The 57,671-nt window shown below is 43.8% G+C and carries 45 protein-coding genes, 1 tRNA gene and 1 riboswitch (2 of these 47 cut by a window edge); of the genes, 12 read left to right on the forward strand and 34 right to left on the reverse strand.

All coding sequences use genetic code 11. The features are described 5' to 3' along the window. The 5 genes from CLV51_RS18580 to leuC form a co-directional block, all read right to left on the reverse strand. Positions 1–1,442, reverse strand: the 5' portion of a protein-coding gene (locus tag CLV51_RS18580) for a 2-isopropylmalate synthase (RefSeq protein WP_106529545.1). It extends 64 nt beyond the left edge of the window; 1,442 of the gene's 1,506 nt are visible here — the first part of the coding sequence; its start codon is at positions 1,440–1,442; its stop codon lies off the left edge, out of view. Between the two features lie 27 nt (positions 1,443–1,469). Next, on the reverse strand, positions 1,470–2,564 hold the full coding sequence (gene leuB / locus CLV51_RS18585) for a 3-isopropylmalate dehydrogenase (RefSeq protein ID WP_245898822.1): 1,095 nt from the start codon (positions 2,562–2,564) through the stop codon (positions 1,470–1,472). 82 nt (positions 2,565–2,646) lie between these two features. After that, positions 2,647–3,246: a 3-isopropylmalate dehydratase small subunit gene (gene leuD / locus CLV51_RS18590; RefSeq protein WP_106529547.1), complete on the reverse strand. Its 600-nt coding sequence runs from the start codon at positions 3,244–3,246 to the stop codon at positions 2,647–2,649. A gap of 15 nt (positions 3,247–3,261) precedes the next feature. Next, positions 3,262–4,011, reverse strand: coding sequence for a class I SAM-dependent methyltransferase (locus CLV51_RS18595; RefSeq protein WP_106529548.1), 750 nt, complete (start codon positions 4,009–4,011; stop codon positions 3,262–3,264). Between the two features lie 79 nt (positions 4,012–4,090). Then, on the reverse strand, positions 4,091–5,488 hold the full coding sequence (gene leuC / locus CLV51_RS18600) for a 3-isopropylmalate dehydratase large subunit (protein ID WP_106529549.1): 1,398 nt from the start codon (positions 5,486–5,488) through the stop codon (positions 4,091–4,093). 153 nt (positions 5,489–5,641) lie between these two features. Between leuC and CLV51_RS18605 the strand changes: the two genes are divergently transcribed. After that, on the forward strand, positions 5,642–7,195 hold the full coding sequence (locus tag CLV51_RS18605; protein ID WP_106529550.1) for a hypothetical protein: 1,554 nt from the start codon (positions 5,642–5,644) through the stop codon (positions 7,193–7,195). A 417-nt stretch (positions 7,196–7,612) separates the two neighbouring features. Here the strand turns inward: CLV51_RS18605 and CLV51_RS18610 are convergent, their stop codons facing one another. Both CLV51_RS18610 and CLV51_RS18615 read right to left on the reverse strand, forming a co-directional pair. Next, a complete protein-coding gene (locus CLV51_RS18610) occupies positions 7,613–8,737 on the reverse strand; it encodes a hypothetical protein (protein WP_106529551.1) in 1,125 nt (374 codons plus the stop codon). Position 8,738: 1 nt separating this feature from the next. Continuing rightward, positions 8,739–9,380, reverse strand: a complete 642-nt coding sequence (locus CLV51_RS18615; RefSeq protein WP_106529640.1) for an ABC transporter ATP-binding protein — start codon at positions 9,378–9,380, stop codon at positions 8,739–8,741. 455 nt (positions 9,381–9,835) lie between these two features. On the opposite strand from CLV51_RS18615, the gene CLV51_RS18620 reads away from it, so the two are divergent. Further along, the gene (locus tag CLV51_RS18620) at positions 9,836–10,810 is read left to right on the forward strand and encodes a ribonucleoside-diphosphate reductase small subunit (RefSeq protein ID WP_106529552.1); all 975 of its coding nucleotides are present in this window, start codon (positions 9,836–9,838) and stop codon (positions 10,808–10,810) included. A 106-nt stretch (positions 10,811–10,916) separates the two neighbouring features. Then, positions 10,917–13,289: a ribonucleoside-diphosphate reductase subunit alpha gene (locus tag CLV51_RS18625; protein WP_106529553.1), complete on the forward strand. Its 2,373-nt coding sequence runs from the start codon at positions 10,917–10,919 to the stop codon at positions 13,287–13,289. A 244-nt stretch (positions 13,290–13,533) separates the two neighbouring features. On the opposite strand, the gene CLV51_RS18630 is transcribed toward CLV51_RS18625, so the two are convergent. Next, complete coding sequence (locus CLV51_RS18630; protein ID WP_106529554.1) at positions 13,534–14,136, reverse strand: TrmH family RNA methyltransferase; 603 nt, start codon at positions 14,134–14,136, stop codon at positions 13,534–13,536. 97 nt (positions 14,137–14,233) lie between these two features. On the opposite strand from CLV51_RS18630, the gene CLV51_RS18635 reads away from it, so the two are divergent. Together CLV51_RS18635 and CLV51_RS18640 are read left to right on the forward strand one after the other, a co-directional pair. Beyond that, positions 14,234–16,936, forward strand: a complete 2,703-nt coding sequence (locus tag CLV51_RS18635; protein WP_106529555.1) for an AsmA-like C-terminal region-containing protein — start codon at positions 14,234–14,236, stop codon at positions 16,934–16,936. Between the two features lie 164 nt (positions 16,937–17,100). After that, entirely contained in the window at positions 17,101–17,481 is a 381-nt protein-coding gene (locus CLV51_RS18640) for an SdpI family protein (protein WP_106529556.1), read from the forward strand. A 76-nt stretch (positions 17,482–17,557) separates the two neighbouring features. Here the strand turns inward: CLV51_RS18640 and CLV51_RS18645 are convergent, their stop codons facing one another. The 5 genes from CLV51_RS18645 to CLV51_RS18665 all read right to left on the reverse strand — a co-directional run bounded on the left by CLV51_RS18645 (position 17,558) and on the right by CLV51_RS18665 (position 25,399). Beyond that, a complete protein-coding gene (locus CLV51_RS18645; RefSeq protein ID WP_106529557.1) occupies positions 17,558–20,740 on the reverse strand; it encodes an efflux RND transporter permease subunit in 3,183 nt (1,060 codons plus the stop codon). A 29-nt stretch (positions 20,741–20,769) separates the two neighbouring features. Beyond that, complete coding sequence (locus CLV51_RS18650) at positions 20,770–21,906, reverse strand: efflux RND transporter periplasmic adaptor subunit (RefSeq protein WP_106529641.1); 1,137 nt, start codon at positions 21,904–21,906, stop codon at positions 20,770–20,772. Positions 21,907–21,924: 18 nt separating this feature from the next. Continuing rightward, entirely contained in the window at positions 21,925–23,259 is a 1,335-nt protein-coding gene (locus CLV51_RS18655; RefSeq protein ID WP_106529558.1) for a TolC family protein, read from the reverse strand. Positions 23,260–23,674: 415 nt separating this feature from the next. Further along, positions 23,675–24,574 (reverse strand): lipoyl synthase, encoded by a 900-nt coding sequence (gene lipA / locus CLV51_RS18660; RefSeq protein ID WP_106529559.1) that lies wholly within the window; start codon positions 24,572–24,574, stop codon positions 23,675–23,677. A gap of 36 nt (positions 24,575–24,610) precedes the next feature. Further along, positions 24,611–25,399 carry a hypothetical protein gene (locus tag CLV51_RS18665; RefSeq protein WP_146151318.1) on the reverse strand — a complete coding sequence of 263 codons (789 nt, stop codon included), beginning with the start codon at positions 25,397–25,399 and terminating at the stop codon, positions 24,611–24,613. Positions 25,400–25,591: 192 nt separating this feature from the next. Between CLV51_RS18665 and CLV51_RS18670 the strand changes: the two genes are divergently transcribed. Beyond that, positions 25,592–25,999 (forward strand): OsmC family protein, encoded by a 408-nt coding sequence (locus CLV51_RS18670; RefSeq protein WP_106529561.1) that lies wholly within the window; start codon positions 25,592–25,594, stop codon positions 25,997–25,999. 522 nt (positions 26,000–26,521) lie between these two features. Here the strand turns inward: CLV51_RS18670 and CLV51_RS18675 are convergent. After that, positions 26,522–27,805 carry a DUF2851 family protein gene (locus CLV51_RS18675; RefSeq protein ID WP_106529562.1) on the reverse strand — a complete coding sequence of 428 codons (1,284 nt, stop codon included), beginning with the start codon at positions 27,803–27,805 and terminating at the stop codon, positions 26,522–26,524. A gap of 129 nt (positions 27,806–27,934) precedes the next feature. Then, positions 27,935–28,053, forward strand: a riboswitch (SAM riboswitch). 183 nt (positions 28,054–28,236) lie between these two features. Here CLV51_RS18675 and CLV51_RS18680 point away from each other — a divergent pair. Beyond that, complete coding sequence (locus CLV51_RS18680; RefSeq protein WP_106529563.1) at positions 28,237–29,415, forward strand: trans-sulfuration enzyme family protein; 1,179 nt, start codon at positions 28,237–28,239, stop codon at positions 29,413–29,415. Between the two features lie 100 nt (positions 29,416–29,515). Beyond that, positions 29,516–30,697: a homoserine dehydrogenase gene (locus CLV51_RS18685; RefSeq protein ID WP_106529564.1), complete on the forward strand. Its 1,182-nt coding sequence runs from the start codon at positions 29,516–29,518 to the stop codon at positions 30,695–30,697. 173 nt (positions 30,698–30,870) lie between these two features. Here CLV51_RS18685 and CLV51_RS18690 read toward each other — a convergent pair whose 3' ends face one another. The 4 genes from CLV51_RS18690 to CLV51_RS18705 form a co-directional block, all read right to left on the reverse strand. Further along, positions 30,871–31,464 (reverse strand): Maf family protein, encoded by a 594-nt coding sequence (locus CLV51_RS18690; protein WP_106529565.1) that lies wholly within the window; start codon positions 31,462–31,464, stop codon positions 30,871–30,873. After that, positions 31,465–32,406 carry a geranylgeranylglycerol-phosphate geranylgeranyltransferase gene (locus CLV51_RS18695; RefSeq protein ID WP_106529566.1) on the reverse strand — a complete coding sequence of 314 codons (942 nt, stop codon included), beginning with the start codon at positions 32,404–32,406 and terminating at the stop codon, positions 31,465–31,467. A 12-nt stretch (positions 32,407–32,418) separates the two neighbouring features. Next, positions 32,419–32,940: a KdsC family phosphatase gene (locus CLV51_RS18700; RefSeq protein ID WP_106529567.1), complete on the reverse strand. Its 522-nt coding sequence runs from the start codon at positions 32,938–32,940 to the stop codon at positions 32,419–32,421. A 98-nt stretch (positions 32,941–33,038) separates the two neighbouring features. Next, entirely contained in the window at positions 33,039–33,803 is a 765-nt protein-coding gene (locus CLV51_RS18705; protein WP_106529568.1) for a Rossmann-like and DUF2520 domain-containing protein, read from the reverse strand. Positions 33,804–34,121: 318 nt separating this feature from the next. Between CLV51_RS18705 and topA the strand changes: the two genes are divergently transcribed. Continuing rightward, positions 34,122–36,476 (forward strand): type I DNA topoisomerase, encoded by a 2,355-nt coding sequence (gene topA / locus CLV51_RS18710; RefSeq protein ID WP_106529569.1) that lies wholly within the window; start codon positions 34,122–34,124, stop codon positions 36,474–36,476. 128 nt (positions 36,477–36,604) lie between these two features. Further along, positions 36,605–37,477 carry a transglutaminase-like domain-containing protein gene (locus tag CLV51_RS18715; protein ID WP_106529570.1) on the forward strand — a complete coding sequence of 291 codons (873 nt, stop codon included), beginning with the start codon at positions 36,605–36,607 and terminating at the stop codon, positions 37,475–37,477. A gap of 273 nt (positions 37,478–37,750) precedes the next feature. On the opposite strand, the gene CLV51_RS18720 is transcribed toward CLV51_RS18715, so the two are convergent. From CLV51_RS18720 to CLV51_RS18740, 5 genes are all read right to left on the reverse strand, one after another. Continuing rightward, the gene (locus CLV51_RS18720; protein ID WP_106529642.1) at positions 37,751–37,966 is read right to left on the reverse strand and encodes a hypothetical protein; all 216 of its coding nucleotides are present in this window, start codon (positions 37,964–37,966) and stop codon (positions 37,751–37,753) included. A gap of 90 nt (positions 37,967–38,056) precedes the next feature. Next, the gene (der, locus tag CLV51_RS18725; RefSeq protein ID WP_106529571.1) at positions 38,057–39,370 is read right to left on the reverse strand and encodes a ribosome biogenesis GTPase Der; all 1,314 of its coding nucleotides are present in this window, start codon (positions 39,368–39,370) and stop codon (positions 38,057–38,059) included. A 139-nt stretch (positions 39,371–39,509) separates the two neighbouring features. After that, on the reverse strand, positions 39,510–40,379 hold the full coding sequence (era, locus tag CLV51_RS18730) for a GTPase Era (protein WP_106529572.1): 870 nt from the start codon (positions 40,377–40,379) through the stop codon (positions 39,510–39,512). Positions 40,380–40,492: 113 nt separating this feature from the next. After that, positions 40,493–40,564: transfer RNA gene (locus tag CLV51_RS18735), tRNA-Met, on the reverse strand. A 110-nt stretch (positions 40,565–40,674) separates the two neighbouring features. Next, on the reverse strand, positions 40,675–41,085 hold the full coding sequence (locus tag CLV51_RS18740; protein WP_106529573.1) for a single-stranded DNA-binding protein: 411 nt from the start codon (positions 41,083–41,085) through the stop codon (positions 40,675–40,677). 244 nt (positions 41,086–41,329) lie between these two features. Between CLV51_RS18740 and CLV51_RS18745 the strand changes: the two genes are divergently transcribed. After that, a complete protein-coding gene (locus CLV51_RS18745; RefSeq protein ID WP_106529643.1) occupies positions 41,330–43,705 on the forward strand; it encodes a TonB-dependent receptor in 2,376 nt (791 codons plus the stop codon). Between the two features lie 121 nt (positions 43,706–43,826). Here CLV51_RS18745 and argH read toward each other — a convergent pair whose 3' ends face one another. The 10 genes from argH to CLV51_RS18795 all read right to left on the reverse strand — a co-directional run bounded on the left by argH (position 43,827) and on the right by CLV51_RS18795 (position 55,490). Next, positions 43,827–45,161 carry an argininosuccinate lyase gene (gene argH, locus CLV51_RS18750; RefSeq protein ID WP_106529574.1) on the reverse strand — a complete coding sequence of 445 codons (1,335 nt, stop codon included), beginning with the start codon at positions 45,159–45,161 and terminating at the stop codon, positions 43,827–43,829. Positions 45,162–45,220: 59 nt separating this feature from the next. After that, positions 45,221–45,802: a GNAT family N-acetyltransferase gene (locus tag CLV51_RS18755; RefSeq protein WP_106529575.1), complete on the reverse strand. Its 582-nt coding sequence runs from the start codon at positions 45,800–45,802 to the stop codon at positions 45,221–45,223. 1 nt (position 45,803) lies between these two features. Then, on the reverse strand, positions 45,804–46,868 hold the full coding sequence (locus CLV51_RS18760) for a M20 family metallo-hydrolase (protein ID WP_106529576.1): 1,065 nt from the start codon (positions 46,866–46,868) through the stop codon (positions 45,804–45,806). A gap of 3 nt (positions 46,869–46,871) precedes the next feature. Then, positions 46,872–47,660 (reverse strand): acetylglutamate kinase, encoded by a 789-nt coding sequence (argB, locus tag CLV51_RS18765; RefSeq protein ID WP_106529577.1) that lies wholly within the window; start codon positions 47,658–47,660, stop codon positions 46,872–46,874. 2 nt (positions 47,661–47,662) lie between these two features. After that, positions 47,663–48,613 carry an N-acetylornithine carbamoyltransferase gene (locus CLV51_RS18770; RefSeq protein ID WP_106529578.1) on the reverse strand — a complete coding sequence of 317 codons (951 nt, stop codon included), beginning with the start codon at positions 48,611–48,613 and terminating at the stop codon, positions 47,663–47,665. 74 nt (positions 48,614–48,687) lie between these two features. Then, positions 48,688–49,815, reverse strand: a complete 1,128-nt coding sequence (locus CLV51_RS18775) for an aspartate aminotransferase family protein (protein ID WP_106529579.1) — start codon at positions 49,813–49,815, stop codon at positions 48,688–48,690. Positions 49,816–49,846: 31 nt separating this feature from the next. Then, entirely contained in the window at positions 49,847–50,830 is a 984-nt protein-coding gene (gene argC / locus CLV51_RS18780; RefSeq protein ID WP_106529580.1) for an N-acetyl-gamma-glutamyl-phosphate reductase, read from the reverse strand. A gap of 12 nt (positions 50,831–50,842) precedes the next feature. Beyond that, positions 50,843–52,033 (reverse strand): argininosuccinate synthase, encoded by a 1,191-nt coding sequence (locus tag CLV51_RS18785; protein WP_245898824.1) that lies wholly within the window; start codon positions 52,031–52,033, stop codon positions 50,843–50,845. 57 nt (positions 52,034–52,090) lie between these two features. After that, the gene (locus tag CLV51_RS18790) at positions 52,091–52,861 is read right to left on the reverse strand and encodes a GNAT family N-acetyltransferase (protein ID WP_106529581.1); all 771 of its coding nucleotides are present in this window, start codon (positions 52,859–52,861) and stop codon (positions 52,091–52,093) included. Between the two features lie 559 nt (positions 52,862–53,420). Continuing rightward, positions 53,421–55,490 (reverse strand): alpha-L-fucosidase, encoded by a 2,070-nt coding sequence (locus CLV51_RS18795; protein WP_106529582.1) that lies wholly within the window; start codon positions 55,488–55,490, stop codon positions 53,421–53,423. 282 nt (positions 55,491–55,772) lie between these two features. On the opposite strand from CLV51_RS18795, the gene CLV51_RS18800 reads away from it, so the two are divergent. Then, the gene (locus CLV51_RS18800) at positions 55,773–57,167 is read left to right on the forward strand and encodes a Gfo/Idh/MocA family protein (RefSeq protein ID WP_211302040.1); all 1,395 of its coding nucleotides are present in this window, start codon (positions 55,773–55,775) and stop codon (positions 57,165–57,167) included. A gap of 106 nt (positions 57,168–57,273) precedes the next feature. On the opposite strand, the gene galK is transcribed toward CLV51_RS18800, so the two are convergent. Further along, a protein-coding gene (gene galK / locus CLV51_RS18805) for a galactokinase (RefSeq protein ID WP_106529583.1) crosses the window boundary here: on the reverse strand, positions 57,274–57,671 show its end. It continues 763 nt past the right edge of the window; 398 of the gene's 1,161 nt are visible here — the last part of the coding sequence; its start codon lies off the right edge, out of view; it ends in the stop codon at positions 57,274–57,276.

Here is a 57,671-nt window from a genome sequence, read left to right on the forward strand (position 1 = left end):
TAGCCGAAGCCATAGTATGATTGTCCGTTATGCTTTACACGCATATTCACTTTACTTACATCTTCACTACCGCCATGCATGGCCTGTATGTTGAATTCGTCCAGTTCTATGTCGTCTTTGATGATATCGTGAATAGCGTTGATAGTAGCGTTTACAGGGCCGTTACCGGCTGCACTGGCTTCTTTTTCTTCGCCATTGATTCTCAATCTTACAGTAGCCATCGGGCGCAGCGGATCACCGCAAACTACCTGCAGTAACACTACTTTAATGGCTTTGTCGTCGTAATTCTTTTCGTCACCATCGCCCATCAGTTGCAGCAGATCTGCATCGCTGATTTCTTTTTTGGTATCTGCCATTTCCAGGAAACGCTGGTATACTTCATCCACGTTGATCCTTTCCAGGTTATAGCCCAGGCGCTGCAGGTGATGTTTCAGCGCATGACGGCCACTACGGGCAGTGAGGATAATGGAGTTGGAGTTGATACCTACATCTTCCGGGTTGAGGATCTCGTAGTTTTCGCGATGTTTCAGCACGCCATCCTGGTGAATACCGGAGCTGTGTGCAAAAGCATTGCGGCCTACGATCGCCTTGTTAGGCTGTACCGGCATATGCATCATTGTTTCCACGAGGTTACTGATTTCGTAGATACCTTTGGAATTGATATTGGTATGATAGCCAAGCGCATGGTGTGTTTTCAGGATCATGGCAACTTCTTCCAGGGAAGTATTACCGGCACGCTCGCCGATACCGTTGATGGTACACTCTACCTGGCGGGCACCGTTGATCACACCGGCAATGGTATTGGCAGTAGCCAGACCAAGGTCATTATGACAGTGCACAGAGATAATTGCTTTATCAATGTTGGAAACGTTATCTACCAGGTACTTGATTTTAGCGCCGTACTGGTCGGGCAGGCAGTAGCCGTTGGTATCAGGGATATTCACGGTAGTAGCACCTGCGGCGATCACTGCTTCAATCATGCGGGCCAGGTATTCATTATCTGCGCGGCCTGCGTCTTCTGCATAAAATTCTACATCATCTACAAATCTGCGGGCATATTTTACCGCTGCTACCGCACGCGCCAGAATTTCTTCGCGGGTGCTGTTGAATTTGTATTTGATATGCATATCGGAAGAGCCGATGCCGGTGTGGATACGCTTGCGTTTCGCAAAACGCAGCGCTTCGGCAGCTGCATCAATATCCATATTGTTGGCGCGTGTGAGTGCGCATATTATCGGTTCTGTAACTGCTTTTGATATTTCCACCACACTCTGGAAATCACCAGGGCTGGATATCGGAAAGCCTGCCTCAATAATATCCACACCCAATGCTTCCAGCTTTTTTGCTACCTCAATTTTTTCTACGGTAGTCAGCTGGCAACCCGGTACTTGTTCTCCGTCGCGCAGGGTGGTATCAAAGACGTATACACGATTTTTATCCATGATAGTGTAATAATTTTCGTTGAATGATTAATTCAGATTCTCTAATACTTTGGCGCCCATGGCGTCGGTACCCATCATTAAATCGTTAACAGTATGTTTGTTAGCGATATCCATGGTTCTGAAACCTTGTCTGAGTGTAGCTTCCACGGCTTTGATCACACGTTGTGATTCTGTTTTCAGGCCAAAGGAGATGTCCAACATCAGGGCAGCAGATAAAATAGAAGCCAGCGGATTAGCAATGCCTTTACCGGCGATGTCATGTGCAGAACCATGGATAGGCTCGTAGAAGCCGATGCTGTCGCCTATAGAGGCAGATGCCAGCATACCCATAGAGCCGGCTATCTGAGATGCTTCATCCGTGAGGATGTCACCAAACAGGTTACCAGTGAGCACTACATCAAAACGTTTAGGATCTTTGATCAGCTGCATGGCAGCGTTGTCGATAAACATATGTTCTGTTTCCACATCAGGATATTCTTTGGCAATTTCCTGTACTACTTCTCTCCACAAACGGCTTGCTTCCAGCACATTGGCTTTATCAACAGAACACAACTTTTTACGGCGGGTACGTGCTGCTTCATATGCTTTGCGTGCAATACGCTCTACTTCATAGCGGTGATAGATCATCAGATCAGACGCAGTATTGCGGTCTGCTGTTCTTATCTTCTCTCCAAAATATACATCACCTGTCAGCTCCCGGAAGAAAAGGATATCTGCACCACGCAGGATTTCCGGTTTAATGCTGGAAGCTTCCAGCAGTTCGTCAAATAATTTTATCGGGCGAAGATTAGCATACAGGCCCAGTTCTTTTCTGATTTTGAGCAATCCCTGTTCCGGTCTTACTTTCAGCGTTGGGTCGTTATCGTATTTAGCATGACCGATAGCACCAAACAGAATAGCATCGGAGTTCCTGGCTTTCTGCAGTGTTTCATCCGGCAGGGGCTCACCGGTGGCTTCAATAGCTACGTGGCCCATGATACCTTCTTCGAAGGTGAAGGTGTGATTAAAATTTTTCGCAATCGTTGTCAGCACTTTTTGTCCCCATGCAGTCACTTCCTGTCCAATGCCGTCGCCGGGTATCACTAGTATTTTCTTTTCAACGCCCATATATTTTTTTAGCATTTAGCTTTTAGTGGTTAGCTTTTAGCCCTTAGCGTATAACTATCAGATTTTTCTAACAGCTAAACACTAATGGCTAAATGCTTTAAAAATTAAATTCTCTTGTTGTTTCGTATTGTGTTATTTCCTGACGAAGACTCAACAGGTAATCGATATCATCATAACCATTGAGCAGACAAGTCTTTTTGTATTGGTTGATGTCAAAGTTTTCCTGTTCACCGGAAGCGATAATTTTGATGAACTGGTTTTCCAGGTCTACCTCTATTTCCGCTTTGGGATTGCTTTCGATGGCTTTAAATATTTTATCCAGGAAATCTTCGCTTACCTGGATGGGTAGGATAAAATTGTTGAGCGCATTATTTTTGAAGATGTCTGCAAAGAAACTACTCACCACTACTTTAAATCCATAATCACCGATAGCCCAGGCAGCATGTTCGCGGGAAGAGCCGCAACCAAAGTTTTTCCCGCCTACCAGGATCTGACCACTGTAGACGGGGTTGTTCAGTACAAAATCTGCTTTAGGTGTGTTATCACTTTCGTAGCGCCAGTCGCGGAACAGGTTTTCACCAAAACCATCCCTGGTAGTAGCTTTCAGGAAGCGTGCAGGAATGATCTGATCTGTATCTATATTTTCGATGGGTACAGGGACCGCAGTTGAAACGAGGTGTTGAAATATTTTACTCATGATGAATTTTACTATTTAGATTTTTGTGGCTGCTACCCGTAAACGAACATAATCGGCGTATAGATCGCCATCCTTCATGATTTGCGGTGCCAGCTCCTGCTGTACCTGCTGAAGAATAGCATTTTTATCTTTCTCCGGTACGTTTGTAAAAAGATAGTGACCAAACATCTCTAACCAATCGATGATGCCGGTGGCCGGATCTACCAGTTTGGAAGGACGATCAAAAAAGTGGACACGGTCAATTTTAAAACCTGCCTTTTCCAACAGGGTAGTATATTCTGCCGGAGAAGGGAAGTACCAGAATGGTACATAAGTATACCCTTTCTGCTGCATTACTTTTTCCAGTGTAATTAAAATGCTTTGCACATTGCCTTTACCGCCCATTTCAATGACCAGTCTGCCACCTTTTTTCAGCTGTGCATACATACGTGCAATGGCTTTTTCTTTTTCGCGTACCCAGTGCAGGGTAGCGTTGGAGAAGATGCCGTCAAACTGTACCGGTAGCGAAAATGTAGTAGCATCGCCTACCTCAAACGTAATGTTGGGATAGTGAGCGCGGGCACTTTCTATCATGGCAGCGGAGGCGTCTATACCGGTAACCTGCGCACCTTTTTCGGCCAGTTGCGCTGTGAGCTCACCTGTACCACAGCCCAGATCCAGTATGACTTCGCCAGCCTGTGGCTGCAACCAGTCAATCAGACTGTTGCCGTATTCAAATACGAAGGCATGTTTCTCTTTATATAAGTCGGCATTCCACTGGTCCATAGCAATTAGCTTTTAGCAGTTAGCACTTAGCGGTTAGCATTTAGCTGTTAGCATTTAGTATTTAGCTAAATGCTAACCGCTATATCATTTCCCTGACATCTGTTACCCTACCGGTAATGGCAGCTGCTGCCGCAGTGAGCGGGCTGGCCAGGAAGGTGCGGGCATTGGGGCCCTGGCGACCTTCGAAGTTGCGGTTAGAGGTAGAGATACAGTACATACCTGCAGGTATCTTGTCTTCATTCATACCCAAACAGGCAGAACATCCTGGCTCACGCAGCTGGAAACCGGCTGCAGCAAAGATCTTGTCGATGCCTTCTGCTATTGCCTGTGCTTCCACCTGTTTGGAACCTGGTACAATCCATACCACCACATCGGCTGCCTTTTGTTTGCCTTTCACGAAATCCGCTACGAGGCGTAAGTCTTCAATGCGGGAATTGGTGCAGCTACCAATGAATACATAGTCTATTTTCTTGCCCAGCAGCCCGCTGCCAGGTTGCAGCTCCATGTAATCCAATGATTTTTTGAAAGAGGGTCTTTCCTTTTCTTCCAGCTGTTCCAGCGACGGGATGTGGCGGGTAACGCCCATGCCCATGCCGGGGTTGGTACCGTAAGTTATTTGCGGTTCAATATCCGCTGCATCGAAGGTGAGCACTTTGTCGAACTGCGCATCGTTATCGGTGTGCAATGTTTTCCAATATGCCAGGGATTTGTCCCAGTCGGCACCCTGTGGGGCAAACTCGCGGCCTTTGATGTAATCGAAGGTGATATCGTCCGGTGCAATTAAGCCACCACGTGCGCCCATTTCAATACTCATATTGCAGATGGTCATACGTGCTTCCATACTCAGGCTGCGGATCGCATCTCCTGCGTATTCCACGAAATAGCCGGTAGCGCCGGAAGCGGATATTTTAGAGATAATATATAGAATGATATCTTTAGACAGTACGCCTTTTCCCAGTGTGCCATTCACTTGAATCTTCATGCGCTTTGGCTTGTATTGCAGGATACATTGGGTAGCCAATACCTGCTCTACTTCGGAAGTACCGATACCAAAAGCGACTGCGCCAAAAGCACCGTGGGTGCTGGTGTGGCTGTCGCCGCACACGATGGTCATACCCGGCAGGGTGATGCCCAGTTCAGGTCCTATTACATGCACAATACCCTGGAACCGGTGGCCGAGGCCATATAATTCCACGCCAAATTCGGATGTATTTTTAGTCAGCATTTCTACCTGTAAACGGCTTAGTGCTTCTTTAATGGGCAGGTGCTGATCCTGTGTAGGTACGTTGTGATCCGCAGTAGCCCTGGTTTTAGCAGGACGAAATACGGGGATGCCGCGTTTACGCAACCCGTCAAACGCCTGGGGACTGGTTACCTCGTGAATAAAGTGCGTGTTGATGTACACTGCATCCGGATGTCCCGGCTTGCTCATCACGATATGGCTGTCCCAGATCTTATCAAATAACGTTTTTCCCATCCTTAATGCTTCCTTTTAAAATGTTTATTCCTTCAAATCTAATGGTCATTAATTAATTGCCATATCGCTAAATTTGCTTTAATTACAACCTTTAAAAGCACTTGATACACATCAATCTATTGTTTATCAATAATTTACAACATTTAAATAACGATGCCCAACAGTCAAAGTGACGCCTTATTCATATTAATAAAAACACTAACAAAAGCTGAAAAACGCAATTTTCAGCTCGCGTTCAATAAAAACAACACCAAAGAAGACGTGTTATTTATCCAGCTGTTTACTACGCTGGATAAAATGAAAGAGTATGATGAAGAGCAGATACTGAAGAAAATAACGGATATCAAAAAGCAGCAGTTATCTAATGTAAAGGCTCATTTGTACAAACATCTGTTATCAAGTCTGCGGCAGTTGTATAAACAAAAAGATCCGCTTATTGATCTGCGCGAACAGCTGGATCATGCGCGGGTGCTGTATAACAAAGGACTCTATAACCAAAGTCTGAAGATCCTTGCCAAGGCAAAAACCATGGCACTCGGACAAGAAGAGGTGATGCTGGGTTACGAAATTGTGGAGTTTGAGAAACTAATCGAATCAAGGCATATTACCCGCAGCCTGGAAAACCGCGCAGAAGCCCTCAGCGCCGAATCACGGCAGATAGAGCAACAACTTGCCAATATCAGCCGGCTTTCCACCCTTTCCTTACGCATGTATGGCCTGTACCTCAAGCTGGGTCACGCCCGCAATGAACGCGACGGGGAAATGGTGAAATCGTTTTTTGAAAGCCAGTTGCCGGCATTTCAGCATGCGCAGATGAGCTTTTACGAAAAAGTGTATATGTTCCAGGCATCCAGCTGGTACTATTATATTTTGCAGGACTTTGTGATGTACTATCGTTACACACAAAAGTGGGTAGACCTGTTTAAACAATATCCTGCGCTACAGCAAACGGATATGGACCTGTATATTAAAGCACAGCATAACCTACTGACCGCTCATTTTTATACTTCTAACTTTGAAAAGTTCAAGACCGCATTACTGGAGCTGGAAGGTTTTATCCGCGATAACCAGGAAAATTTTCACGAGAACACCCGCACTTCCGCATTTGTGTATTTATATACTGCCAAAATAAACCGCTACTTCCTGGAAGGCACGTTCAGTGAAGGTTTGGCCATGGTACCTGAATTGGAAACAGAAATCAGCCGGCATACACTGAAGATAGATCAGCATCGCGTACTGGTGTTCTACTACAAAATTGCGTGCCTTTATTTTGGTAGTGGCGATAATAATAAAGCGATCATTTATCTCAATAAAATAATCAATTTAAAAATAGGTAATCTGCGTGCAGATATACAATGTTTTGCCCGCATCCTGCATTTGATTGCGCATTATGAACTGGAGAATTACAGCCTGGTAGAATACCTGATCAAATCTGTGTATCATTTTATTTCCAAACATAAAGATTTGGGCCTGGTGATGGAAGAAATCATGAAATTTTTGCGCAAGTATATCTATGCCAATCCAAAAGCATTACGCAACGCCTTCATTGATCTGAAAGACAGGCTGGTACAAATTTCGCAAGATCCGTACGAACGCAGGTCCTTCCTCTACCTGGACATTATTTCCTGGCTGGAAAGCAAAATAGAAGCCATTCCTGTACAGGAAGTGATACACCGTAAATTTGTGAATAAGGAGAAGCGGATATAGCGGGGCAGCCTTCGGCTGTGAATTTATCTTTTCTCCCGATTAGACTGATTATGCTGATTACCTGATTTTGATTTTTTTTTGATTTAAAAAGATTAGCGAAGATCTCAGCGGATAATGTCTGAACCAGGATTTTTAGGATTGAATGGATTACCCTGATGGATGTTATGTTTTTTTATATCGAAGATATACGCGAATATCTATGCTATGATCTTCGGCATCAATCAAGATAATCCATTCAATCCTAAAAATCCTGGTTCAGACATTATCCGCTGAGATCTTCGCTAATCAGGATAATCATACTAATCATAATAATCACAGTTCAGACATTATCCGCTGAGATCTTCGCTAATCTTTTTATAATCAAAAAAAATCAAAATCAGGTAATCAGCATAATCAGTCTAATCGAGAGAAAGACAATCACTCTCTTTCTATATACGGTTCATACGTACGATATTTTTTAAAGAAGATAATGGCCGATGCGATCTGCAACAATGCGATAGCCGGCCATTCGTATTTACCGAGGATCATGAATAACACTATGAAAGAAGTGAGCAACACGTAACGCACGTGGATTTCGGGATTCATCTTCGGAAAATATAACAGGCAACGGAAGAGGATCATTAATGATAAGGCAGTACAAAAAACGGTGATCAAACCCATCCATGGTGTTTTCGTATAGGCATTTACGGTGATCATTACCATCTCCGGCAAAAACATCAGTATATATATGCAGATCAATCGCAGGTAATGTGTACTTAATCTAATGGGGAGGTTTTCCATAAAATTGAGGTACGTATCATCAAAAGCACGATTGTGGACCATCAACTGCATGTGTACCAGTACGCTCACCATCGCGCCCAGCTGGAGTCCGCGCAGATCAAAATATTCTCCTTGCCGCATTATTAAAAACGTCAGCCACAATATAGCAGCGGAAAATAATTTAGTGCTGAAAATACGCCGCGGAAAATTAGTGAACAGTTCATACAGGAAAAATAATACCGGTGGCTTCGTGAAATGTTTGTTGAGCCAGCGTTGCATGTGTCCTGTAAAAAAGATAACATCCGGTTGCGCCAGTTTTCTTTCATATAACGTTAACGGCCATATACAGTTGGCGATATTAAATACGATGATAATAATTCCTTTGAGATAATAATGTTGTTGAATGGCCACTACTACCGCAACCGCCGCGTATACCAATACCGGCATGTATATAGCAGTGTGTAATACCCACCAGGTACGCCAGCGGGAAGTGGCCGGCATGCTTCCCATGGTGGGGAATAAAAAATCATATCCCTGTGTTTGAAATGTTTTCAGGATGAAGCCTGCACATTTTAATGCGTAGGATGTCCACAGCAGTAATACAATGATGAGGAAAGAATTATTTCTCAGGAAGCCGAGCATGAGTGATTGATGGTAGTTCCATAAACTACTGCCATCTACCACACCAAACAGCAGGTAAAAGAGTACGAGAAAAAAGCCGGTGTTCTGAATATAAAACCGTTGTGTAAATATTTTACTGAGGATAGCCGTTGTTGTACGCATATTAATTGAGCGTAATGTTTTTATGAGCTACTTTCAGTGTGCCCGTTACCGTTAATTCTTCCGCATCCAGTGGTTGGTGGGAAGTGATACAAAAAGTGACGCCTTTGGCGCTATAGGTGCGGATCAGGTCATATAAAACCGTGAGGGCATATGTGTCGATGGTGATCAGTGGCTCATCCAGCAGGATGAGTGCCGGGTTACCGGTGAAAGCCAGCAGTAGTGACAATTTTTTGAGCATGCCACTGGAATAGCTGCTTACGGGGTTATTCACAAAGATATCCACACCCAGTCTTTCGCTGATGGCGCTGATCTGGTCCCTGTTGCCCCCTTTGGTATTGAGATACAGCTCCAGCAAGTCGCGGCCGGTGAGGAAAGAGGGGTATAACGGTTCCGCCTCAGCGTAATTGATCAGGCGGCGGAACTGTACCGGGTGTTCCCGGCTGCTCACATTTCCCCGCAGCACTATTTCCCCCTTAAAAGGGATTAAACCCGCCATCACCTTCATGCAGGTGGTTTTCCCCGCACCATTTTCGCCCTGTAGCCAATAAATGCCAACGGGCAGTTCCAGGCGGGCAATATCCAGTACGGGTACGTCCTGGTAGTTCTTTTTAACAGTATGAAGGGCAATAACCGGTTCGGACATACGTAAAAGCTTAAAAATGTAAATATGAAAAAATAACGGATATATATCGATAATAGCGGTTCTTTTTAACAAAAATTTGTTTGTGCCTTTTTTTCCATTGACCATCATACGTTTAGCCGGGGCAGTAAACAATTTGGGTATATAAAGCCCCCATTTGAGATGTGCAATTCACATACTAAACATATACCATATGCACAAGGTGCATAACCCGTGAAACATGCTACAACACTACATCCGGACAATGCCTGATATCTTTTTCCACACCTGTTGAAAACTATTATAGCCATGCCATAAGGGGATGCTTACATTTGTAATCCTGGGCGTATGGATTTTAGGACACAGAAGAAATTTGAAATTATTTGATGTGAGTGAGTGAGGTAGTGCAGATTTCAGAATGCTGACCCCAAACAGAAAAACCAAGAACCTTCGACAGTACCCATATAAAAATATTAGCGATGAGTAATGAGAATGAAATTCTTTTAAAAGAGAACAAGGACCGTTTTGTGCTATTGCCGATCAAGTACCCAAAAGTTTGGGAACAATACAAAAAGCATGAGGCGAGTTTCTGGACAGCAGAAGAAATAGATTTAAGCAGTGATCTGAAAGATTGGGCAAACCTGAATGATGGTGAACGTCATTTTATATCTCACGTACTTGCATTTTTTGCAGCCAGCGATGGTATCGTAAATGAGAACCTGGCAGTAAACTTTATGAGTGAAGTGCAGATTCCGGAAGCCCGTTGTTTTTACGGTTTCCAGATCATGATGGAAAATATCCACTCTGAAACATATGCATTGCTGATCGATACTTATGTAAAAGATCCGGCAGAAAAAGATCGTTTGTTCCACGCCATTGACACCGTACCTGCGGTAAAAAAGAAAGCAGAATGGGCATTGCGCTGGATTGAGAACGGCAACTTTGCAGAGCGCCTGGTGGCCTTTGCAGCGGTAGAAGGCATTTTCTTCAGTGGCAGCTTCTGTTCTATTTTCTGGTTAAAGAAAAGAGGATTGATGCCGGGTCTGACCTTCTCCAATGAGCTGATCAGCCGTGATGAAGGACTGCATTGCGAATTTGCCTGCCTGTTGTACAGCATGCTGGAAAACAAACTGAGTGAAGCAGCCGTACACGAAATTATCCGTGAAGCCGTAGCATTTGAAAAAGAATTTATCACAGAAGCCTTACCGGTTGGTTTGATCGGTATGAACAGCGATCTGATGTCACAATACATTGAATTTGTTGCTGACAGATGGATAGGTGAACTGGGATATACTAAAATATTTAATGCGTCTAATCCTTTTGATTTCATGGAAATGATTTCTTTACAGGGCAAGACTAACTTCTTTGAAAAACGCGTGGGAGATTACCAGAAATCCGGTGTAATGGGTGGTACTAAAGAATCACAAACATTCAGTCTGGAAGAAGACTTTTAATTGGCATTTTAGCTAATAGCATTTAGCTATTGGTTTAAATGCAGCGAACAAACTCCTATTTACTAACCGCTGATAGCTAAAGGCTAAAAGCTAAATTCACAAACCCATGTTCGTAATCAAAAGAGATGGAAGAAAAGAAGCAGTGAAATTTGACAAGATCACTGCACGTATTGAAAAGCTATGCTATGGTTTCAATACAGAATATGTAGATGCAATAGACGTAGCGAAAAAAGTTATACAAGGATTATACGACGGTGTTACTACCAGTGAACTCGACAACCTGGCTGCTGAAACTGCAGCATCCCTTACCACTAAACACCCGGATTACGCCCTGCTGGCTTCCCGCATAGCAGTAAGTAATCTTCATAAAAATACAATCAAGTCGTTTTCCAAAACGATGAAGAAATTGTATGACTATATTGATCCTAAAACCGGTAAATCTGCAGCATTGCTGTCTGATGAAGTTTGGGAGATCATTAAGAAAAATGCAGAACTGCTGGACTCCAGCATCATCTACGATCGTGACTTTGCTTTTGACTACTTCGGTTTCAAAACACTGGAACGCTCTTACCTGCTGAAAACAGATGGCAGAGTACAGGAACGTCCACAGCACATGCTGATGCGTGTATCTGTAGGCATCCATAAAGAAGATATTGACGCTGCGATCAAAACATACAACCTGATGAGTGAGCGCTGGTTTACACATGCCACGCCTACCCTGTTCAACGCAGGCACGCCAAAACCACAGATGTCATCCTGCTTCCTCCTCACTATGCAGGACGATAGCATCGAAGGCATCTATGATACCCTGAAACAAACAGCTAAAATTTCGCAGAGCGCCGGTGGTATCGGTTTAAGCATTCATAATATCCGTGCAACAGGTTCTTATATCAGCGGTACCAACGGTACCTCCAATGGTATCATCCCGATGCTGCGTGTATTCAACGACACCGCACGCTATGTAGATCAGGGTGGTGGCAAGCGTAAAGGCGCTTTCGCTATCTACCTGGAACCATGGCATGCCGACATCTTCGAATTCCTGGATCTGCGTAAGAACCACGGTAAAGAAGAAATGCGCGCCCGTGACCTGTTCTACGCCCTCTGGATGCCGGATCTGTTTATGAAACGTGTAGAAGCTAATGGCGACTGGTCATTATTCTGTCCACATGAAGCACCAGGCCTGCACGAATGCTGGGGGGAAGAATTTGAAGCCCTCTACGCCAAATACGAACAAGAAGGCCGCGCCCGCAAAACTATCAAAGCACAGGACCTCTGGTTCGCCATCCTGGATGCGCAGATAGAAACAGGCAATCCATACCTGCTGTATAAAGATGCAGCCAACCGCAAATCCAATCAGCAGAACCTGGGTACCATCAAAAGTTCCAACCTGTGTACAGAAATCATCGAATACACCGACGCCAACGAAGTAGCAGTATGTAACCTGGCCTCCCTGGCGCTGCCCCGCTTTGTTATTGACGGAAAATTTGATCACGATAAATTATACGAAGTAACCTATCAGGCTACTTTGAACCTCAATAAAATCATCGACAATAACTTCTACCCTATTGAAGAAGCAAGACGCAGTAACATGCGCCACCGCCCTATTGGTTTGGGTGTACAAGGACTTGCCGATGCGTTTATCCTGATGCGTTATCCTTTTGAAAGTGATGAAGCTAAAAAACTGAACAGCGAAATATTTGAAACCATTTACTTCGCCGGTCTGACTGCTTCCAACGATCTGGCTAAAGCTGAAGGCGCATATGAAACATTCAAAGGCTCCCCTTCCTCAAAAGGTATCCTGCAGTTTGATATGTGGAATGTGAAACCTTCTGCACGCTGGAACTGGGATGCGTTGAAAAAATCCATCGTAAAAGATGGTATCCGCAACTCCCTCCTGCTGGCGCCAATGCCTACTGCATCTACTTCACAGATCCTCGGCAACAACGAGTGCTTTGAACCATACACTTCCAACATCTACACCCGTCGTGTATTGAGTGGTGAATTTGTAGTGGTAAACAAACACCTGCTGAAAGACCTGGTAGAACTGGGCCTGTGGGATAATGAAATGAAAACAAAAATTATTTCGCACAATGGCTCTATCCAGAACATTGCCGAAATACCTGGCAATATCAAAGAACTGTACAAAACAGTTTGGGAAATTAAACAACGTAACCTCATTGATATGGCTGCTGACCGCGGGGCGTTCATCTGCCAGTCACAATCACTGAACCTGTTCGTTGACACACCTTCTGTTGCCAAGCTCACCTCTATGCACTTCTACGCCTGGAAGAAAGGCCTGAAAACAGGTATGTATTATCTGCGTACACAAGCGGCTGCACAGGCAGTACAGTTTACTGTAGAAAAACAAGGTGGTCAGCAGATCCAGCCAGTTGTTGCAACAGGTGGTGATAGCGCAGAAGAAATCGTGGAAGGTGCCGTTTGCACCATGGAAGAAGGTTGCGTTACTTGTAGTGCATAAGGGTTTATGTAAGTATAAATGCAAATCCCTGGTCGGAAGGCCAGGGATTTTTTTGTGTTTGTCTTTCTCCCGATTAGGCTGATTATACTGATTACCCTGATTCTATTTTTTTGATTAAAAAAGATTAGCGAAGATTAAAGCGGGTATTATTCGCTTTAATCTTCGCTAATCTTTTTTGATCTTTTATTAATCACAAAAATAAAATCAGGGTAATCAGTCTAATCGGGAGAAAGACAACCTCCGCTCAATCCTCGTTCATATCATCTTCTTTAAATCCCCACTCCTCCAGCAAGGTAGTATACTGCCCTTCCGGCAATCCCTGCTTATCATAATGACCGGCCATTGTTTTCTGCCGCAGGGCTTCATAAATGCTCACGGCACAAGCCACGGAAATATTCAGCGATCTTATAATTCCCATTTGAGGAATAATAAAATTACCATCCGCCAATGCTCTTACCCCATCGCTCACACCATTTTGTTCATTGCCGAAAATCAATGCTACAGAACCGGTGAAATCAATACTATATAAACTCACAGCATCTGTTGCCAGATGTGTAGTAAAAATCTTATCATACTTTTTACGCAATGCTGCAATGCATGCTGCTGCATTGTCAAACTCGTAGGTGGTAAGCCATCTTTCTGCACTGCTACTGCTTCTATGCCCCCATTTCTTATGTCTTGGCGCCATTGTATTGATCACATAAATATCCTGTATACCCACTGCATCACAGGTACGCATAACGGCAGAAATATTGTGAGGGTCCTGTACATCCTCCAGCACTACGGTTAAATTAGACTGCCGTTTGTTTAATACCGACAGTAATCGCTCTTTTCTTTCTGGTGTCATATGCTATGATATTAACGCAAAAATACGAAATAGCAGAAAGCTTTAAGCTTTCAACAATATGCTTATCTTCATGCCTTATAATCAAATAGAATAACCTATGTTCAAAAAGATCCTGAAAATTGTGGCGATCACAATAGTGGTCTTGCTATTGGCAGCCATAGCCATACCATATTTTTTCAAAGACAAAATAGTAGCGAAAGTAAAAACAGAGCTGAACAAACGTCTTACTGCTAAAGTAGATTTTAAAGATGTGGATATCAGCTTGTTCCGTCATTTTCCCCGGCTGGCAGTAGGCCTGGAAGAGCTGCAGGTAATTGGTACCGGCGACTTTGCAGGAGATACCCTTCTGGCTGTAAAACAAATAGATGTAGCACTCAATCTCATGAGTGTAATTAAGGGAGATAAGATGGACATCTACAATATCGCCCTCATACAGCCACGCATACACGCTATTGTGAATAAAAACGGTGCGGCTAACTGGAACATCACCAAGCCCGATACCACAGCGGCTAATCCCGCTGATACCAGCAAAAGTAAATTTGCCCTCAGTTTACAGCAATATAAAATTGAAGATGCCTTTATCAGTTATGATGATCGTCAGGGTAACATGGCACTGTTAGTAGAAGGCTTAACCCATAAAGGTAAAGGTGATTTCACACAGGACCAGTTCACCCTGGAAACCAGTACGGTGGCTGATGGCATCACCTTCCGCTATGGACTGATCCCTTATCTCTCCGGCGTTAAAACTAAACTGGATGCAGCTATCCAAATAGATAATAACAGTAAAACCTATACGTTAAAAGAAAGCAAAGTTTCGCTCAACAACCTGGAACTGGCCCTGCAAGGGTTTTTCAAACTGGTAAACGATTCTACTTACGGAATGGATATGAGCTTTAAAGCACCTTCTACCAACTTTAAAGACTTGTTATCACTGGTACCAGCAGTATACAAGACAGATTTTGATAAGATAAAAACCAGCGGTACCGCAGCTTTCAGCGGATTTGTAAAAGGCAGCTACGCTCCTAAACAAATGCCGTCCTTTGGGCTGGACCTCAACGTAAAAGATGGTTTCTTCCAATATCCTGATCTGCCTAAACCAGTGAAAAATATTCAGATTGCGATGAAAATCAGCAACCCGGATGGTGTACCTGATCATACTATCATCGACATGCCTACCGGTCACCTGGAAATGGATAACACACCACTGGATCTCCGGATGCTGGTGAAAACACCGGTTTCGGATCTGTATGTAGACGCTGCCGCAAAGGGTAAGCTTGATCTGTCTAAAATCACGCAGTTTGTAAAACTGGCAGCCGGCACTAACTTAACAGGCCTGCTGGATGCAGACATCACTGCTAAAGGAAATATGAGTGCCATAGAAAAACAACAATACGATCGCTTCTATGCCGCCGGCACGCTGCAATTGAGCAATATGTTCTATAAAAGCAAAGATTATCCCGATGGTGTAAAAGTGAATAATCTCTCCTTACAGTTCAATCCTAAAAATGTAACCGTAAAAGACCTGAATGGTCAATACCTGGGTACCAACTTTGAAGCAAACGGAGAAGTGAATAACCTGCTCGCCTATACGTTTAAAAACGCACCGCTGGATGGTAAATTCAATTTCAAGGCAGATGAAATAAACCTGGACAAATGGATGGGCACTACCAGTTCTTCCGCTACTACCACTACTGCTAAAAAAGATACCGCTGCTGCTGCACCGTTTGCAGTACCGGCCAATCTGAACATCGGCTTACAGGCCAATGTAAATAAAGTACACTACGATAAAGCAGACCTTAACAATGTATCCGGTAACCTGTTGGTGAAAGACGAAACAGTAACCATGCAGCAGCTCAAAGCCAATGCACTGCAGGGTACTATGGAAATAAATGGCAGCTACAGCACCAAAAACAGCAAAACAAATCCGGATATCAACCTGGCCTACAACGTGCAAAACCTGGATGTACAACAAACATTCAACGCATTCAATACCGTACAGAAATTAATGCCGATCGGTAAATTCCTCTCCGGTAAAATCACCTCTCAGTTAACCATGCATGGTAAATTGGGGAAAGATATGTCGCCTGACTTAAGCACCCTTACCGGCGATGGTAACCTGTTGCTGATAGAAGGTTTCCTGAAACAGTTTGCACCGGTAGATCAGCTGGCGAATACACTCAATGTATCTCAACTGAAAGATATTTCTTTACGTGATATCAAAAACTATTTTTCCTTTGAAAACGGCCGCGTAAAAGTGAATCCTTTCAAAGTAACGGTGAGCGGCATCCGGATGGATATTGCGGGATCTCACGGCTTTGACCAATCACTCGATTATACCCTGCAACTTGCACTGCCACGTAGTTTGATGGGATCTGCCGGCAACAATCTCATAAACGGTCTGGCTTCACAGGCGCAAAGCAAAGGCATCCCGGTAAACCTGGGCGACAGTGTGCATCTGCAGGTATTAATGGCGGGTAACATTCTCAAACCAAGTCTGAAAACAGACCTGCGGGAAAGCGCCAACAGCCTGAAAGCACAAGCTACTGAACTGGTAAAAAACAAAATTGATACCGTTAAAAATACGGTGAAGGATAGTGTAAACCAGATCAAAAACAACGCTGTTAATTCTCTGAAAAACGAATTAAAAAATCAACTCAGCGGTAAAAAAGATTCTGCCCAAACCGGTGGTGGCAAGCCATTGGAAAACTTAGGCAAACAAGCCGGCGAATCTGCGAAGAATACGCTTAACAGCCTGTTTGGTAAGAAGAAAAGTAATAATGCAGATACTACAAAACACTAGGGATAAATTGTCTTTTCCATGATTAGACTGATTATGCTGATTACCCTGATTTTGTTTTTTTTGATTTAGAAGGATTTAAAAAGAATCATGGTAATCAGCATAATCAGTCTAATCATGGAAAAGACAATTTCTTTCCGTAACTTATACTAACCAAACCCCGGACCATGTTGCTGAGATTCCTGCATACTACTTATTGCAATGCTGCCCTCTTCGCTGGTGTGTTGTTTTGTATCATGGGATACTTTATCCGTCGTTATCCTCCTAAAAGCACTAAATCATGGTATGGCTACCGCAGCTTCCTGTCTACCCGCAACCTGGAAATGTGGCATGCCGCCAATAAATATGCAGCCTATACATCCAGACGTATAGGGGTGATCCTCATCCTTACCGGAGTAGCCTGCGCGCTGGTCTTTGACCGGCAAACAGACTGGTTCCTGTACATTACAGTGGGAGCTGTTGTTGCAGGTACGATGTATATGGTAGGTGATACGGAATGGCAATTATCCCAACACTTTGATAAAGACGGCAACCGCATTTCTTCCTGAAAACAAAAAGGCGCTGCTTTCGCAACGCCCGTTTGTCTATTGTACAATTATAAACCCTTCTCTTTAAAAAAACCTGTTACAGCCTTCCCTGGATATCATGTTCCGGTACTGCCTGATAGTGTTCTTTCATCTGCTTTAGTTTTGCTTTACCATAAGCGAGACGGGTGATCACTACATACAATACAGGCACAATAAATATAGCCAGGAAGGTAGCGGTAAACATACCACCCAATACTGTCCAGCCCATGGTTTTACGTGCTTCCGCACCCGCACCGGAGGAGAATACCAGCGGCATAATACCTAACAGGAAAGCCAGCGATGTCATGATAATAGGACGTAAACGCAGCTTGGCAGCTTCTACAGCGGCTGTTACCAGGTCCATGCCTTTATCCACACGTTCTTTTGCAAACTCCACAATCAGGATCGCATTTTTGGCCGATAAACCGATCAGCGTAATCAAACCAATCTGTGCATATACGTTGTTACTCAGTTTAGGCAGGAACGTTAGTACCGTAATGGCCCCAAAGGCGCCAATAGGCACTGCCAGCAATACCGAGAAGGGAACAGACCAACTCTCATATAATGCTGCCAGGAACAGGAACACAAAGATGATTGACAACGCAAATATGTAGATGGTTTTGGAACCGGATAATAATTCCTCTCTGCTCAAACCGGAGAACTCATAACCATATCCTTCCGGTAGCGTTTGTGCAGCTACCTCTTTTAATGCATTGATAGCATCGCCACTACTATAGCCCGGAGCCGGGTTACCATTTACTTCCGCAGAACGGAAAAGGTTATAGTGAGATATTACCGGCGCACTTTCTATCACTTTATAAGAAGTCAGTGTACTCAGTGGCACCATAGTACCGGCCGTGTTGCGCACAAAGAACTGGCTCAGGTTTTTAATGTCGCCACGATAAGTAGAATCCGCCTGCGTTACCACACGAAAGTTACGTCCGTAAATAGTAAAGTCATTGATATAAGCACTACCCATATACGTTTGCAGTGCCGAAGCAATATCAGATATTTTCACACCCATCTTCTTCGCTTTCTCACGGTCTATATCCAGCTGATAGCCAGGTGTACGGGCCGTAAAGAAAGAAAATGCCTTGGCTATCTCCGGACGTTTATTAGCAGCAGCTACAAAGCCCTGTAATACGCCCTCAAATGCTTTGATATCGCCATTTCCTTTTTGTTCCAATACAAAAGAGAAACCGGCTGTTTGTCCAAGACCCGGAATTGCCGGAGGAGGAATTACCACCACATTAGCTTCTTTATACTTACTCAGTTTTTTCTGAATAGCAGCTACCATTCCAAAGATCTGCAGTGAGTCCGGCTTACGCTCAGCCCATGGTTTCAGGGAACAGAAGATAGTAGCACTGTTGGATTTGGTAGCAAAGTTTACCGCATTCAAACCACCTAATGCTGCATAGTGTGCAATGCCCGGGGTATTGTCCAGGTCTTTCATCATCTGCTGCATCACTGCTACGGTACGCTCTGTAGAAGAGGATTCCGGCAGGTCAAAGGTGATGATCAAACGGCCTTCATCTTCCGTAGGAATAAATCCGGATGGTTTTGCCTTGAATAACATCATCGTACCTACGAAAATGCAGACCAGGATCACCATTACAAAACGGAAGTAACGGATACTCTTTTTTACACCTATAGAATACCTGGATGTAGTATGCCCAAACCACCGGTTGAATTTAAAGAAGAACTTGTTCAGTCCCCTGGAATCCTTATCCAGGTGCATGGGCTTTAACAACAGGATACATAATGCCGGTGTTAATGACAACGCCACAAAAGCAGAAATCATTACAGAGATAGCAATGGTAATCGCAAACTGCTGATACAAACGGCCTACGATACCGGGTATAAATCCTACCGGCACAAACACCGCTGCAAGAATTAATGCAATCGCAATTACAGGTCCGGAGATTTCCTTCATCGCCTGTGCAGTAGCATCTCTTGGCGACATCTTCTCGTGATCTATGTTATGCTGCACTGCTTCCACCACCACAATAGCATCATCCACCACAATACCGATGGCCAGTACAAAACCGAACAGGGTTAAGGTATTGATGGTAAATCCAAGTGGTATAAAGAAGATAAAAGTAGCAATGATAGATACCGGGATCGCGAGGATCGGGATGAGCGTAGCGCGCCAGCTCTGGAGGAACAGGAACACCACAATCACTACCAGGATCAATGCTTCCACCAATGTATGCACCACCTCTTCAATAGATACTTTCACTACGGATACAGATTCAAACGGCACTACATATTCCACATCTTTAGGAAATTGCTTTTTCAGCTGTTCCATAGCGGCGGTTACATTGGCCGCAGTTTGAATGGCATTGCTGCCCGGAGCCTGGTATACAAGCAGATAAGCCGCACGTTTACCATCTACATAGTTATTACCTGCATAGTTAAATTTGCCCAGCTGCACACGTGCCACATCTTTCAGGTATACCAATGATCCGTCTGACGGGCGCGTTTTAACAATGATATTTCCAAATTCTTCCGGTGTAGATAAACGGCCTTTGGTGAAGATGTTATATTCAAATGTTTGTCCTGTTTGTTGCGGCGGCGCACCAACTGTACCAGCGGTGATCTGCGCATTCTGCTCTGCCAGCGCTGCACGGATATCATCAGCAGAAACGCCCATTTCAGCCAGCTTATCGGGTTTCAGCCAGATACGCATACTAAAATCATCTGCACGGGTAAAGATATCGCCCACACCCTTTGCTCTCAGCAACGCATCTTTTACGTACACGTTGGTGTAGTTATCCAGAAAGGTGATATCGTGTGAACCTTTGGGAGAGTAGAGCGCAACCAGCATCAGGATGCTGGGGTTACGCTTTCTAACGGTAAGGCCTAAACGCTGTACTTCCTGTGGTAAAGTTGGCTGCGCAATACCTACGCGGTTCTGCACATCCAGCGCAGCAATGTTGATGTCGGTACCTACTTCAAAGTTTACCGTCATACTCATTTGGCCGCTACTGGTATTGTTGGTATTGATGTAAGTCATACCCGGTGTACCATTCACCTGTACTTCTACGGGTGTAGCTACTGTTTGCTCCACCGTTTGTGCATCTGCACCGATATAAGTACCTGTTACCTGTACAGTGGGAGGCGAAATCTCCGGATACTGGCCAATGGCCAGGTTCATCATCGCCAATATCCCCACCAGCACCAACACAATAGATATGACTATTGCCGTTACGGGTCGTTTTATAAAAGTATCTGCAATCATGATCTTTTGCTGTTGATTCTACTGATAAACTATTTCTTCGCAGGCGCGCCTTGTGGTGCTGCCGGTATTCCTATCTGTATTTTGCCACCATCACGTAAACGCTGGAAGCCTTCTACAATGATCTTATCGCCGGCCTGTATACCGTCCATGATCACTATTCTATCTTTAAGCTTCGGACCTAAATGCACTTTCTGTTGTGCTGCTACAGAGTCTTTTGCTACAAACACAAAATACTCACCCATCTGCTCTGTGATGGCTTTATAAGGAATGATCAGCCTGTCGCCGGATTGCTCATTCAGTACCTGCAACACACAACTCATTCCCGGCTTCAGTTTATCATCCGGGTTATTAAATTCAATGCGCACGCGGATAGTACCGGTTTGGTTATCCACACCGCGATCAATAGCCATGATCTTTCCGGTGTGTACATATGCTGTACCATCAGACAACTGTAAACGGAACGTAGAGTCGTTGGCGTTACCGTTGCCCTGCATAGCAGCAAAGCGGGAGATATCATTTTCTGTTACCACAAAATCCACTGCAATAGGATTTTCACTGGAAATTGTATTCAGCAGCGTGGTACCCGGACTTACCTGTGCTCCCAGTTTTACCTGCGAGATACCAATACGGCCGGTAAACGGCGCCTTGATGAGGGAATAATCCAGGTCGGTACGTACAGCAGCCAGGTTGGCTTCTGCCGCTGCCAACTGGCTACGGGAAGTTTCCAGCGTAGCTTGTGCGTTATCAAGGATCTGACGCGCTACTGCATCCTGTTCTGCCAGGCGCTGATAACGGATATCATCTTTTTTAGCCCTTTCAAAACTTGCTTTTGCACTGGCAATATTAGCCTGTGCCTGCAAATAAGCCGCTTCATATTTACGACGGTCTATTTCATACAGCGGTTTACCTTTCTGTACTACTTCACCTTCTTTAAAAAAGATGCCGGTGATAAAACCGGATACCTGCGAGCGCAGTTCTACCTGGTTCAGGGCAACTACTGTGGCAGGATATTTATCATAATAAACGGCCGGTGCCACCGATGCCTCCGTAACGTTTACCGGTGTAGGGGGTAAAACAGGCGCGCTCTTCTGAGCAGGGCCACTACAGGCAGTAAAGCCCAGTATACTGGCAGCGCTGATTAAGACAATGTTGTTCATTTTTTTCATATCCGTTCCGGTTACCATTTAATAATTAGCTGTTAAGGTTCCTAATGCTTTTTGCAGATCAATCCTGCTGGACAATACCTGGTACATCGCGTTGTAATAGTTCAGCTGTGAGCTGCGCAATTCAGTTTCTGATACCAGTACATCCAGGTACGTCTTAATGCCTTCCTTGTATTGTAGCTGCAACATGTTGTATACATCCTGCGCCATCTGCACGTTTTCTTTTAACGTAAGATAGTCGTTCAGGTTACTCTTATAAGTAGCCATCGCCTGTGAATACTGTGTATTGATCTGACTTCTTAAAGCTGCAAAGTCCCACTGAGAGCGTTGCAGCTGCAGTTCTGCCATTTTGATATTATGTACCCGCTTTCCTCCCTGGAAAATAGGCAACGATAATTTTAATCCCAGCAGTGAGTTAGGATAATCATTACTGTATAATTTGGCGAAGTCGGCACTCTGATAAGCAAATGCATAATTTACAAATGCAGATAGGGTAGGTAGATAGCTCCACTTGTTATACTTCAGATTGGCTTTCAGCAAACTTTGTTGTGTTTCTAACAACTGGTATTCGATCCTGCTTTTGTAATCGGCTACCAGTATAGTATCCTCACCGGTTGCCTGTGTGGCCATTTGTGTAGTGTCGTAAGATAAAGGTACATCGCCGGCGCTGACAGGATAACCCATCAGCTGTTTCAGATAAGCCTGTTTGGCTGTGAGCAGTTCACGTGCCGACTTCTGCTGAGCACGTGCATTGTTCAGCGAAATAGTGGCGCGCTTCGCATCTGTTTTATCTACCACACCACTTGCATACTGGTTATTGGCATCTTTCAGGCTACGTTCCAGTCGAAGAATATCTTCGTTTAACACATTGATCTGTTGCGCAGTGAGCAGTACATCATAGTATGCTTTACTTACATCTGCCACCAGCTCGATCTGATTGCGGGCGGTTGTTTGCTGGCTTTGTTTTCGTACATCCTTTGCCGTATTTGTTGCCAGCAACAGATCACGGGTAAAAAGATTCTGATTCAATCCAAACTGCGCGGTAGAAGTATTGGCCACACCCACTTTAGTAGGATTCCCACCAAAAATAGAAGTAGGTAATTCCAGATAATGCTGGATATTATAATCCAGGTTAATCTGGGGATACCAGTCGGCCAGCTTACTCTTCACAGTTCTATCTGTAATCGCTTCATCAATGAGCGACTGCCGTATTACCGGCTGATGGGAGATAGCATACCGTAAGCAGTCCTTCAGGGTGGCGCGGGTTAGCAGAGAATCGGTAGATTGCTGTGCATATACCTGCGGGGCGAAAAACATCCCACACGTCACAGCTAGTAAATAAAATGCTCTTTTCATAAAAGGCTTTTGACATTCAGTTCATCGTTGTACCAATCGAAAGAAAAAATGATAGCCTTGAAAAAAGACAATTACTCTTTTTGGCATAGTATCATTGTTCTTTATTTGCTATATAGATTGCTCTATATACACAGTTTAAATATTGCCGCGTAAACGTGTTTAAGCTGTAACAATTACAACAACAAACAGGTAGGCCGATAAGAGAGTTGCTTATTCAAAATCATCTGAAACGCCTTCTTAGCACGGTTTCCAATGCGGTTCCAGTGTTTGAATAAAACTTATAACAGTGAAGTAGGCAGGTAACAGACATGCTGTTACATTAGGTAAAATCAATTCGGGCGCTAAGATAACGTTCTGTTAACAAAAATCCACCCCTGGGGGTGGATTTTAACAATTACTTGAAGATCTTCTCCGGTCATCCTTTATTACGACCGCTGACAATATGTTTTTCTGCATGATAGGAGGATCTTACTAACGGTCCTGACTCTACGTAGTCCAGTCCCATGTTGTAACCTATCTCCCGCAGCTCGGCAAATTCATCGGGATGTACAAAGCGTACCACAGGCAGATGTTTAGGTGTAGGTTGCAGATATTGACCTAATGTAACTACATCACAGCCATTATCGTACAAATCCTGCATAGCCTGTACTACTTCTTCTTTGGTTTCACCAAGGCCCAGCATGATACCACTTTTGGTACGCATACCACCTGCTTTGAGGCGACGGATCACTTCCAGGCTACGGTGATATTTAGCCTGTATCCTCACCTGTTTGGTTAAACGTTCTACTGTTTCCAGGTTATGAGATACAATTTCAGGCGCCACATCTATAATACGCTGGAGATTTTCCCACTGTCCGCGGAAATCGGGGATCAGTGTTTCCATGGTGGTTTCGGGGTTTAAAGCCCTTACAGCATTGATGGTATTGGCCCAGATGATGGAACCACCGTCTTTCAGTTCATCTCTGTCTACAGAGGTGATAACGGCATGTTTCACTTTCATCAGGTAGATGGCCTCTGCCACACGTTGCGGCTCATCATGATCCACTGCTTCCGGACGACCGGTAGCTACGGCACAGAAACCGCAACTGCGGGTACAGATATTGCCCAGGATCATGAAGGTAGCTGTGCCGGCACCCCAGCACTCGCCCATATTGGGACAGTTACCACTTTCGCAGATCGTATGTAATTTATGAGTATCTACCAGGCTTCTCACCTGCTTATAGTTCTCGCCTATTGGTAATTTAACGCGCAGCCAGTCGGGCTTTTTTACTCTTGTGCTAGCCGGTTCGGCGGCTATAACGGGTAGTTCTTGCATCGCTGATTCCTTTCTTTAAAAAAGCAAAGTTAACACTTATCTCTTATTCCATCGCTTCCCGAATTGCAAACTAACATATCCATTAAAAAAGAACTGTTTATTCTGCTCATTTACCATGATAGGGATCTTTTTGGTGTACATTTCTGCGTTCACCCCTACTTCCAGGGCACTTACCACCTCGTTGAAATGGGCCCAGTCGAAGCGCATACCCAATTTAGCATGCAAACCCGGAACTACGCTCAGGTTATCCCAGCCTTTACCAAAACCGCCGGCACCATTGATCTTCTCAGGTATCAGGAAATTTCCGGGGTTATTAGGGTCATATTTTATATCTACATCGTTGCCATTGGCATCTTTAGCGTTGAGATAGTAGGGTTTCAGCAAGCCCACTGACACTCCGCCATAATAAATGGCATCCACTTCCACCCCATTTTTATTGGCTTTACCGCCAATCAGGTAACGCTGCCCGATGCCCAGTTTGGCCTGGTAAAAGTTATTTTGTTTACCATATATAAAAGGACGTTGCGTAAAGGAGTAGTCACTGCTCTGCCTTTTCACTTCTTTATGATCTTTCTTCTCTGCAAATTCAAACTGGAAATAGTTGACTATCTTTCTGTTCTTACGATAACCCATTTCCAGGAAACCGCTCCAGCCATCGGTATTTAAGCGGGCGCCCAGGGAGAAATCGCGCTGAAACACATTCTCTCCTTCTTCCTGTTCACGGAAGATGGCGATTTTTTTCAGCTTACGCTGCTCTTTGTCGCTTTTCTTACTTTGTTGCGTGTTAGTGGTTTGAGCAAATAAGCTCCCGGATATTATTGCCAAAAACAGGATTAAGTATATTTTTTTCACAGTGGGCTATTATTATAATAAATAAACGCTTGAACAAAGGTATTGTTATGTATATATTACAAACGTACCTAATTTTTTTTGAGTTTGCCAGGACTGTTCTACCCTACCTTTGTACTTATACTAAAAATACATTTATTTTACGGTTCGAACATTAAATACAACACCATGCAAACAGCGGAAATAATCTATAGCGGTGAACTGCGTACTACAGCTACGCATTTACAATCAGGCACTGTCATTGACACAGATGCTCCCGTAGATAACAATGGTAAAGGGGAAAGGTTTTCTCCTACAGACCTGGTAGCTACAGCGCTTGGCTCCTGCATGCTCACTATTATGGGCATCAAAGCCAGAGACAATGGCTGGGCTATTGAAGGTACCAAAGTAAGTATCCAGAAAATAATGGGCACAGAACCCCGTCGCATTACCGGCGTAAAAATAATATTCGATTTCCCTACAGGGCACAACCTGGAAGAAAAAGATAAAACCATCCTCGAGAGAGCTGCATATACCTGCCCTGTGGCAAAGAGTGTGCACCCGGATATTTTGCAGGATGTAACGTTTAACTGGTGATTGTCTTTCTCCCGATTAGACTGATTATGCTGATTACTATGATTTTATTTTTTTGATTTAGGAGGATTTAAAAAGATTTAAAAAGATGAGCGGAGATTGTCTGAACTGTGATTTTTATGATTAATGTGATTATCCTGATTAGCGAAGATCTTAGCGGGTATTGTCTGAACCAGGATTTTTATGATTAGTATGATTATCCTGATGAGCTAAGATAATCGTGTATATCTTCAAGATAAACAATATAACATCCATCAGGGTAATCCATTCAATCCTAAAAATCCTGGTTCAGACAATACCCGCTAAGATCTTCGCTCATCAGGATAATCATATTAATCACAAAAATCATAGTTCAGACAATACCCGCTAAGATCTTCGCTAATCAGGATAATCACATTAATCATAAAAATCACAGTTCAGACAATCTCCCCTAATCTTTTTAAATCTTTTTAAATCCTCCTAAATCAAAAAATAAAATCATAGTAATCAGCATAATCAGTCTAATCGGGAGAAAGACAACCTCCCCTAACCTCCGCTCAATATCTTCACCCCGATAGCGCACTGCAAACACCTTTTCTCATCGCAATAATATTGCTTCAGCTGCAGTAATGCCTGCGACTCCAACGCGCTCTCCTGGCTTACTCCCAGCTTTACCCAACTGTTGGTGATCTTGTTTTTTTCTGCGGGTAGTTGCTGTAAAAAGTGCAATGCCTTTTCCTGGTAATATCTGAGGTGTTTTTGTTGTCCGTACAGGAACAGCAGCGGCAGTACTGTATTAATAAGAATGTTATGTACTGCCTGTTTGCCGGGATGCTGCGCTTTAGTGACCATATGCCCGAAACGATAATGCTGATGCCAGTACGCAGACGGCTGTACGAAAAATAGTTGTTCCAGTTCCCTGATACTGGTAGCCTCCAGTATCCGCGAGAACAAATGCGACGTATGCTGCAATAACATGGCAAACGTAGCCAGCCGGATAGTAGGAAACGCCGCCGGCCGCATCCGCAGCCAGTTCCAGAGATGCGGCGCAATAGGACGCAACTTGTATTTATGCTGCAGGTGCGCAAACTCCTGTTGTAACTGTAACGGGTATACGTCTATGAAGGGTTGATCCAGCATCCCTGCCTGCCCGAACAGCAGTGCTTCTATCAGCAAAGGTTGGTGCCGGTAACGCATCAGCAGCTGCCATGGCAGCGACTGCGCCACCTGTAAAAAGGGTAATGCATTCACCGGGGTACCATAGCTTTGTGCTACTGCCCAATAACATACTTCTTCCCAGTTATAGTTACTGCATTGCAGCCACGCATGCAGGCCGCTCATTTTGCGCTCCCAGCGCTCAGCCAGCAGTCGCTCTTTCCAGCTAAGCCAGGTGAGATGCGGGATCCGGCTTACACAATCGGCACACGGGATAAAAGGCGACGACTGCCGGAGTTGTTCATACCGCTGCAGCAGCAGTTTAGGGATGTATTGCTGTAACTCAATGCAGGGTGCTCCTCCCACAATGTGGGCCACTGTATCGTGTTCAAACACCACATGCAGTATAATCCGCTGGTATTGCGCATTGTGTTGGTGCCCATGCCGGAACCAGTCGGATGTTTTCAGGTGCAGCTCTACCTGCCCCACCCATAATGTGTTGCCGATTTTAATTTTTGCTGCCGTAAAATCCGGTCCGCCGTTATGGTTGTGTAATCCGGGGTATAAAATCTGCACCGGCTCGCCGCTGGTGGTTTTCAGACCGTCTTGCCTAAATAGCCTTAATGCCCAGATATGCTGGAATAGCTCTTCAGAGAGCAGTGGGTTAACCTGCATAAAAGATATGGTTGGTAATTAAAATAATACCACATAAAGGTAATAAAACATCATTAATAAAAATAAATTCCGGTTTCAATTTGGAAATCTGACAAAAGTGATATTACCTTTGCGCCAGTTCTTACACATCACTTATCCAGAAAGGCGGAGGGACTTGGCCCTGCGATGCCTTAGCAACCTTTCCTGATTTAATTATCAGGAAAAAGGTGCTAATTCCTGCCTCGGTGCAAACCGGGGAAAGATAAGTTGGCAGAGATTATACTTCACAGATATACATATTCTAAGGAGCTCTTCCAACACATGGGAGAGCTTTTTTTATGCCCTCTCCACTCCCACTTCATGGATTTGTTGTTGTTTAAGTTGATCTTTAATGATAAAGTTGCAGCAGATAATTGTGCACATTGACATATCATTAAAAATAATTTAATAACATGAAAACAGCTACACAACTGATTCATAGCATACCAATTGATGAACTGACAGGCGCCATATCAGTGCCTATCTATCAGACCTCTACTTTTGTACAGGAATCACCTGGCATTAATAAAGGTTTTGAGTTTTCGCGGGCAAACAATCCCACGCGGAAGGTGCTGGAAGACCTGATATGCAACCTGGAAGAAGGTTTCGCCGGATTCGCATTCGCCAGCGGCATGTCCGCCATAGATGCGGTTTTGAAGCTGTTGAAAACCGGCGACGAAATTATGGCGGTGGAAGATACCTATGGTGGCATCTTCCAGATCTTCAACCATATGTTTGAACGTTTTGGTATCAAAGTAAATTTTGTAGACACCAGCAATACCGATAAAGTACTGGCTGCCATCACGCCCAATACCAAGGTGATATGGCTGGAATCTCCTACCAATCCAACTTTACGCATATCTGATATAAAATCTATCGGCAAAATTGCCAAACAACATAATATCCTGCTGGTAGTAGATAATACTTTCAGTACACCGCTGCTGCAGCAACCATTAACACTGGGTGCGGATATCGTTATCCACAGCGCTTCCAAATATCTCTCCGGCCATAGTGATGTAATTGCCGGCCTGGTAGTGGTAAACTCCAAGCCCCTGGCTGATCAGATCCGCTACAACCAGAATATTTCCGGTAGCATCCTCAGTCCGTTTGAAGCCTGGCTTACCATCCGTGGCATTGAAACATTGTACCTGCGGCTGGAAAAACAATGCAGTAATGCTTCCGCCATTGCCAACTGGCTGGCCGTACATCCTGCGATAGATAAGGTTTTCTATCCGGGCCTGGCTACACATAAGAACCACCACATTGCACGTAAGCAACAAAAACAATACGGTGGCCTGGTTAGCTTCTCTCTGAAAAGCGACAATATAAAAAATGCGATCCGCATCGTAAATGCTACCAAACTATTTAAGCTGGCAGAAAGTTTTGGCGGCGTAAAGAGTATGCTGGCCCATCCGGCCACTATGACGCATCGCAACATACCGGAAGAGTTCCGGAAAAAAACAGGTTTGCAGGACTCCTGCATCCGTTTGTCAGTAGGCATTGAAGATGCCGATGACCTGATCAACGACCTGAAACAAGCGCTGGATAAACTAAATCATCCCGCGGGTAAGCAAATCACTGTTTTACAATAGCTGTTAGCCATTAGCTTTTAGCGCTTAGCAGTTCAATAAAAGATCTTTATCTGAACAGCTAAAAGCTAACTACTAAAAGCTAATAGCTCAAAAAAAAAGTATGGAAAACAAGATCATCAATTTAGGTATTTTCGGATTCGGCGTCGTAGGACAAGGCCTGTATGAAGTTTTGAACAGAACAAAAGGTATTAATGCACGTATCAAAAAGATATGTATTAAAGACCCTAACAAATCAAGACCTATCGATAGCAGCTATTTTACTACCGACAAAAACGAAATCCTGGAAGATCCTACCATCGACGTAGTAGTAGAGCTGATCAACGACACAGAAGCCGCCTTTGAAATTGTGAGCACCGCGCTCCGCAATGGCAAAGCAGTAGTAAGCGCCAGCAAACGCATGATTGCAGAAAACCTGCCCGCATTGTACCAGTTACAGGCAGAAAACAAAGTACCCTTCCTGTACGAAGCATCCAGCTGCGCCAGTATTCCCATCATCCGCAACCTGGAAGAATATTATGATAACGACCTGCTCAACGCAGTAGAAGGTATCTGTAACGGTTCTACAAATTATATCCTCACTAAAATATTTGAAGAAAACCTCAGCTTCGCAACCGCCCTGCAACAAGCGCAGGACCTGGGTTTTGCAGAAACTGATCCTACACTGGATATAGAAGGATACGATCCTAAATTCAAAATCGTTATCCTCCTCCTCCATGCCTTCGGAACCTTCGTAAAACCAGAGGAAGTATTCAACTTCGGTATTCATCACCTGAATGATTTCGACATTCAGTTTGCCAGACAAAGGAACTGCACCGTTAAGCTGATAGCCCAGTGCCGCCGGCAGAACGGCAGCGTATCTGCCTATGTACTTCCTCACCTGATCAGAGAACATAACCTGCTCTATGATGTATACAATGAATACAATGGTATCCTGCTGGAAAGTGCTTTTACCGATAAACAATTCTTTGTAGGAAAAGGCGCTGGTGGCACCGCTACCGGTAGTGCTGTACTGTCCGACATCTCCGCCCTGTTGTACAACTACCGTTACGAGTATAAAAAGATTAAACAAAACAATCAGCCCAGTTTCACCAACGATGTAAAACTAAAAATATACCTGCGCTACAAAACACCCGATCAGGTAGACCTGGCAGAGTTCTTCAATATTTCAGAGAAATATGAATCATCTGAATGGCGTTATGTAGTGGGTACTATTAATTTGCAGAAATTAAGGGAAGCCGGCTGGTTGAAAAATAAAGATGTAAACATCCTTGTATTGGAATAAGATAGGATTGTCTGTCTCAGGATTAGACTGATTATGCTGATTACCCTGATTTTCTTTTTTTGATTTTTGAAAGATTTAAAAAGATTAGCGAAGATTAAAGCGAATAATATTTGCTTTGATCTTCGCTAATCTTTTTATAATCAAAAAAAACAAAATCAGGGTAATCAGCATAATCAGTCTAATCCTGAGACAGACAATTTCAACCGCTCTAACTCTTCCATCACCCTGCTCACGGGCAATCCCATTACATTATAGAAGCAACCGTTAATACTATCTATGCCTATGGCCCCAATCCATTCCTGTATAGCGTAAGCACCGGCTTTATCAAAGGGTTTGTAGTTATCTACATAATAACTGATCTGCTCCAGTGTTAGTGATTTGAAATGTACCGCTGTAGTTTTTGAAAAAGCAATTTCTTCGCCGCCATGCTGAATAATAACGCCGGTGACTACACGATGTTCACGGCCACTCAGCTGAGAAAGAATGTGGATAGCATCTTCCCTGTCCTGCGGTTTGCCAATGATGGTATTATCCAGTACTACCACCGTGTCTGCTGCAATGATAATATCTCCCGGTTTGCACAGGGAGCTTACTGCTATGGCCTTCTGACGGGCAATATGCACCGGAATATCCGGTATCGCCAATTCCGGTGGAAATGTTTCTGCTGTTTCTACTACTTTAACCTGAAAAGGAATGCCTGCCTGCTCCAGCAGCTGCTTTCTACGCGGCGACTGTGAAGCCAGGATAACGGGTGCACCTGTATACATCTACAAAAAAAGTTTGAAAAATATCATGGATAAAATACCTGTCAGCATAATCACCTTCACTATGGAACTTATTTTATGATAATGTTCCGGCAGGCTTGCTTTCTTTAATAATATATAAACGTACAGGCATGGCAGTTGTACAAACAGCAATAAATAACCGATAGCAATGTACCAACCCAATATCCACACCCTGATTTCCACCAGGAGAATAGTAATAACCAATGCCAGCAACAGTCCGTTACATATGCGTTTGGCCGATAATACGCCCCACGCAATTGGCATGGTGCGGCAACCGTCTTTACTGTCGCCCATCATATCTTCCAGGTCCTTCACTATTTCACGTATCATGGAAATGATAAAGGCAAACAGTGCATATACGCCAATGATCTGTATCAGTTTTCTGCCGGTGGCAGACATAATTGCTTCAAAACTGTGATAGATCTGTTTCTCATAAAATCCTACTACTACCACAGACAGCGCAGTTAATAACGAGATCACCACATTACCGATAAGTGCCTGTCTTTTGAATGAGGTGGAGTAAAACCAAAGCAGCAGGGAACATATTACCTGTGTAAAACCAAGATAGATCTGTCCTGTTTTCCATGCCACGATAAAACCCAGCGAAACGCCCGCCATATTAAAAATGGTATGCCAGGCCATTGCCCAGCGGCGACTGATAATTTTATCCAGCACCATTTTACCCGGCTTATTTATAATATCAATGTTGATATCAAAATAATCATTGATAATATAACCACCGGCAGCCACCAGTATGGTAGACAGGCAAAGTAATACAAATTGTAGCACCGACAGCGATGGCTCTTCGCCGGAGCTGTGTAATACCGGTTCCACTACACAATACTGTAGTAAAAACTGGGTAAGGGCAATATATATCAGATTGGGATATCTGATCAGTTTAAAAAACGCGGCCCAGAGCTTCATAGTTTTCTTATTTTATTTCGATGCAATACCTTCATCCATTAACCAATGTCCATTCAGTTTCAATACTTTTTCCATTACCTCCCGCACACATCCATGACCACCGGGTAATGGGGAAATATACCTTGAAATACTTTTGATCTCTGCTGCTGCATCTGCCGGGCAAACCGGTAATGCTACCAGCTGCATAGCTGCATAATCGGGAATATCATCTCCCATATATAATATTTCATCCCAGCGCAGGTCGTGCTCAAATACATAATCCTGCAGTTTTTCCTGCTTGTCATGTATGCCTGTAAAAATATCCCTGATGCCCAGTCCCTGTAACCTGCTTACCACACTCTCTGATTTTCCGCCGGAGATGATCACCACCCTATACCCTTTTTTAACGGCGAGCTGCAAAGCATAACCATCTTTAATGTTCATCCTTCGCGACATTTCTCCCCCTGGCAGTAATTGCAGGGTACCATCGGTGAGTACACCATCCACGTCCAATATAAAAGTGGTAATAGGTTTAAATAAAGCCAATACGTTCATGGGGCCAAAAATAGGTAATTACGAATTACGAATGGCGAATTACGAACAAAAGCGGATAAGCTCCGTTTATATCATTCGCTTTTGTACGTAATTCGTAATTATTTTTTGTGGAACTGATAAATACTGTCAGACATCACCTGGTATACCAACTGCAGGTACTCATCGCCGGCCAGTAACGACCGGTGTAAACTCATGGTGGCTTCATCCATGCGCAGGGCCGGACCCGTTTGTACCATTTCAGGCGGATATTTTTCCAAACGGTCAAAGGTCTCCTTTATAATAGGTTGCAGCAGGGTAAAGTCCAGCTGTTCTTTTTCACAGTATGCCTTAGCCTGCGCAATCAGGTGATTGGTAAAATTATTACACAGTACTGCGGTCAGGTGATACCGGAGGCGTTGCGGGGAGTTAGTCACTTCCACCCTGGAAGCAATGCTCTGTGCCAGGGATTGCAGTCGCCGGAGCACCTCATCATTGCTGGCTTCCATCATTACCGGGATGGGTGGGTACGTTTTAATCTCCTTGCGGATCGACTGTAGGGGGTACAAGACCCCTGTATTCACCGAGATGCGTGCAATGGCCTCTATAGGTACCGCCCCTGCTGTATGCACCACAATGCGTTTGCCCAGGCGCAGCTGGTCGTTCAGCTCCGGGATGGCCGTATCGCTCACCGCCAGCAGGTAAATATCTCCCTCCATATTAATATCCAACAGATCGTCGGTGTAGGGGGAATTTAACATTTCACCCAGTTCCTGTGCATGGGCCTTATCACGGCTTACCACCTGGATTACCTGGTGGCCATGTAGTTTTAAGAGATGTCCAAAACAATGAGCAACATTGCCAGTGCCAACTATTACTATATCCATTATGATTAATTTTAAAATATCAGGACACTATGATATAACTACGAATTGCGAATTGTCAATTACGGATTTGTGAGGAGATCTGTATGATAATCTACATAATATCTCCTCACAAATCCGTAATTGACAATTCGTAATTCGCAATTCCTAATATACGTGTTTTCGTGGGTACCCGTTTTTTTCATTACATTACAACGTATTTTAACGTTTAAAAGTGGCCTTATTTTTTAATTTGAAGGTACTTTTATATCATTGCAGAATTCATATTAGTAATTATATCACAGAATTTTGCGTATTTAGCAGCACATTAAAGAAGCATACATGGCAAAAAATTTAGTTATAGTTGAGTCCCCGGCGAAAGCCAAGACCATTGAAAAAATACTGGGCAAGGACTTTGAAGTTAAGTCCTGCTTTGGTCACATACGTGACCTGGAAAAGGACGATATGGGGATAGACATCGAAAATAACTTTAAGCCAAAGTATGTTATACCGGAAGATAAAGAAAAGGTAGTAAAGGAACTAAAGAAGCTGGCGAAGGATACCGATGAGGTATGGCTCGCAACGGATGAGGACCGTGAAGGGGAAGCCATTTCATGGCATTTATGTGAGGTGTTGAACCTTGATCCTGCAACTACCAAGCGCATCGTTTTCCATGAAATCACCAAGCCCGCTATCGAAAACGCGGTACTGCATCCGCGCACGCTGGATATGGACCGTGTAAATGCACAGCAGGCGCGTCGTATACTTGATCGTATCGTAGGTTTTGAACTGTCACCGGTACTGTGGCGGAAGATGAGTATGCGTAACTCCCTCTCTGCCGGCCGTGTGCAGTCTGTGGCAGTTAGATTAATAGTGGAGAGAGAAAGAGAGATCAACACTTTTAATTCAGTAAGCACTTTTAAGGTAGAAGCCTATTTTACCGGTAAAGATATTAATGGCAAAAGCATCTCTTTTAAAGCAGATGGCCCCGGCAGGTTCAAAACAGCCGAAGACGCAGAGAAATTTCTTGAACAATGTAAACGTGCCGCATATACGGTAAAAGACATACAGGTAAAGCCTGGTAAAAAGTCGCCCGCAGCGCCGTTTACCACCTCTACCCTGCAACAGGAAGCCAGCCGCAAATTAGGCTACAGCGTTTCCAAAACCATGTTACTGGCCCAGAAGCTATATGAAAGCGGTAATATCACCTACATGCGTACGGATTCCGTAAGCTTATCGGATACAGCTATAGGCGAAATTGAAAAAGCAATCAAAACCAGCTTTGGCGACCGTTATCACCAGCATCGTAAATTCAAAAATAAAAACGAGTCCGCACAGGAAGCGCATGAGGCCATCCGTCCTACCTACATGGAAAACACCACAGTAGATGACAGCGATACCCGCAAACTGTACGAACTGATCTGGAAGCGTACCATCGCCAGCCAGATGTCTGATGCTGAACTGGAAAAAACCATCGCTAAGATCGATATCTCTACTAACCACGAAGAGCTCACTGCCAGTGGTGAAGTACTGAAATTTGATGGCTTCCTGAAAGTATATATGGAGAGCCATGATGATGAAGATGAAAGTGAAGAAGATGCACAGGAAGGCTCTTTGCCTCCTTTGGCGGTAAAACAATCCCTGGACCTGAAAGAAATGAAGGCCACAGAAAGATTCTCCCGTCCTGCGCCAAGATATACAGAGGCCAGTCTGGTAAAGAAACTGGAAGAACTGGGCATCGGCCGTCCATCTACTTATGCGCCAACTATTACCACTATTCAAAAGCGTAACTACGTAGAAAAAAGAGATAAGGAAGGTATTAAAAGAGATTACCGTATCCTGTCGCTTAAAGCGGATGAGATCACCAAAGTAACAGAAGCAGAAAATACAGGTGCAGAAAAATCCAAACTATTCCCTACCGATCTGGGTATGATTGTAACGGATTTCCTCAACCAATACTTCAATAACGTCATGGACTATGGCTTTACCGCCAAAATTGAAGGTGAGTTTGATGAAATCGCCAGCGGTAAAAAAGTATGGAATAACATGCTCAAGGAGTTCTACTTCCCTTTCCATAAAGATGTGGAAAACACCCTGGAAAATGCAGAGCGTGTAAAAGGAGAACGTCCGCTGGGTACAGATGCAGCTTCCGGCAAACCAATAGTAGCCCGCATGGGACGTTATGGCCCGATGATCCAGATTGGTAGTGTGGAAGATGAAGAAAAGCCGCGCTTCGCCAAATTAAAGGCCACGCAGAGCATTGAAACTATCACCATGGACGAAGCGATGGAGTTATTTAAACTTCCCCGCAACCTTGGTCAGTTTGAAGGTTCTGATGTAATCGTGAATATTGGTCGTTTTGGTCCGTATGCACAACACGATAAAAAGTTCTATTCCCTGAAAAAGGAAATGGACCCTTACACTGTAGAGCTGGACGAAGTAGCACCATTGATAGCAGAAAAGCGTACAGCTAAAGACGAACGCACTATACAGATATTTGAGAAAGAAAAGATCCAGGTGCTGAAAGGACCTTATGGCCCGTATATCAAACAAGGATTAAAGAACTATAAAATACCGAAGGAAAAAATTGATAACGCTGCTACCTTAACAGTAGAAGAAGCCAAAGCTATCATTGAAGAAGCCAAAGCTAATCCGCCTAAGAAGAAAGCACCACCCAGGAAGAAGAAAGCAGAATAACGAGTGGTAAGAAAATGATGAAAAATGGAGGCAATTATAATAACTGCAGTGTGAAGTGATTTGCTTATTATTTAATTTGTCAACAGGATCACATTATTTAATCATTACCACATGATCATAATAATGGTATGAACGAAAACAGAGAAATAAACGCTTTGTTCCACCTGTTGGATGATCCGGACCTGGAGGTATTTGACACCGTTGCCAGTAAAATATTACTATACGGTAAAGATATTATCCCTAATCTGGAGAATTTGTGGGAGAATACAATTGACGAGGCTATTCAGGAAAGGATAGAACTGCTCATTCACCGGGTGCATTACCAGGATTTGCAGGCAGCGTTACGTGTATGGGGGCTTTCAGACATGCAGGACCTGTTGCAGGGCGCCATACTGGCCGCCAGGTACCAGTTCCCCGATCTGATGGCAGCCCAGATTGTGACGGAGATAGACCGTATTAAACGTAATATCTGGCTCGAATTAAATAATTACCTCACTCCGCTGGAACAGATCAATGTGCTGAACAGCATGATCTATAACTATTTTGGGCTAAAAGGAGAAGAAGTTTCCTACCAGCGCAAGAATCAGTTTTTCATTAACCAGGTAGTGGAATCCAAAAAAGGAAATCCCATTACCAACGGAATTATATACCAAAGCCTTTGTGCGATGCTGGATTTACCGGTTTATGCCGTTAATATTCCACGTCAGTTTATTCTGGCTTATTTTGATAGTTATGTAGATTTTGCTGAGCCAATAGAACCGGAAGACCACCGGATTCTGTTCTTTATTGATCCTATACAGGGACAGATCTATACACAACAGGATGTGGATACTTATCTCAAAAGAGTATCTGTGCCCGCTGTTCCCTCTTATTTCAAACCGCAATCCAACAAACGCATCATACAATTCCTGCTGGAAGAGCTATCCAAATGCTTCCAGGACGACAAAGAAGCGTACAAGCAGGATGAGTTGATGAATTTGTCCAGCATATTGGAGGAATAAATCTGAATTGTCTTTCTCCCGATTAGGCCGATTATGCTGATTACCCCGATTTTATTTTTTTGATTATAAAAAGATTAGCGAAGATTAAAGCGAATATTTCCGCTTCGATCTTCGCTAATCTTTTTAAATCTTCCAAAATAAAAAAATAAAATCAGGGTAATCAGCATAATCAGCCTAATCGGGAGAAAGACAATTCAGATAAACTAAAAAGCCCACCGCTTGTGCGATGGGCTTTTTAATTTCTTGCAAGAAAGATATTATATGAATAATCTCTTACTTAGCTTTAGCTGGAGTTGCAGCAGAATCAACTTTTACAGCAGCAGTGTCAACATGAGCAGCTGAATCAGCAACTGCAGGAGCAGTAGGAGCAGTGTTCATAGTGTCTACAGCAGTAGTAGTAGCAGTAGAATCAGCAGCAGGTTTGCTACCACCGTTACAAGCTACGAAGAACATACCAGCAGCAATTGCGAATACAAATAATTTTTTCATCTTAGTTGTTATTTTATTTTTAAAACCGGCGCAAAGGTATACAAATTTCCCAGTATCCAAAAGGAAATCAGCCCTTTTTGTATGCAGCGGTTATTTTTTCCTAAAGAAGATTTTCAACGGTACGCCTGTGAAATTGAAGTTCGTGCGTATCTGGTTTTCCAGGTAATTACGATAAGGCGTTTTCACATCCTCAGGCAGATTACAGAAAAATGCAAAAGCCGGCGTAAAAGTAGGTAATTGTGTTACGTATTTAATACGGATAGGTGTACCTCTTACCACTGGTGGGTGGAAAGCTTCAATAGCCTTCAGCAGCACGTCGTTCAGCTTGGAGGTCTGGATTTTACGGTTACGGTTGTCGTACACTTCCAGCGCTACTTCAATCGCTTTGAAAATACGTTGCTTTTCTGTTACAGAGGTAAATACGATAGGCACGTCGGAAAACGGTGCAAGTCGTTTTTTCAGCTCTTTTTCGTAATCTCTGGCGGTGTTGGTAGCTTTTTCTACCAGATCCCATTTATTTACCAGCACTACGATGCCTTTACCTTTGCGGGTAGCCAGACTGAAAATGCTCAGATCCTGTGCAGTAACGCCTTTTTCGGCATCCAGCAGCAACATCACTACATCAGACTCATCTACTGCTTTGATAGCGCGGATAACAGAGTAAAATTCCAGGTCTTCATGTACTTTAGCTTTACGTCTGATACCAGCGGTATCAATCAGCATAAAGTCTTTCTGAAACATATTATAATGCGTGTGAATGGTATCGCGGGTAGTACCTGCAATATCAGAAACGATATTACGCTCTACTCCTACCAATGCATTCAGCAAAGAAGATTTACCTACGTTAGGCTGGCCGATGATGGCTATTTTAGGAACATCGCCTTGCGTTGTAGCCTCACCCATATCATCTGTGATCTGGTTCACCAGATCATCCAGTAATTCGCCGGTACCACTACCTGTCATAGAAGAAAGGAAGTGTACATGCTCAAAACCAAGGCTATAGAATTCAGTGGCTTCCAGCTGACGCTGTGCATTGTCCACTTTATTTACTACCAGGAACACCGGTTTGGAAGTGCGACGCAAAATATTTGCCACATCAGCATCCAGATCAGTAATGCCAGTAGTTACATCGCACATAAATACGATCACATTGGCTTCTTCCATGGCTACCTTAGCCTGTTTGCGGATCTCCCGCTCAAAAACATCATCGCTGTTAGATACAAATCCACCAGTATCGATCACGTTGAAAGTTTTACCGTTCCAGTCGGCGATACCGTACTGACGATCGCGGGTTACACCGCTCTGATCATCTACGATGGCCTTGCGCTGTTCCAGCAAACGATTGAACAACGTTGATTTGCCCACATTCGGGCGACCCACTATAGCTACTGTAAATCCAGCCATTTCAATTAAATTATTTCGTATTACCTAAAAAAATATCTAGGAATTTTTTCATTCTTATACTTAGATATTTTGTTTCAACAGGAGATTTCCTGCTACACCCAAACATCCAAATAACTAAATATGGAAATTCTAAACTTTTCTAATATCCGTACTCTTTGAGGAACAGATCATTATCTCGCCACTTGCCGCGCACCTTCACAAAAAGTTCCAGGAACACTTTACGCTCAATGAATTTCTCTATATCCTGCCGGGCCAGGGTTCCCAGCTCACGGATTGATTTACCCTTTTCACCAAGGATGATCCCCTTTTGGGTATCGCGGGTGACTATAATTTCAGCAGTTATTTTTGTAAGGGTTTCTTTTTCCTGGAATTGTGTTACAATAACAGTAGTGTGATAAGGAATCTCTTCTTCAAATAACTGAAAGATTTTTTCACGTATCATTTCCGCACAGAAAAAGCGTGTAGACTTATCCGTTAGTGTATCATCAGGATAGAAAGGATTTGCTACCGGTAACAAGGCTACAATTTCTGTGAGCAGCTCTTTGATACCTTTTTTCTGCATCGCAGATACCGCTACTACCGCTGTGGCCTTACCCCATGCCTTCGCACGCTCTATCAAAACAGTCATTTCCTCTTTGAGGATATTATCCATTTTGTTGATGATAAGTATAATAGGCACTTTCAGTTTCAGTGAATCAAACAGCTCCAGGTTTTCTTCCAGTGAATCTTTTGCATCCATGATCAGCAAAGCTACATCCGCATCTTCCAGCGCGGATTTAACGGCGCCCATCATTTTCTCGTGCAGCTTGTATTTAGGATCAATGATACCGGGTGTATCAGAAAAAACAATCTGATAAGCCGGATCCGTTAACACACCCGTGATGCGATGCCGCGTGGTTTGCACCTTAGGAGATATAATAGCCAGCTTTTCGCCGATAATGGCGTTCAGCAATGTGCTTTTCCCTGCATTGGGCTTACCGAAAATATTTACAAAACCTGCTTTGTGCATGATGATAATTAAAACCTGGTACCGCTGCTTTCACAACTCAAACTTACGGAAATAAAAAAAGCCGAATTTCTTCGGCTCTTAGTTTTTTTAGATGCTCTTCAGCTCTACTTTTGTAGCGAGGAGCGGATTCGAACCACTGACCTTCGGGTTATGAGCCCGACGAGCTACCTCTGCTCTACCTCGCAATGAGGGTGCAAAGATAGGATTATTTTGATTTCCACCAAATATTTTTTAGAAAAAAGAACAGAAAGCCAACCGTAACAGGTTGGCTTTCATATTGGAATGCACATAACATTTAAAATGGAAGGTCGTCTGCGGGTTGCTCCTGAACGGGCTCTGCCTCTGGTAGAACGGGCACATCCGTTGCGGCTGCTTTGCGTTTTTCTTCATCTTTGCGGCTGAGTAACTGCAGCTGAGAAACCCTTAATCTTAATGCCCCTGACAATGCACCGGTGCTGTTGCTTACGTAAGCTTCTACTCTAACTGAGCCTTCTACGTACACCATTACACCCTGGTTTAAATAAGGAGCCAGGTTTTCTCTGTCCCACAGCGAGCAATCTACCCACGTGGTCCTTTCCTGCAATACGCCCAGCGCATTTTTAAAGCGCTCATTTACCGCTACCGGAAAACTGAAAACGGATACCCCGTTGACCTCTCTTTTTACTACGTCCCGGCCAAGATGCCCGATTAACTGAAGTTTGATCATCAGAAATAAAGATTTAATGATTAAAAATTTATAAAAGATGACTGAGAGAAGTATAAATGGAAATTACGCAATTTTTATTCTCTCAAAAAATAATTTCCTCTTTTTAATGTACACAAGTATACCTTTGTACCGGAATTAAATGTTCCACACGGGGTGCCTTACTTTCAGGCTGAGATCACACCCAATGAACCTGGACCAGGTAATGCTGGTTAGGAAACCGAAAACAGAAAACAGATATACTTACATGAAACAGCTAATGTTATTAGTGCTGCTAGCTATAGCAGGCACGTTACATGCACAATCCCTGATTACCGGTACTATCAGCAACAAAACCAACGGTAAACCGCTTGAAGGCGTAACCGTATCCATCAACCAAACCGGAGCGCTCACCGATAATAAAGGCCATTACAGCATTCATCTCCCTAAAAAAGGAGCCTATACTTTAACCGCCAGCTATATCGGCTTCAAACCTTTTACCACTACGATCAACGCTAACAACAGCACCCAGTTTTCAGATATTACACTGGAAGAAACCGGTCTGTTTGTGAAGCCGGTAGAGATCAGCAGTTTGCGCGCAGGTAAAAATGCGCCCTTCGTAAACACGACTGTGTCCGCAGAAGAAATTAAAAAAAATAACCTCGGACAAGACTTACCTATACTGCTGGATCAACAACCAGGCGTTGTAACAAATTCCGATGCAGGTACAGGTATCGGCTACACGGGCATGCGTGTACGCGGTTCTGATATCACCCGCATTAACGTAACAGTAAACGGCATTCCTATCAACGATGCGGAATCACAAGGCACCTTCTTTGTCAACATGCCCGACTTTGCATCGTCTGTCAGCAGCATTCAGCTGCAACGTGGTGTAGGTACATCTACCAACGGCGCCGGCGCTTTTGGGGCTACTTTAAATCTTAGTACCAATGAATTTAATGAAAACGCATACGGTGAAATCAGCAACAGCTACGGTTCTTTCAACAGCTGGAAACACACGGTGAAAGCAGGTTCCGGGCTTATCAATGATCACTTCACCATTGATGCACGACTCTCCCAAATAACATCAGATGGCTACATCGACCGCGCTACTTCCGACCTGCGTTCTTTTTATACTTCTGCCGCCTACATCTCTAAAAAAACGGCGATAAGGCTGAATGTTTTTTCCGGTAAAGAAAAAACATACCAGGCCTGGAATGGTGTACCACAGGCACTCCTGGAGTCCGACAGAACATACAATTCTTCCGGCACAGAGAAGCCTGGCACACCCTACGATAATGAAACGGATAATTACCAACAGGATCACTACCAGTTATTTCTTAACCAGGAAATCAACGCCAATCTGAACTTCAACGTAGCATTACATCTTACCCGCGGACGTGGCTACTACGAAGAATATAAAGCAGCACAGGCTTATTCTGCATATGGTTTGAATGCCCCCATCATTAACAGAGATACCATACAAACCACAGATCTCGTTCGCCAACTGTGGCTGGACAACTACTTCTATGGTTCCGTATTTTCTTTAAACCGCACGGGTGAAAAATTAAACTGGAGCCTTGGTGGTGGCTGGAATCGTTATACCGGTGATCACTATGGTAAAATCATCTGGGCAGCTGTGGGCATCGACAAAGATCATAAATACTATAATTATCCCGCCGCCAAAAATGATTTTAATATCTACTGGAAAGGTGAATATAAAATCACTACAGCGCTGAGTCTCTTTGCAGACCTGCAATACCGCAATATTATGTACAATATGGACGGCTTTGAAGCAGCCCCTGCATACATTGCACATGTGAACTACAACTTCTTCAATCCCAAAGCAGGTATCTCTTATCATATCAATCGCACTAACCGCATCTTTGCCTCTGTGGCGATTGCGAATAAAGAACCTAACCGTGGCGACTTTGAAAATAACTATGGTGTAGCAACGCCTAAACCGGAAGTATTACGTGATGTGGAAGCAGGTTACGAATGGAACAACAGCATTGCCACCATAGCGGCGAATGTGTATTACATGAACTATAAAAACCAGTTGGTACAAACCGGCATGCTCACAGATGTAGGCGCGTATGTGCGTACCAACATTCCTAAAAGCTATCGCATGGGTATAGAGGTAAATGGGAATGTAAAACTGGGGAATGCTTTCACGGTTGCAGCCAATGTGGCCTTAAGCCAGAACAAGGTACTGGACTATAATGCCACCTCATACGACTCTAACTATATCGCACACACGCAGCAATATAATAAAACAGATATTTCTTTCTCTCCAACTTTCGTAGGCGGGTTTACGTTATCTGCCAAACCAATAAAAAATCTGAATATAGATTTGTTGGGGAAATATGTGAGCCGTCAGTATATGGACAACACTTCCAATGCGAGAGGTAGTCTTAATCCATATTTCGTAAGCAATCTGCGTTTCAACTACATAGTGCCACAAACGTTATTCCGTGAGCTGGGTGTACAACTGCTGTTAAATAATATACTGAATGCTAAATATGAGCCCAATGGCAGCACTTATAGCAGCTTTGATCTTAAAACCAACCGCGTAGCCTACGATAGTTATTACTATCCGATGGCAGGGTTGAATTTCTTTGTGGGGCTGACAATAGGCTTTTAGCAATTAGCCGTTAGCTTTTAGTAAATGCAGCGGAGATCAATTATAATCTCCGCTGCATTTACTAAAACAAACAGCCCTCCGGTAACCGGAGGGCTGTTTGTTTTTATGTTCTTTACAAATATTAACTATCTAACAATTGCTCAAATGCCTTATGCACATTCTCAAAAGGAAAACCTTTCACCACTTCGTTCATCTGTGCTGCAATTTGTGCCGTGCATAAATTACCGATACTTCCGGCATGTGTATGCTTTACTTCCTTTCCCGGTGTGAAGGTACCGTTTTCTATATCCTTGCCTACCTGCTTATACGCTTCGCGGAAAGGCGTGCCTTGCAGCACCAGGTTATTCACTACTTCTACGCTGAACAGGTATTGGTACTTATCGTCGGCCAGAATATTTTCTTTAATGCGGATATTTTCCAACATCAAACGGCTCATACGGATGCAGTTTGTCAGTGTTCCGAAAGCCGGAAATAAATTCTCCTTCAGGAGCTGTAAGTCGCGGTGGTAGCCGGAAGGCAGGTTAGTGATCATCATGGCTATTTCATTCGGCAACGCCTGCAATTTATTGCCATGCGAGCGGATCAGCTCCCATACATCCGGATTTTTTTTGTGTGGCATGATGCTGGAACCAGTGGTCAGTTCATCAGGAAAACTAATGAAACCAAAATTCTGATTCATAAACAAACATGCATCCATAGCCATTTTAGCGATGGTGGCAGCAATACCGGCCAACGCAAAGGATACTATCTTCTCTGTTTTACCACGACCCATTTGCGCATACACAACGTTGTAGTTGAGCGTTTCAAAACCCAACAACGCAGTGGTCATCTCACGGTTAAGGGGAAACGAAGATCCGTAACCGGCAGCTGAGCCAAGCGGATTTTTATTCACTATTTTGTAAGCACCCTGCAGCATGGTCAGGTCATCCACCAGGCTTTCTGCATAAGCACCAAACCACAAACCAAAAGAAGAAGGCATGGCAATTTGCAAATGCGTGTAACCAGGAATGAGGTGTGCTTTATATTCTTCACTTTTTTGCTGTAACAATTGAAACAAGGCTAGTACCTCTTCCACTATACTTTCCAGCTGATGACGCAGATATAATTTCAGGTCTACTAAAACCTGGTCATTACGGGAACGGCCACTGTGGATCTTTTTGCCTACTTCTCCCAAACGGCGGGTGAGCAACAGCTCTACCTGTGAATGGATATCTTCCACATCATCTTCCAGCTTAAAATCTCCTGCTATTATTTCTTTATAGATATTTCCCAGTTCCTGTTTTAATACCGCCAGTTCTTCCGCTTCCAGCAACCCGATACTTTGCAGCATAGTAATGTGTGCAAGAGAACCGAGTACGTCAAACGGCGCCAGGAAAGCGTCCATTTCACGGTCTTTGCCTACGGTAAATTTTTCTACCGCAGCTAAGGATGCTTTATCTTTTTGCCACAATTTCATAATAAAATAGTTTTTTCACGCAAAGCAGCAAAGTTGCAACTTTGCGCCGCTGCGTGAAATTAAAAATCATATTTACCAAATATCCGTTGTTTCACCTCCGGCCATTCTTCCTTCAGCAGGCTGAAGTATACGCTGTTACGCAGTCTGCCGGTACTGGTCACCATGTGATGACGCAAAATACCTTCCTGTGTACAGCCAATGCTCAGAATAGCATTGCGTGACTGCATATTCAATTCATCTGTTTTCAATTCCACACGATTCAGGTCCATCACTTCAAATGCATATTGCAGCATAGCGTGTTTCATGGCCTTGTTAAGCCCCGAACCCTGTAGGGAAGGGGTTATCCAGGTGTACCCTATTTCTACCCGTTTATGCGGCACCGTTAGTGCTGAAAAACGTGTGGAACCAGCTACCCGGTTTTCCTTTTTGTCGATGATAACAAATGGAATAGACGTTTTCGCCGCTCTTTCCTCCAGGGCCAGTCGAATGTATTTTTCGAGATCATTCTGATTAGCAATATGTGTAGCACCCACTGTCCATAGCGACGGCTCCAAAGCCACTGGTAACAAGGCTTCCATATGCTCCGCCTGTAGCGGCTGCAATAAAACACGTTTATTTTCTATGGTAGGAAGGAAGTTCATACTATTGAATCATTTCAAGTAATTTAATATAACTATCAATACCACCTTTAATTTCTTCCAGGTAAATAAATTCGTCTGCTGTATGTGAACGGGCAGAATCACCCGGGCCCATTTTTACAGAGGTAGCCGGAATCAGCGCCTGGTCTGAAGTAGTAGGCGATCCATAACACGTTTTCCCCACACTCAAACCCGCCAGTACAAACGGATGATCCATCGGAATAGACGAAGGCCGCATACGCATAGACCTCGCTTTCACTTCACAGGATACATTCGCCCGGATAGTTTCCAGCAACTCTTCCAGTGTATATTGATCCGTAGCCCGCACATCCACTACAAAACTGCAATCTGCCGGTACTACGTTATGTGCTTTATTGGAAGTATTGATCACCGTTACGCTCATCTTCACCGGTCCCAGCGTTTCCGATACCTTCGGAAAACGATAGTCCTTAAACCAGTTCAGATCAGGTAACGCTTTGTACAAAGCATTTTCGCCTTCTTCTCTGGCTGCATGACCTGCCTTACCATGACTGATACAATCCAACACCATCAGGCCCTTTTCGGCTGTCGCCAGCTGCGTTTGCGTAGGTTCTCCTACTATCGCAAATTCGATGGCTGGTAGCTGAGATAAAATACTTTCGATACCATTTACACCGCTGATCTCTTCTTCCGCAGTAGCCGTCATAATGATGTTGTAATTAAGATCACTGCGGTTATAAAAATACAGGAAGGTAACAATCAGGCTCACGAGACAACCGCCGGCATCATTGCTGCCGAGGCCATACAACTTTCCATCTTCCACATCCGGACTAAAAGGATCACGGGTATATTGTGGATTGGGTTTTACCGTATCATGATGAGAATTGAGGAGGATATTACGTTTGGAAGGATCGTAATATTTGTTGAAAGCCCAGATATTATTGAGATGCCGCTCATGCGGAATATCCATAGCAGTCAGAAAATCACTGATCACTTGCGCTGTGCCGTCTTCTTCGCGGCTCAATGATGGAGTAGCTATCAGCTGTTTTAACAGGGCCACCGCAACATCGTATAGTTTTTCGTTCCACATAGGTTAGCATATTAAAGTGCCTGCTACTTTATCTGTTGTATTACTCAGAACATCATCTGCATGTCCTATCAGCACCTCTTTTACACCATTGTTTATTGCCCCGAAAGCATTTTGCAGTTTAGGCAATATTCCGTCTGTTAATATCTTTGCTTCCAGCAGTTGCTGATAAATTTCTTCGTTGATAAGATTGATCACTGAGTTATCATCTGCCGGATCACGCAGTACACCTTTCTTTTCAAAGCAATAGATGAGCCTTATGTTATAATGCGCAGATAATGCAATGGCTAATGTAGATGCAATTGTGTCTGCATTGGTATTCAGTATTTGTCCTTTACCATCATGTGTAAGCGGTGCGAACACAGGTGTGATACCGGCTTCCAGCAAAGCTTTCAGCGGAGCTGTTTGTAATGTTTGTGTGCGTATATCCCCTACAAAACCGTAATCGATATCTTTTACAGGCCGTTGGATAGCAGGAATAATATTGGCATCAGCACCGGTTAAGCCGATAGCATTACAGCCATTTGCCTGCAGTTTGGCTACCAGTTGTTTGTTTACCAAACCGCCGTATACCATGGTCACCAGGTCGATTGTTGCAGCGTCTGTGATTCGTCTGCCATCCACATATTTCGACTCAATACCCAGCTTATCCCCTATACGTGTGGCTATTTTACCACCACCATGTATCAGGATTTTTTTTCCTGGTATTGTTGCAAATTTCTCTAAAAAAGTTTGCAACAATACCGGGTTATCTATAACGTTTCCGCCTACTTTAATGATAAATAGATCAATCATAATTATCCTTTCAGAATTTCGCTCAAAACCGCCTGTGCAGCCCATACACGGTTACCCGCTTCCGGTATTACGATAGATTGTGGTCCGTCCAGTACTTCATCTGCAATCACTACATTCCTTCTTACTGGCAGGCAGTGCATTACTTTGGCAGTATTGGTATTTTTGAGTTTATCGTTGGTTATCATCCAGCTGGTATCGGTACAGATGACCTTACCATAATCCCTGTACGAAGACCAGTTTTTTACATACACGAAATCCGCGTCCTGCAAGGCTTTGTCCTGATTATATTCAATACGTGCATTACCGGAAAACTGTTCATCCAGTTCATACCCTTCCGGATGCGTGATCACAAAATCAGTCTCTCCCCAGGCATTTATCCACTGTGCAAAAGAGTTGGGAACAGCCTGTGGCAGCGCTTTAACGTGCGGAGCCCAGGTCATCACCACTTTAGGTTTACGGGTATGCTGCCAGTTTTCTTTGATGGTAATTATATCCGTTAAGCTCTGCAAAGGGTGCAGAGTAGCGCTTTCCAGGCTTACCACCGGTACACCCGCATATTTGATAAACTGATTAATATATTTCTCTGTATAATCTTCTTCTTTATTTTTCAAACCAGGAAAAGTACGGATGGAAAGTATATCGAAATACTGTCCCATAACTGCTGCCGCTTCTTTTACGTGTTCTGTTGTGTTTCCATTCATTACCACGCCATCATTCATTTCCAGCTGCCAGCCTTCCTTATCGATGTTAAACACGACCGCTTCCATACCCAGGTTTCGTGCCGCCACCTGCGTACTTAAACGTGTTCGCAAACTGGGATTCAGGAATATCATTCCCAATGTTTTATTTTTTCCCAATTCTTTGTCCCTGAAAGGATCTTTCTTGTAGTTCATCGCAATGTCCACTAACCGCGGGACACTGGGAACATCTGCTGTAGAAATAAATTGTTTCATTTCGCTTATAGGCTTTGGGCAGATAGTGGAAAGATTAAAGGCACACTATCTGCCATACACGATTAATCGTTTCTTTATTTATTTAACTCTTTGCTGAAGGCGTCGAGGAATTCATCTGCATGCGCTTTTGTTAATGCCAGTGAAGGCAATAAACGAATCACATTGGGTTTAGCCTCTCCTGTAAAAATCTTATGTTTAAATAACAGTTCTTTTTTTACATGCGCTAATTCATCAGGCAGATCAATACCGATCATTAAACCACGGCCTCTCACTTCTTTTACCTTATCAAACGTGCGCAGCTGCTCCATCAGATAAGCACCAACGCTGGCAGCATTCTCTATCAGTTTTTCTTCCTGTATCACTTCTAATACCGCCAGTGCTGCGGCACAAGCCAGGTGATTACCACCAAAAGTGGTACCCAGCATACCGTATACAGGTTGAATTTTAGGTGCAATGATGATGGCGCCAATAGGGAAACCATTACCCATGCCTTTTGCCATGGTGTAAATATCTGCGTTCACACCGGCAAAGTCATGTGAATAAAATTTACCGCTACGGCCGTAACCACACTGTACTGAGTCCGCGATGAACACTGCATTGTGTGTATCACACAATGTTCTGATCTTACGCAGGAAAGATTCGCTGGCCACATTTATACCACCAACACCTTGTATACCTTCAATGATCACAGAAGACACTTCATACTGCTGAAATGCCTGTTCCAGCGCAGCTTCGTCTTCCCATGGTAAAAAAACCACATTGTCTGTTTCATTAACCGGCGCTACTATTTTTGGATTATCTGTAACGGCTACTGCCAGCGATGTTCTGCCATGAAACGCTTTTTTAAAGGCGATGATCTTCTTTTTACCATTGTAAAAAGAAGCCAGCTTCAATGCATTTTCATTGGCTTCTGCACCGGAGTTACATAAAAACAGCTGGTAGTCTTCTTTACCGGAAACCTTGCCCAGCAAGGTGGCCAGCTGCTCCTGCAAAGGCATCTTCACAGAGTTGGAATAAAAACCTACTTTATGTAACTGATCTGTCAGGCGTTTTACATAATGCGGATGCGTGTGACCGATAGAGATCACGGCATGACCGCCGTATAAGTCGAGGTATTGTGTACCCTTTTCGTCCCAAACATGGGAGCCCAGGGCTTTCTCTATAATAATATTATTTACAGGATATACATCGAAAAGTTTCATGTTGACATTGAAGTTGAAATGATAAAAACATTTAGAACACGATGGACTTCAATTTAAGTCCTGCCGTTTCATCCAGTCCGCACATGATATTCATATTCTGCACAGCCTGACCGGAAGCGCCTTTCAGCAGGTTATCTTCAATGGAATGGATGACTAATTTATCACCCACTTTCTCCAGCTGAATCAAACACTTGTTGGTGTTTACCACCTGCTTCAGGTCTATCTGCTTTTCACTTATGTGCGTAAACGGATGACCGGCGTAATAATCTTTATACAGCTGCACAGCGGCTTCCAGCGACAAATCACTCTGCACATACGACGTTACCCAGATTCCTCTCGGGAAATCGCCGCGTACCGGTACGAAGTTCACATCGCCCTTGTACCCTGGCTGCAACAGCTGGAGGGTTCGTCGTATTTCCTTCAGGTGCTGATGATTCAGCACTTTATAAGTAGATATGTTATTGGACCTCCATGTAAAATGGGAGGTAGACTGCAGGCTCTGACCAGCGCCGGTAGAACCGGTGATGCCGGTAGTGTGTACTTCTTTCAGCAGTCCGGCTTTTGCCAGTGGCAATAAACCCAGTTGAATATCAGTAGCAAAACAGCCCGGATTGGCAATGTTCTGCGCTGTTTTAATCAGTTCACGCTGCATTTCAGGCAAACCATATACAAATGAACGGTCTTTAACGGTTTCGCCTAAACGAAAATCCTGGCTCAGGTCAATGACCTTCACGTGTGCCGCCACATCTGTAGCGTCCAGGAATTTCTTAGACTCCCCATGACCCAGACACAGAAACAGCACATCAATATCATTACTCAGTTCCGCTGTAAATGATCTTTCTGTTTCACCCAGCAGATCAGCATGTACCGCATATAACGGATTACCCGCATTACTACGGCTATGTACAAACGAAATAGTGACGTCCGGGTGATTTAATAAAAGCCGGATCATTTCACCGCCTGTATATCCCGCCCCGCCTACGATTCCTGCTCTTATCTTTTTATCATTTGCCATTGGACTGCTGATTTAGATAGAATTTTTAATCTGATGCCAGATCATTGTCTGGTTACCAAAAATTTTACTGAAGCCTCTTACATCTTCACCGCTCCAACCACTGTTCATTTCACCGTATTTACCAAACTTGCTGCTCATCAGATCGTAAGGAGATTCAATACCGGTTACCTGGAAGCGATAAGGCATCAGGGTTACAAATACTTCACCGGAAACGTTTTCCTGTGTATTCTGCAGGAAGGCTTCAATATCACGCATCACCGGATCCATGATCTGACCTTCATGCAGCCAGTTACCGTAGAACTGCGCCAGTTGGTCTTTCCAGCTCAACTGCCATTTAGTTAACACATGTTTTTCCAGTGCGTGGTGAGCTTTGATGATCACCATCGGTGCTGCTGCTTCAAAACCTACACGGCCTTTAATACCAATGATAGTATCACCTACGTGAATATCACGGCCAATGGCATAACCACCGGCAATGGTTTGTAAATATTGTATGGCTTCAGATGGATGACCAAATTTTTTGTCATTTATACCTGTCAGCTCGCCTTTTTCAAATATTAATTTCACCTGCTCTTCGCCCTGCTTGGTAAGCTGGGTAGGCCATGCAGCCTCCGGCAGCATACCATTGGAGGAGAGTGTTTCTTTACCACCAACAGAAGTACCCCACATGCCTTTGTTGATAGAGTACATCGCCTTATCAAAATTCATCTGCACACCTTTTGCTTTCAGGAAAGCAATTTCTTCTTCACGGCTCAGTTTCATATCACGTATAGGCGTGATGATTTCTACACCCGGGATCATGATGTGGAAGACCATATCAAAACGCACCTGGTCGTTCCCTGCACCGGTGCTACCGTGTGCTACTGCATCTGCTCCTACTTCCTGCACATATTCAGCGATGGCCAGTGCCTGGCTCATACGCTCCGCGCTTACGCTCAGCGGGTAAGTATTATTTTTCAGTACATTACCGAAGATGAGATATTTGATAACGCCATCATAATAAGAATGTATCGCATTAACAGCTTTGTGACTTTTAACGCCCAGGCTATAAGCGCGCTTTTCAATTTCCTCCAGTTCTTCTTCAGAAAAACCACCGGTGTTTACGATCACCGAATGCACTTCATATCCTTTTTCTTCGGTCAGATATTTAACGCAATAGGAAGTATCAAGCCCTCCGCTAAATCCCAGTACTACTTTTTTCATTATGACATTGTTTTTTATAATTCCAGATAACAATATTTACGTCGTTTCTATCGGTGATCAGAACAGGAAAAATTTCTTTTTAGATCCGGTAGCACCGCCTTCTTTTTTGCTCTTCAGCAAAACAAATCTTTTAAATCTTAACCAACGCTCGTACAGCTTTATATTCCCTTTAAATCTGCGGCGACGTCTTTCGTGGTGCATGTGGCCATTGGCAGTAACAGACAGCTGCGGTTGTTTTTCAGCAGCAGCTTTTTCAGCCATCGCTTTCTCTTCTGCTTCTTTCAGTTTTTCCAGCGGGTTGTACAGCATAGCAGTACAAAGACAGTTCTTCCTGTCTTTACTGGTGAGGATATCGAAGTTGACACAACTTCTGCAGCCTTTCCAGAACTCTTCATCGTCAGTGAGTTCAGAATAGGTAACCGGCTCATAACCCAGTTCAGAGTTGATCTTCATTACTGCGAGGCCTGTGGTTAATCCGAAGATCTTGGATTCAGGATATTTTTCTCTTGACAGTTCGAATATCTTCTTCTTAATCGATTTAGCTACACCATGTCCTCTGAAGGCAGGATTTACAATCAGACCTGAGTTAGCAACAAATTTCTCATGGCCCCAGGCTTCTATATAACAAAAGCCTACCCACTCACCATTTTCCGTAAGGGCAATAACAGCCTTTCCTTCCTGCATTTTCAACTCTACATAAGCGGGGGAACGCTTCGCTATGCCGGTTCCTCGTGCCTTTGCAGACGACTCCATCTCATTGGTGATGGTATTTGAATAGTGAATATCGTCAGGAGTGGCTACCCTAACGATGATATGTTGATTTTCCAACCTTTTAAATTGAAATCGTGAATCAATAAACTACATTAAATTCCATTGCTGGAAAGGTCACCGGAGGATTGGGGAATCACGGTGCGATAGCGGTCATGTGTTGACAAGCGCTATCAAATTCTAGGTCGTCGGGAAAGGAATCTAAAGACATTGAACCCAACAGAATATACCCCCTTGTTTAAAGCGGGATGATATGCAGAGATGTTGGTATGAGTTGCGGTTTTTTCCAACTTCAGTTCAGCGTTAAATTGTTATAAATATTGTCTTTAGTTTAGAATATCCGCAAAGTTATAACAATATCTTTTTAAATGGTCGAATTTTTTTTGATATGGGCGCATTATTAACAAATGCGGATGTTGTCTTTCCCAGGATTAGGCTGATTGTACTGATTAGGCTGATTATATATTATAAGATTTTTTTATGATTTTAAAAAGATTAGCGAAGATCGAAGCAAATATATCCACTTCAATCTCCGCTAATCTTTCTAAAATCATAAAAAAAATCAGTGTAATCAGTATAATCAGCCTAATCCTGTGAAAGACAACATCCGCGCTGATCGCTATTTTGTAATCACACCCAATTCTGCTACACTTACCCAATTTTCCTTTTCTTCAGCAGGCGCCACCGCCACAAAACGGATATAACGCGCATTCGTAGCTTTGAAAGACACTGTTTGTGTTACCGGGTTGTTCTTAATATTAGCAAATTGTCCTTCAGCCACCGGATTTCCCCAGCTTTTGCCATCGTTGCTGGTGTAAAAGGCATATCCATATACAACACCGCCAATACCTTCACCGATAGCAGGTGTGTAGGTAAATCCTTTCAGGGAGAGGCTTTCACCCAGATCTATCTGCAATTCATGCGGGTATTTGGCAGCAGCATCTTTACGATCGGTGATATACGCAGTGGCAGTATTACCATCAATGGCTTTCGCTGCTTCGTAACCTTTAATAGCTGCATCCGACTGGATCACCTGCCATTTGGCGGGAGCTACGTCAAAATAAGCGGTCACGGTTTCACTGGCGGTTTTACCATTGTCAAGGAAAGCTTTGGCTTTTATTACGCCGCCCTGCGGCAATGTGAATGCATTCGCAAATTTTGAAGATTGCATAGTAGGCTCCGTGCCATCCGTTGTAAAATGTACTTCAGGATCACTGGAAGCACAGCTGATCATTACCACTCCTTCTTTATTACGACTAATCTCCGGTGTAGCCAGCACACCTGGCGCATTGTACAACTGCACCTCGCTGATCACCGGACTAGCCTTGGCATCCAGTATATTAATACGTACCAGCGTGGTGGTGTAATCCGGTAAACGCAAAATACGCTTGTGGCCAATAGTGGTTTCGCGGGCAATCTCTTTCATCTTGCCGTTCTCCAGGATAGACACAGTAAAACTTTTTACTCTTTGTCCCAATGCAATGTACTCCTGCAACACTACGCGGTTAAACTTAACCGGCGTTTTATAGGAGAGCGTAATCTCTGCACTGGTAACATTATCAGGCGTAGCCCAGTAAGTAGTATTGGTTCCATCCGTAAGATGGGATACTTTTACCGCAGCATCATTTTTCCGTGTATTCGTTGCCGTTACAACTGCTTTTTTAGCAAGATTATTTTTGAAAGATGCATCCAGTACATGGCGCAACTCCATCAGGCGTGTGGAATCATTAGGATGGATCAAACCATCTCTGTCGATAGGCACGTTCAGGATCAGGTTACCGTTGCGTCCTACAGAGCCGTAGTAGATGTCGAGCAGGTTAGAAACGGATTTCACTTTATCATTGGTATCAGGGCTGTAGAACCATCCTGGCCGGATAGATACATCACACTCTGCAGGTATCCATTGTTCGCCATCCTCATTACCTTCATTAAGCGATTTGGTAGGAGGGCCCGCAGCTCCGGGTGCAAAACCGTGTACATTCAGTGTACTCCAGTTGGTAGTACCGGCAATACCGCTTTCATTACCTACCCAGCGGCAACCAGGACCTACATCACTGAAGATAACTGCATTGGGTTGGTTTTTATATACTACTTTATGAAACAGATTCCAGTCGTAAGGCTGTTTCAGATTACCGCCATTGGCGCCATCAAACCATTGCTCAAACACGGGTCCGTAATTGGAGAGCACTTCATTTAAGGTGTTGGCAAATACCTGGTTATAACCAGGCTTTCCATATTCAGGATGGTTGCGATCCCAGGGAGAAAGATATACACCGAACTTCAAACCGTACTCTTTACAAGCTGCCGATAATTCTGCTAACACATCTCCTTTACCATCCTTCCAGGCACTTTCACGAACAGTATGTGTGCTGTATTTGCTGGGCCACAAACAAAAACCATCATGGTGCTTTGCCGTAAGCACAATACCTTTCATACCGGCCAGCTTGGCCGTACGCGCCCATTGACGGGCATCCAGGTGAGTAGGATTAAATACTTTCGGATCTTCATCTCCATGTCCCCATTCTTTATTGGTAAAAGTATTGGGACCAAAATGAATGAACATATAGTATTCCATGTCATTCCATGCTACCTGTGCTTTGGATGGTAAAGCGCCATAGGGCTTGATTTGCTGAGACATTACCATGTTACAGCCAAGTAAGCCGGCGAGAATTAGAGCGGTTTTCTTCATTGCCAAATAAAAGAATTACGAATTACGAATTGCGAAATACGGATCAGAGCGAAGATATAGCAGATAATTCATAGGGTTCAATTGCCAATTCACAATTCATAATTGAATATTCGCTTTAATATCCGCTTAAAATCGTAATTCGCCATTCGTAATTCGTAATTTTTTCACCGTTTATCACAAAAATGTAAGAATATTAGGCATAGGGTTGGATTTGATAGATCAATTTTTATAAATTTAATCCCTCCTTAACGTATAAATGTATACGCGTTTAAACTTTGAACAATGAACAAACAACCACTGCATCGCAGAAGTTTTCTCAAAAACACGGTAGCGGCTGGCGTAGGTATCTCTATGCTCGGTTCCTCTGCTAAATTATTTGCAAACGAAAAAAAACCTAAAGTTAGAGTAGGCGTAATCGGCGTTGGTGCGCGCGGTCTCGGACACCTGAACTTCTGCCTCCACCGCGAAGACGTGGAAGTAGTTGCTTTCGCTGATCCGGATACTGCGTTTACTGTGCCCAAGGCAAAAGCCATGATCGAAAAAGCCTATGGTGGTAAAAGAAAAGTAGCGGAATACACTAATGGACCTGAAGATTTCCGCAACCTGTTGAAACGTGATGACATTGACGCGGTAATCATTGCAACCCCGTGGGAATGGCATTCCATCATGGCTATTGCAGCTATGAAAGCAGGTAAAACACCTGCAGTAGAAGTTTGCGGCGCCTCTGATATCCAGGAATGCTGGGAACTGGTTAACACCAGTGAAAACACCGGTATACCTGTATTTGGTATGGAAAACGTATGCTACCGCAGAGATGTGATGGCAGTATTGAACATGGTTCGTCAGGGCCTGTTCGGCGAATTGACGCACCTGCAGGGCGGCTACCAGCACGATCTTCGTGGCGTGAAATTCAACAACGGTAAACAATACTACGGTGGTGGTGTGGAATTTGGCGAGAAAGCATTGTCTGAAGCTAAATGGAGAACCAATCACTCTGTACATCGCAACGCTGATCTGTACCCTTCACACGGACTGGGCCCGATCAACAATATGATCAACATCAACCGCGGTAACCGCTTACTGTCGCTGACTTCAGTGGCTACCAAATCACGCGGGCTGCATAAATACATCGTTGACAACGGTGGTGAAAACCATCCTAACGCTAAAGTAGAATTCAAACTGGGCGATATCGTTTCTACCCTGTTGAGAACCAACAATGGCGAAACTATTATGCTGTCGCATGATACCAACTCTCCGCGTCCTTACTCTCTGAACTTCCGCGTACAAGGCACTAATGGCTTGTGGATGGATGATCAGCAATCACTGTATGTAGAGAAGAAAAGTAAATACGACGAATGGGAAAAAACCGGCGACTTCAAAGATCCGGAAAGTTACTTCGGTAAATATGATCACCCGCTGTGGAAAAAGTATGCCGCAGATGCTGCCGGCGCAGGTCATGGTGGTATGGACTGGTTTGTACTCAACTCATTCTTTGAGTGTATCAAACGTGGTACACCTTATCCGCTGGACGTTTACGATATGGCTACCTGGTATGCTATCACGCCGTTGAGTGAGCAGTCCGTAGCTGAAGGTGGTAGTGTACAATTCATCCCTGACTTTACACGCGGCCGCTGGATGAACAGAACACCGATCTTTGCACTGGACGACCAGTATTAATATAGCTGTTAGCGATTAGCTTTTAGCTTTTAGTTTAAATGCAGCGGAGATAAAAACGGGAATAATAAAATATCCGCCTTTATCTCCGCTGCATTTAAACTAAAAGCTAAAGGCTAAAAGCTAACTCCTTCACCGTAACCCCTTCTTCAATAGTAGTTACATATACTTCCGGCACTTTGCCGTATTGCTCATTATAACGTGATTGGATATACGAAACGTAATCCGCTACTTTTTCTGCCTTCACGAGATTGATGGTACAACCACCAAAGCCGCCGCCCATCACACGTGCACCGGCTACTTCTTCACGTTGTTTTGCCAGCGATACCAGGAAGTCCAGCTCCGGGCAACTCACTTCATATAATTTACTAAGCCCTTCATGTGTAGCATACATCAGCTGACCAAACGCTTGCAGGTTGCCTTGCTTTAATAATTCGGTACCATCCTGTACACGCTGAATTTCTGCAATCACATAAGAGCAGCGGTCGTATACTTTGGAAGATAGCT

Origin of the sequence: Chitinophaga niastensis (genome assembly GCF_003014755.1) — a bacterium.
In the GTDB taxonomy this organism is placed as follows: Bacteria; Bacteroidota; Bacteroidia; order Chitinophagales; family Chitinophagaceae; genus Chitinophaga; species Chitinophaga niastensis.

Bases quoted from the DNA above. Each gene is read 5' to 3' on its own strand.
- CLV51_RS18625 (WP_106529553.1), top strand. From the start codon at position 10,917: ATGTTCGTAATCAAAAGAGATGGAAGAAAAGAAGCAGTGAAATTTGAC.
- CLV51_RS18760 (WP_106529576.1), bottom strand. From the start codon at position 46,868: ATGTGGAACGAAAAACTATACGATGTTGCGGTGGCCCTGTTAAAACAG.
- CLV51_RS18755 (WP_106529575.1), bottom strand. From the start codon at position 45,802: ATGAACTTCCTTCCTACCATAGAAAATAAACGTGTTTTATTGCAGCCG.
- CLV51_RS18645 (WP_106529557.1), bottom strand. From the start codon at position 20,740: ATGATTGCAGATACTTTTATAAAACGACCCGTAACGGCAATAGTCATA.
- CLV51_RS18675 (WP_106529562.1), bottom strand. From the start codon at position 27,805: ATGCAGGTTAACCCACTGCTCTCTGAAGAGCTATTCCAGCATATCTGG.
- CLV51_RS18655 (WP_106529558.1), bottom strand. From the start codon at position 23,259: ATGAAAAGAGCATTTTATTTACTAGCTGTGACGTGTGGGATGTTTTTC.
- lipA (WP_106529559.1), bottom strand. From the start codon at position 24,574: ATGCAAGAACTACCCGTTATAGCCGCCGAACCGGCTAGCACAAGAGTA.
- leuB (WP_245898822.1), bottom strand. From the start codon at position 2,564: ATGCTAAAAAAATATATGGGCGTTGAAAAGAAAATACTAGTGATACCC.
- CLV51_RS18680 (WP_106529563.1), top strand. From the start codon at position 28,237: ATGAAAACAGCTACACAACTGATTCATAGCATACCAATTGATGAACTG.
- CLV51_RS18715 (WP_106529570.1), top strand. From the start codon at position 36,605: ATGAACGAAAACAGAGAAATAAACGCTTTGTTCCACCTGTTGGATGAT.
- argB (WP_106529577.1), bottom strand. From the start codon at position 47,660: ATGATTGATCTATTTATCATTAAAGTAGGCGGAAACGTTATAGATAAC.
- CLV51_RS18705 (WP_106529568.1), bottom strand. From the start codon at position 33,803: ATGGATATAGTAATAGTTGGCACTGGCAATGTTGCTCATTGTTTTGGA.
- der (WP_106529571.1), bottom strand. From the start codon at position 39,370: ATGGCTGGATTTACAGTAGCTATAGTGGGTCGCCCGAATGTGGGCAAA.
- CLV51_RS18770 (WP_106529578.1), bottom strand. From the start codon at position 48,613: ATGAAACAATTTATTTCTACAGCAGATGTTCCCAGTGTCCCGCGGTTA.
- argH (WP_106529574.1), bottom strand. From the start codon at position 45,161: ATGAAATTGTGGCAAAAAGATAAAGCATCCTTAGCTGCGGTAGAAAAA.
- topA (WP_106529569.1), top strand. From the start codon at position 34,122: ATGGCAAAAAATTTAGTTATAGTTGAGTCCCCGGCGAAAGCCAAGACC.
- CLV51_RS18635 (WP_106529555.1), top strand. From the start codon at position 14,234: ATGTTCAAAAAGATCCTGAAAATTGTGGCGATCACAATAGTGGTCTTG.
- era (WP_106529572.1), bottom strand. From the start codon at position 40,379: ATGCACAAAGCAGGTTTTGTAAATATTTTCGGTAAGCCCAATGCAGGG.
- CLV51_RS18610 (WP_106529551.1), bottom strand. From the start codon at position 8,737: ATGCGTACAACAACGGCTATCCTCAGTAAAATATTTACACAACGGTTT.
- CLV51_RS18650 (WP_106529641.1), bottom strand. From the start codon at position 21,906: ATGAAAAAAATGAACAACATTGTCTTAATCAGCGCTGCCAGTATACTG.
- CLV51_RS18615 (WP_106529640.1), bottom strand. From the start codon at position 9,380: ATGTCCGAACCGGTTATTGCCCTTCATACTGTTAAAAAGAACTACCAG.
- CLV51_RS18595 (WP_106529548.1), bottom strand. From the start codon at position 4,011: ATGGACCAGTGGAATGCCGACTTATATAAAGAGAAACATGCCTTCGTA.
- CLV51_RS18620 (WP_106529552.1), top strand. From the start codon at position 9,836: ATGAGTAATGAGAATGAAATTCTTTTAAAAGAGAACAAGGACCGTTTT.
- CLV51_RS18640 (WP_106529556.1), top strand. From the start codon at position 17,101: ATGTTGCTGAGATTCCTGCATACTACTTATTGCAATGCTGCCCTCTTC.
- CLV51_RS18775 (WP_106529579.1), bottom strand. From the start codon at position 49,815: ATGAAACTTTTCGATGTATATCCTGTAAATAATATTATTATAGAGAAA.
- CLV51_RS18740 (WP_106529573.1), bottom strand. From the start codon at position 41,085: ATGATCAAACTTCAGTTAATCGGGCATCTTGGCCGGGACGTAGTAAAA.
- leuD (WP_106529547.1), bottom strand. From the start codon at position 3,246: ATGAGTAAAATATTTCAACACCTCGTTTCAACTGCGGTCCCTGTACCC.
- CLV51_RS18795 (WP_106529582.1), bottom strand. From the start codon at position 55,490: ATGAAGAAAACCGCTCTAATTCTCGCCGGCTTACTTGGCTGTAACATG.
- CLV51_RS18605 (WP_106529550.1), top strand. From the start codon at position 5,642: ATGCCCAACAGTCAAAGTGACGCCTTATTCATATTAATAAAAACACTA.
- CLV51_RS18720 (WP_106529642.1), bottom strand. From the start codon at position 37,966: ATGAAAAAATTATTTGTATTCGCAATTGCTGCTGGTATGTTCTTCGTA.
- CLV51_RS18700 (WP_106529567.1), bottom strand. From the start codon at position 32,940: ATGAACGTATTGGCTTTATTTAAACCTATTACCACTTTTATATTGGAC.
- leuC (WP_106529549.1), bottom strand. From the start codon at position 5,488: ATGGGAAAAACGTTATTTGATAAGATCTGGGACAGCCATATCGTGATG.
- CLV51_RS18670 (WP_106529561.1), top strand. From the start codon at position 25,592: ATGCAAACAGCGGAAATAATCTATAGCGGTGAACTGCGTACTACAGCT.
- CLV51_RS18745 (WP_106529643.1), top strand. From the start codon at position 41,330: ATGAAACAGCTAATGTTATTAGTGCTGCTAGCTATAGCAGGCACGTTA.
- CLV51_RS18630 (WP_106529554.1), bottom strand. From the start codon at position 14,136: ATGACACCAGAAAGAAAAGAGCGATTACTGTCGGTATTAAACAAACGG.
- CLV51_RS18690 (WP_106529565.1), bottom strand. From the start codon at position 31,464: ATGTATACAGGTGCACCCGTTATCCTGGCTTCACAGTCGCCGCGTAGA.
- CLV51_RS18785 (WP_245898824.1), bottom strand. From the start codon at position 52,033: ATGAAAAAAGTAGTACTGGGATTTAGCGGAGGGCTTGATACTTCCTAT.
- argC (WP_106529580.1), bottom strand. From the start codon at position 50,830: ATGGCAAATGATAAAAAGATAAGAGCAGGAATCGTAGGCGGGGCGGGA.
- CLV51_RS18695 (WP_106529566.1), bottom strand. From the start codon at position 32,406: ATGAAGCTCTGGGCCGCGTTTTTTAAACTGATCAGATATCCCAATCTG.
- CLV51_RS18685 (WP_106529564.1), top strand. From the start codon at position 29,516: ATGGAAAACAAGATCATCAATTTAGGTATTTTCGGATTCGGCGTCGTA.
- CLV51_RS18800 (WP_211302040.1), top strand. From the start codon at position 55,773: ATGAACAAACAACCACTGCATCGCAGAAGTTTTCTCAAAAACACGGTA.